Origin of the sequence: Nonomuraea sp. NPDC001831, from assembly GCF_042892035.1 — a bacterium.
Taxonomy (GTDB): Bacteria; Actinomycetota; Actinomycetes; order Streptosporangiales; family Streptosporangiaceae; genus Nonomuraea.
On the sequence record NZ_JBIATU010000002.1, the window covers coordinates 451,065 to 493,426 of the forward strand.

Consider the following 42,362-nt stretch of genomic DNA (forward strand, 5'->3'; position numbering starts at 1 on the left):
TGGCCATGGCCGGGACCGGCCCGGACGGGCGGGACTGGACTCTGGTGTTCGTGCAGGCCGGCGACGACCCCTGGTTCGTGCGGGTGGCGGAGTATCCCGGGGTCGGTCAGGCGCTCGCGTGGGACCGTCCGCTCATCGTGGCGGACACGCTGACCAGGCGGGTCGTCACGGTCGTGGCCGACGGGCGGCTCGACGGGCCGTCGGTCTCGGCGCTGGCCGTCGCCGCGGAGACGACGATCGCGGAGGCGACGATCGGAGAGGCGACGATCGGGGAGGCGACGATCGGAGAGGCGACGATCGGGGAGGCGACGATCGGGGAGCGCGCGTGACACCCGCTCTTCGGTGAGCCCTCATCCCCGGTTTCCCGGCGGTTCGGCGGGCCGCGGCTAGGGTGCGGAGTCTGTGAACGCACCCGTCATCGCCCGGCCCGCCACCGCCAGGGACCCGTTCTTCGACAACGCGAAGTACCTGGCCATCGTGCTGGTCGTGTGCGGTCACCTGATCGAGGACCAGCGCGACGCGCCGCTCGCCCACGCCCTGTACTTCTACGTGTACGTCTTCCACATGCCGCTGTTCATCGTGCTAAGTGGCTATTTGTCCCGAAATTTCACGTTTTCGGGGGGCAAGGCGCGCAAACTCCTTTCCACCCTCGCCGTCCCCTACCTGATCTTCGAGCTGGCCTACTCGCTCCCCCGCCCGATCCTGTACGGCACGTTCGAGCTGAGCCTGCTCGACCCGTACTACCTCACCTGGTTCCTGCTCTCGCTGTTCCTGTGGCGGCTGTCCACGCCGGTGTGGCAGCAGCTCAAGTGGCCGCTCGCGGTCGCGGTCGCGCTGTCGCTGCTGACCGGGCTCGACCGGTTGCCCGGCGAGCTGGCCATGAACCGCACGTTCGCGCTGCTGCCGTTCTACGTGCTCGGCCTGATGGTGCGGCCCGAGCACTTCGCCCTGCTGCGGCGGCCCTCCGTGCGGCTGGCCGGGTTCTGCGTGCTGGGGCTGGGGCTCGCGGTCGCGCTGCTGGTGCACGACCGGGTGCCGACCGAGTGGATCAGGTGGCGGCACTCCAACGCGGCCATCGGCGTGGACGACCTCACCGGCACCGCGATCAGGCTGGCACTGCTGGCGGCGGGGGCGGTGCTGGTGGCGGCGTTCCTGGCGGTCACCCCGGCCCGGCGCACCTGGTTCAGCGGGCTGGGCTCGGCCACCATGTACGCGTACCTGCTGCACGGGTTCGTGGTGAAGGGCGCCGAGCGGCTCGGCCTCGGGCTGCCGCTGTCACTCCTGCTGGGCGTCCTGACCGCCACCCTGCTGTGCACGCCCTGGGTGCGCCGGCTCTTCCGCTGGGCCGTCGAGCCCCGCATGACCTGGGCCTTCACCCCGCTCCGCCGCCCCGCCTGAGTCGTGCCTGAGCAGCCGCAGCGCGCCCCTGGACAGCGCGACCAGGATGTCGGCGCACTCGTCCAGGTCGGGGTAGCGGCCTTCGAGGTGGCCCATGGCCAGGGCGTTCGTGGCCGCGTTGACGCCCTCGGCGATCATCTCCAGGCGGCGCCGGTCCCGTTCGTCCCCGGCCGTGTAGCCGAGCGCGGCCAGGTCGGCCGCGTGGTGCTCGCGGTAGGCCGCGGCCGTACGGGCGGCGAAGTCGCGCAGCGAGGAGGACGGGTCGTGCCGCGCGCGCAGCTGGATGCGCAGCAGCTCGGGGTGGCGGCAGATCGCCTCCAGCGGGATGCGGAAGGTGTCGCGGTGGCGTTCGAGGTCGCCGGGCGCCTCGCGGGCCCTGCGCCGGGCCTCCCGCATCTCCCCGCGCAGCCGGTCGCCGCTCTCCTCGGCGAGCACCCGCAGCAGCTCCTGCATGTCCTTGAAGTGCACGTAGAAGCTCGACTGGGCGATGCCGGCGGCCTTGGCGACCTTGCCCGTGGTCAGGCCGGTCTCGCCCTCCTCGTCGAGGATGGTCAGGGCCGCCCCGAGCAGCCTGCGCCGGGTCAGGTCCTTCGCCTCGCTCCTGCTGAGCGGTGTGCTGGTCACGATCGCCTCACGGGACTTGTGCCTGATTTCACCGATAGTACTATCGGTGAAATCGCCGAAGGAGAGTCATGGCCATCGATTTCACTCTCGCCCCCGAGCACGAGGAGATCCGCAAGCGGGTCAGGTCCTTCGTCCAGGAGACCGTGATCCCCGCGATGTCCGGCGTGGAGGAGGGCGACCGGGACGCCTACCTCCGCACGATCTTCGAGCTGCGCCGCCGGGCCAGGGCCGAGGGCCTGTGGCTGCCGCACATGCCGAAGGAGTGGGGCGGCATGGGCCTCGGCCACGTCGAGCTGGCCATGGTGCAGTCGGAGGCGGCCAAGACCCGCATCGGCCCGTGGGTGCTCAACTGCCAGGCCCCCGACGAGGGCAACATGCACACACTCCTCCACTGGGCCGACGACGAGCAGAAGGAGAAGTACCTGCGGCCGCTGCTGGACGGCGTCCAGATGTCGTGCTTCGCGATGACCGAGCCCGAGGTCGCCGGGTCCGACCCGACCCTGATCCGCACCGAGGCGGTCAAGGACGGCGACGAGTGGGTGATCAACGGCCACAAGTGGTTCATCTCCAACGCCCGCCGGGCGAGCTTCGCCATCCTCATCGCGCGCACCGAGCAGGACGTGCCCGAGGGCTCGCGCGGCGCGAACACCGCCTTCCTGGTGGACCTGCCCAACCCGGGCTGGAAGGACGTGCGCGAGGTCGAGACGATGCACGGCTCGACCGGCCACAGCGAGATCGTGATCGAGGACCTGCGGGTGCCCGACAGCGCGATCCTCGGCGGCCGGGGCAACGGCCACCGGCTGGGCCAGTACCGGCTGGGCCCGGCGCGGCTCGCCCACTGCATGCGGTGGATCTCGCAGGCCGAGACGGCGCTGGACATGATGGTGGACCGGGCGCTCAACCGCTACAGCCACGGCTCGCTGCTGGCCGAGAAGCAGGGCGTGCAGTGGCTGATCGCCGACTCGGCCATGGAGCTCTACCAGTGCAAGCTCATGGTCCTGCACGCCGCCTCCAAGATCGACCGGGGTGAGGACTTCCGTACGGAGGTGTCGATGGCCAAGCATTTCGTGGCCAACAGCCTCAACCGCATCGTCGACCGGGCGATCCAGGTGCACGGCGCGCTCGGCTACTCCACCGACACACCGCTGGCGAGCATGTTCCAGCACGCCCGCTGGGCCCGCTTCGCCGACGGCGCCGACGAGATCCACCAGATGCGCATCGCCGAGCGCACGATCGCGGCCTACCAGGCGACCGGTTCGACGAGCGCGGCGACCGGCGGCCTGCCGCTATAGCGCAAGATATCCCCGCATGACGGGCTGCCAGCGGTTGGCCGGGACGCCCCGGAGCGCGGCCACCGCCAGGCAGTACTTGCTCACGCTGACCGGCCGCACCCCCAGCCCGCGCAGCACCCGGTCCACCAGCGCCCGCCCGTCGGCCGACTTCGACTCCAGCAGCACCCGGTCGCGGCGGGCGGGCACCCGGCGGCCGCCGTCGTGGCAGAGCAGGCCGGTGTCGCAGGTCAGCCGGGCCTGCCCGGTCCGGTCGACGAGTGTGACCCGCCGGTAGTCGGTGGACAGCACGGGCCCGAGCGCGTCGGGCACGACGACGCTCAGCTCGCTGCTCAGCGTGTCGCCGACGAACTGCATGGCCTCGCGGGTCAGCTCGCCGGCCGGTGCGGCGTCGTACGGGATGCGGTGTTTGTCGGTGTTGCCGCGGGTGCCGTTCAGTTTCAGCTCCAGCCACCGCCCGCCCCCGTCCAGGTACGTACGGGTGCGCAGCTTGAAGCGGCGCCGCCGGTCCTGCCGGTGCTGGCGGAAGGTCAGCAGGTCGGGCGTGTCGAAGTAGGTCGAGGTGTAGCGGAACTGGCGCAACGCCCCGATCCGCAGCACTGACAACCGGTCGCCCAGCACGGCCACCAGCTCGGCCATGGCCGGGACGCTGACCACGTACTTGCGGTCCACCCGGCTCATCAGCTCCGGCACGTCGTCCAGCCCGACCGGCGGCAGCCCGGCCGCGACGCCCGCCATCAGCGCGCCCGCGTCCCTCATCGGGCCACCTCGGCGATCTGGAAGCGCACGTCCACCACGGTCACGTCGCGCACGTAGTCCACCTGGGTGACGACGCAGTGCAGGACGCGGCCCCGCAACCGGCTCTCCAGGTCGGCCCTGAGCAGCTCGGGGTCGGCGTGCACGACGTCCAGCGTCACCACCTGCTGCCTGGTGCGGCCCAGCAGGCGGGGATGGTCGGCGACGTGCACGACGGCCAGCAGCACGCCGTCCAGGAGCAGCGCGGTCAGCGGAAGCTGGGAGGCGATGCCGTTCACCAGCCCGAGGACGATGGCCACGAAGTAGTAGGCGATCTCCTGCTGGGTGATCTCGCTGGACCGCAGCCGGATGATCGACAACACCCCGAACAGCCCGAACCCGACCGCCAGGTCCACCCGCTGGACCAGCAGCAGGGAGACCACCGCGAAGATGCCCACGTTCAGCGCCACGTAGGCGAACAGCAGGTCGCGCCGGTGGTGCCGCCGGTAGTACAGGCCGTAGGCGAGGACGGTGATCGCCGCCAGGTCCATCGCCAGTCCGGCCGTCACGGTGTCTTGCCCCTCGTTCTCATGTCCACCAGCCTGCGGCTCGCCGGTGAGGGAGCCGTGAGGCGCCCATTAGGCGGCTCTCATCCGGTAGCCGGTGCCGCGCACGGTCTCGATCCGGTCGGGGCCGATCTTCCTGCGCAGGTAGCGGACGTAGACGTCCACGACGTTCGAGCCGGGGTCGAAGTCGAAGCCCCAGACGTGGCTGAGCAGCTGCTCGCGGGTCAGCACCTGGTCGGGATGCCGGCAGAAGATCTCCGCCAGCGCGAACTCCCTGGTGGACAGGTCCACCACGCGGTCGCCGACGTGCGCCCGCCGGGTCCGCAGGTCGAGCGCCAGGTCCCCGACCCGCAACACGGTCGGCTCGGGCGTGCGGTCGGCCCGCAGCCGCAGTCTGACCCGGGCCAGCAGTTCCTCGAAGGCGAAGGGCTTGGCGATGTAGTCATCGGCGCCCCCTTCGAGCCCGGCGACCGTGTCGGTCACGCCGCCCCGGGCGGTCAGGATGATCACCGGGATGGCCACCTTCGCCTCCCGTAGCCGCCGCAGCACGGTGAACCCGTCGCTGAGCGGCAGCCCGATGTCCAGCAGTAACAGGTCGAACCCGCCCGAACCGGCCAGGTCGTAGGCCGCGACGCCGTCCGTGACCACGGCCGTGACGAAGCCGTTCCCGCGCAGGCCCTTCTCCAGGAAGGCCGCGATCCTGCTCTCGTCCTCGGCGATCAGGATCCGGTTCATGTCCTGGCCAGCGGCAACGTCATCACGAAACAAGCGCCCCCCGCCGGGACGTCCGCCACTCTCACTCCGCCTCCGTGCGCCTCGGCGATCGACCTGACGATCGCCAGCCCCAGTCCTGCCCCGTCGTGCCCGCCCGTACGTCCCGCGCCCCTGACGAACCGGCGGAAGATGCGCTCCCGGTCGGCGGGCGCGACGCCCGGCCCGCTGTCGCGCACCCACAACTCGGCCCGCCCGTCCCGCACGGCCGACCCGACCGCGATGAGATCGTCGTCCATGGTGTGCCGGACGGCGTTCACCACCAGCTGCATGAGCGCCTGCGTGAGCCGTTGCCGGTCGGCCGGGATCCGCGCCTCGGCCACCTGGTCGACCCGCCACCGCCGGTCGCCCAGCGGCCGGGCCTTGGCCACCACGCTCACCGTCAGGTCGGCCAGCTCGACCTCCTCGACCGCGAGGAAGCCGGGCTGCTCGGCCTTGGCCAGGGTGAGCAGGTCGTCCACGATCCGGTTCATCCGGTCCAGCTCGTCGGTGACCAGGGCGAGGGTCTCCGCCCGTTCGGCCGGGTCGTCCCCCATCAGCTCCAGATGCCCGCGGATGACCGTGATGGGGGTGCGCAGCTCGTGGCCCGCGTCGTCCACGAACGTGCGCTGGACGGCGAAGGAACGTTCCAAACGGTCGAGCATGTGGTTGAACGTGGCGGCCAGCGCGGCCACGTCGTCGTCGCCGGTCACCTTGAGCCTGCGGGTGAGGTCGGCCGAGTCGCTGATCTGCTCGGCCGTCTGGCTCACCAGCCGCACCGGGGCCAGCACCCGCCCCGCCACGAACCATCCCGCCGCCCCCGCCAGGGCCAGCGCGGCCAGCGCCGACAGCCCGAGCACGCCGACCGCGTCCACGATCTCGCCCCGGTGGCGGTCGTAGAAGACGGCGGCGACGAAATGGCCGGGACGGGGGTCGGCCGCCACCCTGACCGGGATGACGGCGTACCTGACCGTGCCCTCGACGCTCTCGGTGTCGCCGTAGGCGGGCCTGGTGGCCGCGGCCAGCGCCTTGACCAGCTTCTCATCGGTGTCGAGCCGGGCCGGGGGCGTGACGGCGGTGATGCGGTCGGCCCGGCCGCCCACCATGGTGAAGAACGTCTCCCAGCGGTCGGGCGCGTTGATCGCCAGGTAGCCGGTGAGCAGTTCCCGCACGTCGGAGACCGGCCGGCCGGTACGGGGATCGTGGGCGGTGGCGGCGTACCTGCGCAGTTTCTCGGCCTCGTTGGTGAACTCCAGGTTCATCCGGTCGTCGAGGCGGGCGAGCAGGACGGTCCAGGTCGCGAAGATCGAGACCGCGAGGGCCAGGCCGACGACGGCGAGCATCCAGCCCACGATCCGGGCACGGGCACTCACCCGCATCCGGCTCCCCGCTCAGTCGTCGTCATCGTCGTCATCGTCGTCGCGGTCGTCATCGTCATCGTCATCGTCGCGATCGTCATCGTCGTCTTCGCGATCGTCATCGTCGGCGTCTCCGCCCGCCCAGGCGCGATGGTGGTCGTCATCGCCATCATCATCGCCGCCTCCGGGCTTCGGCGCGGGCGGCTTGACGGGTTCCGCCTCGGTTCCCGGCGACGTGAACGGCCGTGCGTCGCCGGCCGACGTCCCCGGCGAGGTCGAGACCGTGACGGACTCCCCCAGATCGGGCCCGTCGCCGGCCGCCCGTACCCAGCCGGCCGAGAGGAACCCCGCCGCCGTCAGCGCTACGAGAATGAGCATCACGCGTTTCATGAGGTAGAGCGTCTGCCGCGCCGAGGAGACCATCCTGAGGCCAGGATGAGGAACTTCTCATCCCTTCCCATCCGGCCTGTCGTCATTAGAATCATGTTCTGATACCGGCTGGTCGGTCAGGAGGTTGTCATGAGGGTGCGGGACAAGGTGATCGTCGTGACGGGCGCCGCCGGCGGCATCGGACGGGCGATGGCCCTGCGCTTCGCCGCCGAGGGAGCCGCCGGGATCGTCCTGGCCGACCTGGACGAAGCCGGCGCGAGGGCCGTGGCCGACGAGATCGGCGAGCGGGCGGTGGCCGTCCGCGCGGACGTCTCCGTCGAGTCCGACGTGGCCGCGCTGGCCGAGCCCACGCCGTTCGGCCCGGTGGACGTCTTCTGCTCCAACGCCGGCATCATCGGCGGCTCCGGCCTCGACGCCCCCCTCCGGGAATGGACCTCCCTGTACGCGGTCAACGTCCTGGCCCACGTGCACGCCGCCCGCGCCGTCATCCCCGGCATGATCGCCCGCGGCGGCGGCTACCTGCTGAACACCTGCTCGGCGGCCGGCCTGGTGAGCTGCCCCGGCGACGCGCCGTACGCCGTCACCAAGGCCGCGGCCATCGCCTTCGCCGAGTGGGTGGCCATCCACTACGCCGCGCAGGGCATCAAGGTCAGCGTGCTGTGCCCGCAGGGCGTGCGCACCGGGATGCTGGAACGCGGCGTCGAGGAGGACCATCTGACCGCGCGCGCCGTGGGGGCGTCGGGCGCGATCCTCGACCCCGCCGACGTGGCGACCGCCGTGATCGACGGCCTGGCCGCCGAACGTTTCCACATCCTGCCCCACCCCGAGGTGGCCGACTTCTACCGCCGCAAGGCCGAAGCCCCGGACAGATGGCTAGCCGGAATGTCCGCCTTCATCACCACCCTCCAATCCCCCCCGACCACCTGACCACGGCCGAACTCCGCCGCCTCCCGCACCCCGCACCCCGCACCCGGCAAGCGCTCCCACCAGGGGCTCCCTCTCGCCGTCGCCCTTCGCGAAAGGCCCGACCGACCATGGACCAGCACCTCGCCCGGACCGCCCGCCAAGCCTGGCGCCGCCTGGAACCCGTCCACGGGATGATCTACTTCGTCCCCGAGGCCACCACCCGGTACGCCGCCCTCGGCCTCACCGGCATGTCCGGATATTTCACCTCACGCTCCGCCCCCTTGGGCCCCGCCCCCGCCGACCTCGTCATCGCCACGTTCTACAACTTCAACCCCGACCTCGTACGCCGCTCCCTCCCCTGGGACCAGGTCGCTCCCGCCCAGGTCCTGCAGGCCCGCCTCGAAGCCGCCGCCGAAGCCCTCCGCCGGGCCGCCGTGCACGAACTGCCCGACCTCGTCCCCGTACTGACCCTGGCCAGGCGCGCCGCCGAGGCCGCCTGCGACCACCCCCAGGGCCGCCCCCTGTTCGCCGCCCACGCCGCCCTCCCCTGGCCCGACGACCCCGTCCTCCAGCTCTGGCACGCCCAGACCCTCCTGCGCGAGTTCCGGGGCGACGGCCACGTGGCGACGCTGCTGGCCGAGGGCATCACCGGCCTCGAAGCCCTCGTCCTGCACGCGGCCAGCGGCGAGGTCGCCAAGCCGTTCCTCACCATGAGCCGCGCCTGGCCCCCGGACCAGTGGGCCCACGCCGAGACCGCCCTCCGCACCCGCGGCCTCCTGACCCCCGACAACGACCTGACCCCCGAAGGCAAGTCCCTGCGCCACCACCTCGAAACCCGCACCGACACCCTGGCCATGCCCGCGTACGGCGCCCTCGGCGAGCCCGGCTGCGAACGCCTCGCCGAACTCGCCCGCCCCTTCGGCCGCCGAGTGGTGGACGCCGGCCTCCTCAAGCTCACCTGATCACCTGCGCCCCCGCCGGCGCCCGATCTACGCTGATCCTCCCGATCCAGGATCCAAGGTCCAGGCGCCAGGAAACAGGAGGCAGCGACCCGTGCCCGACACCCCCGTCCCCGGCCTGTACGACTCGCTGCTCACCCGCGGACTCCAGGAGCGCGCGGCCGCCTGGCGGGACGCGGATCACCTCGTCGAGATCTCCCCCGTCGACAAGGAGGAGGTCAGCCACCTGCTGGGCCGGTTCCTGGGCGAGACGGCCACCCGGGCGTTCGCCGCGCTCAAGGACCCCGACGAGCAGGTGCGGCTGGCCAACCGGCTGCTCGGCCTGCTCGCGGACGCCGAGGTGGAGGTCGTCTCCGACGGGCCCGCCCGCCTGCTGTCCGTCGTCAGGAACGAGCCCGGCGCGACCGCCCCCGCCAGGCCGCTGACGTCGCTCTCCGAGGCGGCCCTGCTGACCAACGCGCGCGAGGACCCCAACCTGGCCCACGAGCTGGCCACCGAGCTGGCCAGCGCCGACCGGGTCGACCTGCTGTGCGCGTTCGTCAAGTGGTCGGGGCTGCGCATCCTCGAACGCGCGCTGGCCGAGCTGGGGCGGCGCGGCGTGCCGGTGCGGGTCATCACCACGACCTACATGGGCGCGACCGAACGCCGGGCGCTCGACCGGCTGGTCCGCGACTTCGGCGCCGAGGTCCGCGTCAGTTACGAGCAGAACTCGACCCGGCTGCACGCCAAGGCGTGGCTGCTGCGCCGCCGTACGGGCTTCGACACCGCGTACGTCGGCAGCTCGAACCTGTCCCGCGCGGCCCTGCTGGACGGACTGGAATGGAACGTGCGCCTGTCGTCGGTCACGACGCCCCGGCTGCTGGACAAGTTCGAGGCGACCTTCGACTCCTACTGGAACCGTCCCGAGTTCGAGCCGTACGACCCGGAGACGGACGGCGGCCGGCTGGATGAGGCGCTGTCCCGGTCGCGGAGCGGTGAACGGATCTTCGACATCCCCGCCCTGGTCCCGCATCCCTTCCCGCACCAGCGGGAGATGCTGGAGGACCTCGACGTCGAACGGACCGTCCACGACCGGCACCGGAACCTGCTCGTGGCCGCGACCGGCACGGGCAAGACCGTCGTCGCCGCGTTCGACTACCGCAACCTGCAACGGCGTCTCGGCCGCCGGCCGAGCCTGCTGTTCGTGGCGCACCGCAGGGAGATCCTGGCCCAGGCCATGCACACCTACCGGCAGGTGCTGGCCGTCCCGGACTTCGGCGAGCTGCACGTCGGCGACGAACGTTCCCGGCACTGGCAGCACGTCTTCGCCTCGGTCCAGTCCCTCAGCAGGATCATCGACACCTTCGCCCCCGACCATTTCGACGTGGTCGTCATCGACGAGTTCCACCATGCGGCCGCCCGCACGTACCGCCAGATCATCGGCCGTCTCCGGCCCAGGGAGCTCCTCGGCCTGACCGCCACCCCCGAACGCGCGGACGGCACCTGGGTGCAGGACGAGTTCTTCGACGGCCGCATCGCCTCCGAGCTGCGCCTGTGGGACGCCCTCGACGCCGACCTGCTCTGCCCGTTCCACTATTTCGGCATCAACGACGAGACCGACCTCAGCACGGTGAAGTGGTCGCGCGGCTCCTACGACCTGGCGTCGCTGGACAACGTCCTCACCGGCGACACCGCGCGGGCGCGGCTGGTGTTCAACGCGCTCCTGGACAAGGTCAGCGACCTGGCGGCGGTGCGTGGGCTCGGATTCTGCGTCTCGGTGGCACACGCGCGCTTCATGGCCGACTTCTTCACCAAGGCGGGGCTGCCCTCCCGGGCGGTGGACAGCGGCACCGACGACCTGTCGCGCAAGGACGCGCTGAAGGCCCTGCGCGAGGGGAAGGTCACCTTCCTGTTCGCCGTGGACCTGTTCAACGAGGGCCTCGACGTGCCCGACGTCAACACCCTGCTCCTGCTGCGCCCGACCGAGAGCGCCACCGTCTTCCTGCAGCAGCTCGGCCGCGGCCTGCGCCGCACGCCGGACAAGGACGTGCTGACCGTCCTCGACTTCGTCGGCCAGCACCGCAAGGAGTACCGCTTCGGCAACCGCTTCCAGGCGCTCACCGGCTTCGTCCGAGGGCGGCTGGAGACGCAGGTCAGGAACGACTTCCCGCTGCTGCCGTCGGGCTCGCAGATCGTCCTGGACCGGGTCACCAAAGACCGCCTGCTCGACGAGCTGCGGATCCATCTGAGCGCGACGGTCACCATGGTCACGCAGGAGATCCGGTCGCTCGCCGAGACGTCGCTCGTGAAGTACCTGGAGGCGAGCGGCCGCGACATCGACGACCTGTACCGCAACCGCCGCTACTGGACCGACCTGCTGCGCCGGTCCGGCCTGCTCACCGCCCCCGCCTCCCCGCTGGAGAACGCCCTGGGCCGCCGGGTCCGCGCGCTGCTCCACGTCGACGACCGCCCGCGGGCCGCGGCCTATGCCGGCCTGCTGCGTCCCGACGGGCCCCGCTACGACGACTGCCCGCCGATCACGCAGGCGTTCGCCCGCATGTTGTTCTTCTCCTTCTGGCGGGACGGCGGCGGCTTCGCCACCTACGACGAGGGCCTGGACCGGTTGCGGGCCGAGCCGGACCTGTGCGCGGAGATCCTGGACGTCCTCGCCTACGGAGTGGAGCGCCCGCGCCACGTGACCAAGCCGCTGCCCGGGACGCTCGCCGGCGTGCCGCTGGTCCTCAACGGCCACTACTCGGCCGACGAGGTCCTGGCCGCTCTGGGCTGGGCGAGCCTCGGCGGTTCGGTGCCCGCCACCATGCGGGAGGGCGTGGCGTGGTGCCCGGCCACCCGCTGCGACGCCCTCTTCGTCACCCTGCGCAAGAACGAGAAGGAGTTCTCCCCGCAGACCATGTACCGCGACTACGCCCTGACCCCGGAGCTGTTCCACTGGGAGTCCCAGAACCGGACCGGGGCGGGGTCGGCCACCGGCCTGCGCTACCAGAGGCACGAGCGCACCGGCAGCCACGTCCTGCTGTTCACCAGGGAACGCACGGAGAACGACCTTCGTCACCCCGAGCCGTACGTCTTCCACGGCACGGCCCGCTACGTCGAGCACAAGGGCGAACGCCCGATGGCCGTCACCTGGAGGCTGGACGAGGAGATGCCCGCGGACCTGTTCCGGCGCGCGGCCATCGCCGGCTGACCGCCCCAGCCCTTCGAAAAGGGGTGATCTGGGCGAAGCATGACGTTACCGATACCCCGTCGAGGGAAGATCGCCGGACATGTCGGAGACACCACCACCCCAGACCCAGCCGTACCCGGGCCGTACGGACGAGATGTCCCCCGAGCCGCGCGACGAGATGCGCGGCTACGAGGGCAGGAACCTGCTGGCGGGCAAGAAGGCGCTGATCACCGGCGGTGACTCGGGCATCGGCCGGGCGGTCGCGGTGGCGTTCGCCAAGGAGGGCGCGGACGTCGCCATCGCCTACCTCGACGAGCACGACGACGCCAACCACACCCGCGGCCTGGTCGAGCAGGAGGGACGGCGCTGCGTGCTGCTGCCCGGCGACCTGGGCGACCGCGACCACTGCGCGACGGTCGTGGAGCAGGCGGTCTCCGAGCTGGGCGGCCTGGACGTCCTGGTCAACAACGTGGCCTACCAGGCGCCGGTCGACTCCCTGGAGGAGCTGACGGACGAGCAGTGGGAGCACACGTTCGCGGTCAACATCCACAGCTACTACCGCGTCACCAAGGCCGCGCTGCCGCACCTGCGGGAGGGCAGCGCGATCGTGAACACCTCCTCGATCAACGGCCTGCGCGGCAACAAGACCCTCATCGACTACGCCGCGACGAAGGGCGCGATCAACGCCTTCACCTACTCCATGGCCCAGAACCTGGTCGAGCGCGGCATCAGGATCAACGCCGTCGCCCCCGGCCCGGTCTGGACGCCGCTGATCCCGGCCACGATGCCGGAGGAGAAAGTGGAGAAGTTCGGCGCGCAGGTGCCCATGAAGCGGGCCGCCGACCCCGACGAGATCGCCCCTTCGTACGTGTTCTTCGCCGCCGACCGGCTGTCCTCGTACTACACGGGCGAGGTGCTGGCCCCGATCGGCGGCGAGACGCTCCCGGGCTGACCGCACGGGCCGGCCCGGGGCCTCCACCGAGATCAGAGGTAGATCGAGCCGCCCTTCCCGAGGAACTCGGCCGCCTTGTCGGCCATGCCCGCCCGCACCTCGTGGCTGAGCTTCATCGAGCAGAACTTCGGGCCGCACATCGAGCAGAAGTGCGCGGTCTTGGCGGGTGCGGCCGGCAGGGTCTCGTCGTGGAAGGCGCGGGCGGTGTCCGGGTCGAGCGACAGGTCGAACTGGTCCTCCCAGCGGAACTCGAACCGGGCGTCCGACAGGGCGTCGTCCCACGCCTGGGCCTGCGGGTGCCCCTTGGCCAGGTCCGCCGCGTGCGCCGCGATCTTGTACGTGATCACGCCGGTCTTGACGTCGTCGCGGTTGGGCAGGCCGAGGTGCTCCTTGGGGGTGACGTAGCAGAGCATGGCGGTGCCGTACCAGGCGATCATGGCGGCGCCGATGCCCGAGGTGATGTGGTCGTAGCCGGGGGCGATGTCGGTGACGAGCGGCCCGAGGGTGTAGAAGGGCACGTCGTCGCAGAGCTCGCGCTGCAGGTCGACGTTCTCCTTGATCTTGTGCATGGGCACGTGGCCGGGGCCCTCGATCATCACCTGCACGTCGTGCGCGTGCGCGATCTTGGTCAGCTCGCCCAGGGTGCGCAGCTCGGCGAACTGGGCCTCGTCGTTGGCGTCCGCGATCGACCCGGGGCGCAGCCCGTCGCCCAGCGAGAACGTCACGTCGTAGCGGGCCAGCAGGGCGCACATCTCGTCGAAGTGCTCGTACAGGAAGCTCTCGCGGTGGTGCGCCAGGCACCAGGCGGCCATGATCGAGCCCCCGCGCGAGACGATCCCGGTCCTGCGGCGGGCGGTCAGCGGGACGTGCGCCAGCCGCACGCCCGCGTGCACCGTCACGTAGTCGACGCCCTGCTCGCACTGCTCGATCAGGGTGTCGCGGTAGACCTCCCACGACAGCGCCTCCGGACGCCCGCCCACCTTCTCCAGCGCCTGGTAGACGGGCACGGTCCCGACCGGGACGGGCGAGCTGCGGATGATCTGCTCGCGGGTCTCGTGGATGTTCGGCCCGGTGGACAGGTCCATGACGGTGTCGGCGCCCCACCGGGTGGCCCAGGTCATCTTCTCGACCTCCTCCTCGATCGAGGAGGTGACGGCGGAGTTGCCGATGTTGGCGTTGATCTTGACCAGGAAGTTCCGGCCGATCGCCATCGGCTCGGACTCGGGATGGTTGACGTTGGCGGGGATGACCGCCCGCCCGGCCGCGACCTCCTGCCGGACGAACTCGGGGGCCATCCCCTCCCGGACGGCCACGAACTCCATCTCCTTGGTCACCACGCCGCGCCGCGCGGCGCCGAGCTGGGTGACCGGCGACCCCCACGCCGAGCGGTCGGTGCGCGACGGCCCCGAGGTGTCGTAGAGCCGCACCGACGTGCCGTTCGACAGCCTGACCTCGCGCATCGGCACCTGAAGGTCACCGATGTGGATCTTGGAAAAGCGCGCGTCGCTCATCGCGCAAACTCCCTTCGCCGGCATTATCCGGAGCAGGTTCTGGCGGTCGGCGGCTGACAGCCGTCCTCTCAGCCCGGTCCGCACCGGGCTCCCGCGTTGGTCACCGCGATCATAACCCCGCGCGTGGCAGGATCAAGGGGATGTCTGATCCCATTGCGCACACGACCGCCACCTACGACCGCATCGCGCGCCAGTACGACGAGCAGGTCGCCGATCCGTCACCCTCGGTCGCGGGCTTCCGCGACCGGTTCGTCTCAGCCCTGCCCGCCGGCGCCACGGTCGCCGACCTGGGATGCGGCCCGGGGCGCGAGTCGGCCTGGTTCGCCGGACGCGGCCTGACCACCGTGGCCGTGGACCTGTCGCTCGAGATGGCCAGGCTCGCCACCGGGCGCGGCGTGCCCACCGTCCTGGGCGATCTGCGGCGGCCGCCGCTGTCGCCGGCGTCCCTGGACGGCGTCTGGTCGGCCGCGGCCCTCGTGCACGTGCCGTCCGAGCAGACCGAGGCGACGCTGCGCGCCTGGCACGCGGCGCTGCGCCCCGGCGGGGTGCTCGCGCTGATCACCGCCCTGGGCGACAACGAGGGCTGGGAGCCGGTGCCGTACCGGACGGAGTACGAGCGCTGGTTCGTCCACCGCGACGCGGGCGACCTGCTCGCGGTGCTGGACGCGGCCGGGTTCGCGGTCGCCTGGCACGAGACGAACGTCACCCACCGCACGTGGTTCAGCGTGCTGGCGACAGCGCGCAGCTCCCCCCTGCCCTAGTCCCCCCAGGTCGAGCTCTCCCCTGGTCTGGTCTCCAGGGCGAGCTCTCCTCTGGCCTGGCCCCCAGAGCGCGCTCCCCCCTGCCCTGGTCTCCAGGGCGAGCTCTCCTCTCGCCCGGTCTCCGGGGTGAGCTCTCCTCTGGCCTGGTCTCCAGGGCGAGTGCGAACCCGGGGCCGCGCAGCCGCGCGGTCCCGCCGCGCGCCGACGCTGACCTGACCTCGACCGGCACGCCGTCCGCCCAGGTCAGCCGTCCGGCCTCGGCCGTCACCTCGTCCTCACCGCCGTCATGCGCGGTGCCAACGCGCAACATGAACCCCACCGGTCCCAGAAGTCGCGCCCTCAGGCTGCCGACGATGGCGCGCGCCGGGGAGGAGGCGAAATTTCACCGTGCTGTAGGACGGGTTTCCCAGGATCGCGGCCACCTCGCGGCCACCTCCTCCGGCGCCGTCGAACCCCGCTCGTCGATGACCCGCCGTACGGCGTCCGGAGCGCCGGGACGGTCCGTCGGCCAGTTGCCGGATCCGCCCGACTCCGGCGCTGCCCGGACCGCCGGTCCGCAACGGCTTCTCGTCGAGCTGGACGCGCTCGGTCGCAAGCGCCCCGAACACGCACGCGCCGAGCGCTCCGTTGCCGATCGGCAGGACGTGTCCTTCCCAACCGGGGACGGGCTCGTCGCACCGGAGCGTCAGCATGGCGATCACCCCAAGGTTTGGCGATCGCCCCTGGCGGTACGGACTCCCTCAGGGGAACTATGATGAAGATCGCCGCTGTGGCCGCGATCGTGGCTCTCACCACGATCGGACCGGCTGCCGCCTCTGGGGACGGCATCGAGCAGCAGGAAGTGAGCAAGCAGCAATACCGGACGCTGACCGCCCAGTGCCGCTACGCCGACACACAGGCCCTGCGCCAGAAGTGCAGGCAGGCGGTCAAGGACAACTACCGTATCGGCCGGCGCAACCGTTCACTCGACTGCCGGACGTACTCCGGCGTGACGGTCTGCGGCGAACTGCTCCTCAGCAAGGCCGAGCGCGCGTGCATCGACGAGTCCACCAGACAGGGCTTGGCCTATCGCCGCGCCGAAGTGGAATGTTACGTGGCCTGACCATGATCGTCGCAGGTGTCGACGGCTCGCCGACCGGACTGCTGTCCGTCGACTGGGCCGCCAAGGAGGCAGTGCTGCGCGGGGTGTCGCTGACCGTGGCCCACGTGGTGCCCGACTGGGTCTGCCGTCCCATCTCCGGCCGGTACGCGGAGGTGGGCAAGTGGATGCGCGACGGCGCCAAGGAGGTGCTCGCGGCCGCCGAAGGGCGGGCCCGCGAACTGGGCGCCGAGGTGACCACGGAACTCGTGCCCGGCGATCCCCGCGCCGCGCTGATCAAGACCGCCGAAGAGGCCGACCTGCTCGTCGTCGGCAGTCGTGGCCTGGGCGGCGTACGCGGGCTGCTGCTCGGCTCGGTCGCCCACGGGGTGGCCGCGCACGCCCAGACGGACGTCGTCCTGGTCCGCGACCCGCCGGCCGTTCCGCGCGGTGAGCTGGTGGTCGGCGTCGACCGTTCCGAGGGCAGCCTGCGCGCGCTGAAGTTCGCCTTCGCCGAGGCCGAGCTGCGCGGCGCCAGGCTGCGCGCGGTGGAGGCCTTCGCCTGGCCGCGCCCCTCGGGTTTCGGGCCCGCCGATCCGGAGGCCGAACGCGAGACCCGCGAGGCCCTGCGGACCTTCCTCGCCATACCCCGGCAATGCCATCCCGGGGTGGAGGTGATCGAGGACGTCGTGCACGGCCATCCCGTCGAGGTGCTGCGCGAGGTGGCGGCCGGGGCCGACCTGCTGGTCGTCGGCAGCCGGGGCCACGGCACGCTGAAGGGCATGCTCATCGGCTCGGTCAGCCAGGCCATGCTGCACCACGCGCCCGGCCCGCTCGCGATCGTGAAGGCCACCTCCGCCTAGAGGACGTTTCCCCAGGTCACGGCCTTCGCCGTCTCCCCCGCCCGCGCCCGTCCTCCTGGACCGCCCCCTCACCTGCACCCGCATGTGCCCCCGGTCGCCCCGGGCGTCCGCCGGTGGCTAACCGGCGGACGGCACCGCCGCCGCCACGATGCCGGCCACGCGGGGCGCGGCCAGCCGTACGTAGTCGTCGGTGGCGAGCGCCAGGGAGCGGTCGAGGCGCGCGGCGTTGAAGTAGATCTCCGGCAGCTCCAGCAGCGAAGGATCGACCACCAGCTCGAGACGGGGGTCGTAGCTGAACGGCAACACCGTCCCGCTGACGCTGCCCGCCAGTTCCTCGGCCCGGTCCTTGTCGGCGAAGGCCACGTACGTGCCCTCCAGCAGCCCCTTGACCGCCTGCAGATCCAGCCGCGCGTCCCCCGGCACGACGGCCAGCACGTGCCGGGTGCGCTTCTTGCCGATCTTGACCATCACGATCAGGCACTTGGCCGCCTGCTCGACACCGTGCCCGCGCAGGGCGCTCACCTGCTCGGTACGCCCCTCTGCCGGATGGTCGATCACCCGGTACCGCGCCCCGCCGGCATCGAGCTCGGCGATCAGACGCTCATAGGCGTCCGGCCGCCGGTCGCCCTCAGGGCCTTCGGCGACCTCGAAACCTCTGGCGGCATCGGGACCTCCGTCGGCGTCGGGACGTTCGTAGGCGTCAGCCGCGTCACCAGTCACTGCTCAACATCTCCTTGGCCTCGGCGATCCGGCCTTCGTCGCGCTGGTAGAACACCCACTGCTTGATCTTCGTGCCCCGGATCAGCCCCGCCTGGGCCAGCACCTTGAGATGCTCGCCGCACGTGGGCCGGCTCACGCCCAGCTTCTCGGCGATGAACAACGAACAGACGCCGTCGCGTACGAGATCGCCGTCACGCTGCGGACCGAAGTGCCGCTCGGGGTCGCGCAGCCACTCAAGGATGAGCAGCCGTTTCTCACTGGCCAGCGCCTTGACCAGATCCACATCCACCGAGCCAGTATGGCAATAAGCTAATTACCTGTCCACGCCCGGCGAGCCCCCTGAGCCGTACGGCCTCAGGACGTCTGCACCACCGGCGCCCCTTCGCTGGCCTGCACCAGGACGAACCCCTGCCCCCGGAACGCCAGCTGCATGGCCTCGCCGCTCCCCCGCCCGATCAACGCCCCGACCTTCATCGTGCGGTTGACCCCGACCTGCAACCCCGTGCTCCAGCACACCGCCGCCTGCCCGTCCACGAACGTCGGCATCCGGGCCACGTCCAGCAGCACCGGCGTGCCGTGCGTGGTCACCGCCACCCAGCCCGTGCCCGTCACCGTGGTGTTGAACAGCCCGCCGGCCGCGACCCCGGCCCCCTGCACCCGCTGAATGTCCCATCTGAGCTCCGGCCCGAACGCCAGCAGGTTCCGCCCGTTGACCGTCAGCCCCTCGTTCTCCAGGTAGAAGAGGTGGATGTCGTCGGCGTTGTCGGCCAGATAGAGCTGCCCCTGGCCGCGTACCCGCATCAGGGAGGCCCCCTCCCCCGTCACGGCCTTCTTCAGCAGCCTGCCGAGCCCGCCGCCCTCGTAGTCGAAGTCCATCTGCCCCTGGAAGGCGACCATGGACCCCTGCTTGGCGAGCACCTCGTGCGGCAACTGGACCCGCAGCATCTTGTGGTTCTCCAGCGCGAACCCGCCGGGAAGCGGCTGGCCGGCCAGGTTGCCGAAGATCGAACTACGCACGTCGTGCCTCTCACGTCGATGGTCGTGGCCGCCGACGTGCATCCGGAGCCGGCCCGAGCGGCGTCACCTCCGCCGCTCCACCGCCGCCTCCGGCACACCACCCCGGCGCCGTTCTACAAACCCATCAACTCTGCGCCCCGGAAGCGAGTTCCCGCACCACCTGTATGAGCTCGGCCGGATCGAACGGCTTTGTCAGGTACGCGTCGACCCCGATCCCCAGCCCCCGCCTCCGGTCGTCGTCCTGCGCCCGCGCCGTGATCAGGACGACCTTGATGTGACGGGTCGCCTCCTCCGTACGCAACTTCTCCGCCGTCGCCCACCCGTCCAGGCAGGGCATCATCACGTCCAGCGTGATCACATCCGGCATGACGTCCATCACGCGATCCAGACAGTCCTGCCCATCGGTGGCGGTCGACACCTCGAACCCCTCAAGGTTCAGGTTGACCGCGATGAGCTGCCGGATGACCTCGTCGTCATCCACGACCAGTACTTTGCCAAGAACGTCGCTCACGGGCGCAAAGCTAGCCCGTAGCGGGCCGGTCACGTGGGGTTTTCGCGGGATGCGTTCAAGGAGCGTTATCTGGTGCCGAGTGGTCCCCGGATGCTGATAGCCTTATCACTCGTCGCCCCCTTAGCTCAGGGGATAGAGCACCGGCCTCCGGAGCCGGGTGCGTAGGTTCGAATCCTACAGGGGGCACACACGATCTCCATCGAGAGATGGCCAAGGACCTGCGGAAACGCAGGTCCTTTTGCCTTCCAGGCATGCCACCCGCTGCCACCGATGGCAAGCGTGTGCCCATGATCACGTACCAGACACGTACTGATCTTGCTCAGCGCCGTGACCCCTATGCATGCCAGGCTCCAACGAACACCGAGCGGCTCATGTAGCCGACCGCGGAGGCGAGCCCGACGCCGTTACCTCGCCGGCCGAAGAGGCCGAAGGGCCGAACGGCACGACAGCACAGTGGAGCCCGAACGACGAGCATCACTCCGGCCAAACACTCCTTCGTTATCCCATATAGATGCATCTACGAAGGAGAAGACATAGCTCGGGGTGCTTACGCCTGAAACTGTGTTACACCACACCTAAACACCGCGCTCAGCGGCGCCCGGAGCGCCAGCCCATAGGCGGCAACCGTCCGAACGTCTCTCCCCGCGTGCCACGCAAACGTTACGGAGACGTTTCGTTCGTCACATCGAGTCACTCGTCAGATGCTGAACAATAGGCGAGTGGACTACGACCTGGTGAGGCTGGGCCCGCGAGAGTTTGAGCACTTAACACAGGCACTGTGCGTAGCGACACTAGGCGCTCGGGTCAGCATGTTCGGCGATGGCCCGGACGGAGGTCGCGAAGCGACAGCCGAAGGCACCATGCGATGGGATGGCGATCGCGAGCCTGCCGAAGCGGTGTGGGAGGGGTACACCGTCGTGCAAGCCAAGTTCCGGCTCCGGCCAACGGATGCGGCTTCCAACCTTGACTGGCTGCTGACCGAGCTGCGCAAGGAGTTGTCACGGTGGACCGATAAGCGCTATAGGCGCAGCGAGAACCGAAAGCCAGACAATCTACTCATCGTCACAAATGTGCCACTATCAGCCGCTAGCGGTGGGGGAATAGATACAGCCAATCTAGAAATAAGCAATCTGATCGCTGATCATGAACTTCAACTCCAAAATTGGCGCCTATGGCACTATGACGATCTGTGCACGCTGCTGGACGCGCATAGGTCTGTTCGCATCACCTATGGCGGATATCTCACTTCCGGTGACGTTCTAGCACGAATGGATGATTGGCTTGAACGCCACCAGACCGACCTTGGTAGCGCACTGACAACACACGCAATCAAAGACCTACTTGCCCAGCAATACGTCCGGCTCGGGCAGGCGGGCGATCCGCATGAAGACAAACTATCATTAGATAGCATTGGCATTGACCTACCCGCTGCGACGGTCTCCTACAGCTACGACGCATGGCTGCTCCAGCAACTCGAGACTTTAGATCGAAAAACTCAGGAGGCGGTACAGTCAGCACTTAGCATCGCATTGACGTCGAATGAAATGATTACGCCAGAACAGATAAAGATTGAAACGCGTAAGCGACTAGAACGACCGCGCAATACAGTGCCGGCGGCAGCATACATAGTTCATCGCGGAGACCGCGTAGGAACCCACGATTTGCGCCCGGATACCGCACCGCATCTACTCGTAGTCGGAGGACCTGGGCAGGGAAAGTCGACCTTGGCACAGATGGTGTGCCAAGCATATCGTGTCAGACTTCTGCGCGATGCTTCTTTAAGTCCTGAGGCAAACCGACTAAGGAATCGACTCCAGAAGCATTTCGATGAAATCGGCTTGCCTCTTCCGCAGAATCTTCGGTGGCCGATTCGTGTCGTTCTTAGCGAGTACGGGGAGTATCTGACTGCCAATCCTGGTCGATCGCTTCTCCGGTACCTTGCTGAACGGATTAGCGATGCAGGACCATACGATATTCGCAGTACCGATCTGCACGCGTGGCTCGGCCGATGGCCGTGGATCCTGGTACTTGACGGCATGGATGAAGTAGTCTCACCACACGTGCGCGATGCGGTAACTGCTGGCATCAGCGACTTCCTTGTCGATGTTGCTCAAGCAAACGCCGACGTGCTGGTCATCGTCACAACGCGTCCGCAAGGCTACACAGGGGAATTCGGCGCGGAGGACTACCAGCAGGTCGATCTCGTTCCGCTCAAGACCAAAGCCGCCTTGGCATATGCCCAGAGGCTCACCAGCGTGCGCCTGAGCGAGGATTCCGATTTTCGCCAGAAAGTTCAAGATCGCCTACTGCAGGCATCAGCCGAACCTGAGACCTCTAGATTGATGCGTACGCCCCTGCAAGTAACGATTATGACATTGCTGCTGGAACGTAGGCAGCGTGCACCTCACGATCGCTATCAACTTTTCAATGCTTATTTCGACACCATCTATGCGAGAGAGACTAATAAGCCAACCGATCTCGGCCGCTTCCTAGAGGACCACCGTGCCGACATTGAAGCCATTCACGAGTCCGTCGCGCTTGAGCTACAGCAGCAAGCAGAGAGGGTATCCGAGCACGACAATTCCATCCCCACCGCAGACCTGAATCAGCACGCAATCGACCGGCTGAGAAGGGAAGGTAATGACAACGATCACGCAATGAGACTAGCGAGCAGGATAGGCAACGCTGCTACAAACAGGCTGGTACTCCTGGTCCCTCATGGCGACGGCGGCGTGGGTTTCGAGGTTCGCAGTCTACAAGAATACATGGCTGCTCGCGCTCTAACCCGAGGCGAGGCATCTGATATTTTAGACCGTTTGCGTCCCCTTGTGCCTTCAGCTCACTGGCGTAACACTTGGATGCTTGCCGCCGGAAGACTATTTCGCGAACGGGAATCTCTACGCGAGCCACTAATCAGTATATTACAGCAGGTCGACAACGAAAATATGCTCCCCTGGCTGGTTCGCCCAGGAGCTGAGCTCGCTACGTACCTTCTCGCTGACGATCTGGCCATCAAGTCGCCTCAATATCGGCGACTCATGGCCGACCAAGCCCTCGATCGTCTGAACGGGCTTCCTGACGCGACCTGGCGCGACCTTGGCGCCGTCCTTCTGCAGCTTGCTGAGGAGGATGCACTTATTAGGCAGAAAATCGACCAGCACGTTTCGACCTGCTTGGCAAGAGGAGGCGGAGCTCAAGCTCATGCACTTCTTATGCTGAAACTTTGGGAGAAAAGAACAGGAAGTCTTGCAGCACGAGCACGCCAGCTCATTGCCGCGAACGCCGCCAATGCCGATCTTACTGAGAACTTTGGATTCTATCTGATCCAATCATACGGGCGCACCGCCAGCCCGACGCGCATCCAGAACGGCCCCAGACTTGCGGCCTACCTTTCCCCTCTTCTTGCTGGGTTGGATCAGGAGAGTCGCGCCTCACTACTCCGCGTTCTTGGATCTCTGCCACGCAATTGCCTCAAGAAGGTGGTCAGAAAAGGTTCCCCCACAGACTATTTAGTGATGACGGAACTCAAGTCTCTGAATCATGCTTCTCTAGAAGAGGCATTTAGCAATGTTACGGTAGCCGATGCCTTTGCCGAACTCGTCGATCGCATTCCACCACATGATTGGCATGTGGCGGCCGGCCTGAGAGATGTGGCACGATACTGGCACGCGCGGCGCGTCGCCACTCAACCGGACTAACCTGTGTCGTGATGTACAACTCGACGTAGCGACCTGCAGTACCAGCCCCTACGAAGCTCGACATCGCAATCTCAACAGTCCCTCGCGCAGTGTTAGGGCCAGCGTCATGCTGGCCCTAGGCAACTCTACGCAAATCCGCTAGCCAGGCTTTTCGTCTTTTCGCGAGCCGCCTTGGTCTTCGCGAATATCAATGATATCACCGAACGCACCGTCCAAAACGGTGAGCCAGATTTCATCTTGACCGTGGGTACATTTGGCGTAGATCTTCAGCAGAACCTCCACGCTGTGACCCGCCCATTGGGCTATCTGCGTAGCAGGAACACCTGCGTTCAGGCGCAATGACACGCCAGCATGACGTAGATCGTAGGGCCGCTTGGCAAGCTGAGATGCGGCCAAGGCGGGTGGAAGGGCCAGCGCACGGGCTGTCTTCCAGGTCCGTACGTAGCCGGACTTATAGAGGATGCCTCCGCGCTCGGTGCGAAAAAGCCGGCCGTCCGGGGCCACGCCGTGACGTCGGATGTGGCCTCGGAGGATGGTCACCAACTGCGGCGGGATGGGGATGATTCTCTTGGCTTTCCGTGGGCGACCTTTGAGGCCGCGCTGCTCGTGGGCCTGGCCGTTGTCCGTCCACTTGCTTCCCACAGTCGGTGCTGAGCCGCTGAGCATGAGCTTTCCCCACCCCCTCTCGGGAAGCATGCAGTCTTCCAGGCGTAGAGCTGCTACCTCGCTGGGGCGCATCATCGCGTAGTAAATGCAAGCGAAGAACGCCACCAGCCGATCTCCGCGCCGCCATCCCGCATAGCTGACGGCGGTCAGCAGTTCATGGACCTGCTCGGGTGAGGCCACAACTGCAGGGTCGATCTCCTCGCATACCTCGGCCTCTGGGGCCTTCCAATCGAGTTCTTCGGTGAGCGGGTTCTTGACTAGACGCTTCTTGAAGACCGCGTATCGCAGCACGTTGAAGAGCACGCGTCGGCGGCGACTGTAGTAGCCGGCGGAGGCGGGTGTGCCGTCGAGCTTACGGGCGCACCCGTCCAACGCGCTGGTGATGCGGTCGTAGTCGGCGAGTTCGGTAACTGGGGCGGACGCCTTAGCTATCCATTGGAGCGCCTCGGCGATGTCCTGCGGCTTGTCGGAGTCGCGGTGTTGCTTGTTGAATGCCCACTGGTAGAGCGCTGAGCGCAGAACGCGCGCGTCGGGTGCGCCGCGACGATCGCGGACCAGGAGCGGTGTCACCGCCGCGAGCGTTTCCGCGATCGAGATGCGCTGTCTGCCGGACACCTTGGGCCACCGGGTGTCCACGTAGTCGCAGGCGTGGGCGTACCAGGTCATCGCGTTCTGGGCGCGTGCTTTGGAGTCCGGCATGCCGGACTCTGTGTCGAACGCCTCGCCGTTCTGGGCAGCCCTCTTGAGGTCGGCGCGGAAGCTGTCGGCGAGTTCCCACGTGGCGAAGAGCTCGGTGAACACCTTGCCTTCGACGACCCACCGCACCATGTGAGGGCGGCCACCGGTCTTCTTGGTGGAGATCTTCCAGATGCGAACGCTGTAGCTCTTCATGGTCAGCTTGCCCTCCGGGTTTCGGCCAGTGAGTCGAGCCAGGATTCGAAGTCACGGCGCTTGATGCGCAGTTCGCCGTTGGGTAGCCGGTGGCAGCGCGGTGCCACGCCGAGGGCGCGCCATCGCTGCCAGGTACGACGCTTGACGTCGAGTTCGGCGAGCAGTTCGGGGACGGTCATCCAGATGCCGGTGCGGTTGCTGGCGTGGGCGATGCTGATGGCGGTGGGCTTCAAGGGCGCATCCCTGTGTGGCTCGGGTCGTACAGGCAGGGGTAGACGACGTAGGCGGGCGAAGGGCGACGGCCGGGGCCGGTGCGGGGTGGATCGGGTTCGCGGCGGATATAGCCGAGTTGCTCCAGCAAGTCGAGGGCGGGTTCTAGCTCGGTGACCTTGCGGAAGCGGTTGCGCGGTAGAGCGGTGAAGGCTTCGCGGACGGTGAAGCGCTGCGGGTTGGTGCGCTGCAGCCAGGCGTGCACGACGCGGGCGGCTTCGAGGTCGGGGTCGGCGCCCATGGCGTCGAAGGTGGCCAGGGCGTGGGCGATGAAGTACTGGCCGATGGTGATGGCGGCGTTGACCGTGTCGGCAGTGATCGGGTGGCGCCAGCCGTCTTCGACGCGGCCGGCCAGGTGGATGAGGCCAGCGATGCGCATGACAGCGCCGTCGAACTTGCCTGCCCAATCGGTGATGTGGCCGAGGTCGCCGGAGTCCGGACGCAGGCGGCGCTCTGTGCTTCGTCGATGCTCGGTAAAGATCTCGGCGGCTTCGGGTGACAGGACGAGCTGGGCGGGATCGTGCCAGTCGTGCATGTCGATGGTCAGGCGTTGCAGGTTGGCGTCGTAGCGGGTGGCGATGTGCTCCGGGACGGCGGGTGCGTCGACGTTGCGGTAGCCGACGTTGGATTTCGGGAGGCTGTAGAGGATGCGGCCGAGCAGGCCCTTCCCGCGGAAGCCGGGCATGGTGGCGATGTCGGAGACGATCTCGGGCTGGACGGCGAGACCCATGGTCAGGACGGCTTGGTCGACGCGCTCGCTGCGGCCTCGGCGGTCGATGATGAGTGGGTCCCCGGCGTGGCCCTTGAGGAACAGGTCCAGGTTTGGGGTGCCGGAGTAGCGGCCGGCGAGGGTGGCGAAGATGCCGCCCTCGGCGGACAGGACGGCGAGACGGCCTCCCTGCTCCACGAGGATGGTGGAGGCGGACTCGGGCGTGACGTCGTCGGCCATCAGGCGTGGTTTGACCGGGACCTTGATCTCTTCCACGGCCAGGGCTGCGCTCTGGGCCTCGGCGATCGCCTCGGCAGCGGATTCGCCGCGCGCCGAGCTGGCCGCACGGGCGGCTTTCTCGGCGAGGTCTTCGGCCAGGCGGCGGGCGACTTCGGCCTCGGTGATCTGCGGGCCGATGCGGCTGATCAGGGCACGTTCGGCGTGGATGAGCGGGCTGGTCATGGCGCGGAACACGGCGGACTTGCGTGACCCGGGTGGCATGGCGACCAGGACGAACAGGTTCACCGGCTCGACCCACGAGCCGCGGACGTTGACCACTGCCCGTCCGCCGGCCGCGGTGGACAGTGCGGCCAGGGCGACGCAGCCTGCCAGGTCCAGCGGTGTCTGTGTCTCCTCTGCTACGGCGCTGACGTGGTCGGCGACCCAGCCGGGAAGGGCGTGTACTGGGAAGGGCGGGAGGTCACCGCGCTGGCCGAGTGGCGCGGGCGGCTCCCAAGCCGCGGGTGCATTGTGCAGTTCGGTGAGCTGCTTCGCGGCACCGAGGTTGCTCAGGATGATCTCGGCGGTGGGGCGTCCGTTGGTGGTCAAGCGGCTGCCCTCCTTGGTCGGCGTAGGCCGCTGTCGAGCCCGGAGCGGATGGTGTTGAACGCCTCGCGGAAGTCGAGCCCGATGGCTTCGGCTGCGTTGTGCAGGCATGCTTCGGCGAGGTTGCGCGGGAGCAGGCTGGACGCGATGAGCTGGCCCAGGGCGAACGCGGCGAGGTTGAGGGTGTCGTTGCGGGTGCCGGGGACGGCGTCCAAGACTCGCTCGATCTCGCCGCGCAGTGCCGCCAGGGCATACCCGGCTGCCCGGTCTCCGCCGCAGGCGGCCAGCACTGCCCCCGCAGACATGCTGGACGTGGGCGGCGGGGGAGAACCGAGACGCTCGGTCAGCCAGGCTGGAAGCGTGGCCGGAGTCGGGTCGTGCAGGACGTCGTAGGAGCCGCTACCGTCCCGCTGGGTGACGTGGCTGCCGGGGGCGACGACGTAGCCGCCGTGAGCGCGGGTGTCGATCTTCCAGCCGAGCCTGCCGGCGGTATTCCGGAGGCCGGTGTCGGTCGGGGCGGTGAAGTAGAGGTGGGTGCCGCCGCGTCGGGTGCGCACCATGAAGGTCTCCAGTGGCAGCGGTTGGCCGGCCTGCTCGCAGAGCGAGGCCAGTACGTCCGCGCCATCGTTGATGCCGGGCCGCGCCCAGTCGGGCGGCGGGTGCTCGTCGGGCTTGGGTACGTCCAGGTCGAGCACCACCAGGCCCGATGGGCCGCAGGCGATGCCGATGTTGAACGGGGCGCGGGCCCACATGTGGCGGATGAGGGCGGTGTCGGTGGTGGCGTGCTGCTCCCAGGCGGTGAAGCCGGGTAGCGGGCGCTTGTCGTACGGGGTGAGTGGGAAGACGTGCCAGCCGCGGGCGGCGGCGGCCAGGGCGTAGCGGGTGAGGTCGTGCATGTGGATCTCCTCAGAGGGCGGCATCAGTGGGTGCCGTCGCGGTGGAGGCGGCGGGCGTAGAAGTAGAGCTGCCAGCCGAGGCGGGGACGCTTGCCGGTGCCCTCGCAGGCGCGGCAGGTGCGGTTCTTGCCGCCGGGACGGCATCGGGTGCAGCGGCCCCAGGGCGACGCCAGGCACACGGTGATGTAGCTGAGAGTGACGAACGGTAGGCACGCTGCTAGAAGCGCGATGACGCTGGCCATGAGGGCCTCCGGGGCCGATTTCAGGGTTTCCACAGGTCAGGCTCTAGGCGCTAGGGCCCAGATAGAACGGGATTTCGAGCTCTAGGGGAGCCTCTAGACCTAGAGGGGCATGCCTCTAGGTCTAGAGGCGATCCGGTGAGCTACGACGCCTTGCCCTTGTCACGCAGGGTGATGGCCGTGGTGAGGTCGTCGCGGGCGATGCCGATGCGATTGGCGCCCTTGCCGCCACCTTCCGGGGTGCCCCATACCTGCATGGTGCGGACGCCGTACGGCTTGAGCGCGGTGGTGAGCTGGGCGGTCTTCGCCCCGCCTTCCAGGGCCGCCCATGCGCCGTAGATGTCCGGCCGGAGTCCGGCCAGGCGATCCACGACGACCTCGTTCCAGACCTTGGCCTCGGACGGCGGGACGACGGCCAGGATGTCGGCCAGCAGGTCGAAGGTCGGTGCGGTCTGCTCGGGCGACTCGCCGAGGGCGTGGCCGGTGAGCGTGCCTGCCGTCTTGCGCAGCGCGTAGGCGCGGTCGGCGATGAGCTGGGTTTCCGGGGTGTTGAGGTAGGCGGCCTTGACGACCTTGGGCATCGGCGTCGCGCCGACCAGGTAGCCGGTGCCGGCATCCTTCTCCGGGACGAAGACGGTGGCGCGGATGCCGTTCTTGTACGCCGAGGTGCCGAGGATCATGTCGTTCTCAAGCTGGCCGGCGACCCGCAGGCAGAAGCGGATAGAGACGTTCGCGGAGATGCCGGTGGGCAGGCTGTCGCGGTCCGGGCGCTGGGTGGCCAGGATCAGGACGACGCCCAGGGCGCGGCCGAGCTTGATGATGAACTCCGCGTCATCGCCTGCCCTGTCGCCGTACTCGGGGTGGGCGAACAGGTTCTGGCACTCGTCGATAATGCAGACCAGTGGATGCAGGCCCAGTGAGCGCTTGTCGGCGATCTGCCGGGTGACGCGCTTGTCCGGGCACAGGTCCGCGGGCAGGGCCTTGAGCGCGGCCGAGCGGCGCATGACCTCCTTGCGCAGCAGGGTCAGGGAGTCGGCGGCGTAGGCGATGGCCTCGTCCTCGATGCCGGAGACGTAGCGGTGGCAGACCTTGTCGTACGGGTCCAGGTCGCCGGTGCCCTTGAGCTCGTGGAACCACGCCTCGACCGTGGGATCGAGCACGATTCCGGCGGCTAGCTCGCGGATGGACGAGGTCTTGCCCTGGCCGGGCTGGGAGCCGATCAGCACGTTGTGCTGGATGAGCGGCACGGTGACCAGGCGTCCGCGCGGATCGTTGCCGAACGGGACGCCCTTGAACACGTCGTGCGAGCCGGCCCGCTTGAGCGGGGACCGCACGACGGTCTTGGACAGGTCCTTGTCGCCCACCCACAGGATCAGCCGTCCCTCGTGGACGGACGGGTCGCCCTCTGGCCAGATGCAGCCGAGCGGGCGGCGCAGCGCGCCGGATAGCTGCTTCCGCCTGTCCAGCACATCGGCCACGGTCACGCCGTACGGCAGGTCGATGTCGGCGCGCCAGCCGGGGCCGTCGCGGGTGATCGGGGCGACGAAACGGATGGCGTCCTTGGGGTTCTTGGACAGGGCCTGCGTGATGCCGGCGATGCCGAGCACGCTCAGCGCGCGGACCACGATGTCACTGGTCAGCTTCTCCACCTCGGACGCCATGACGGCTCGGTTGATGAGCGGCCGGTCGGCGGGCTTGCCGAGGAGGCCCAGCAGGGCCATGGCCACGGCGAGCGCTCCCCAGTGGACGGCGGTCGGCTTGTTGGCCGCGACGATGGCCAGGACCAGCAGCGCGATCAGGATCGTCCCGGTGATCCAGACCCGTAGCCGCACACGTGAGTCTCGTTGCCTGCTCAGCTTCAGGTACCCCTCGTAGTCGGATTTGCGGACGGCCGCCACGCGTGCGGGCTCGCCCTCCAGGTCGAACGTCCACCGCGCCATGCCGTTCACCAGGCGGACGAAGCCGCGCGGGGCGCGGGCGGTCAGCCGTCCGGCGTAGAGCGGGGTGCGGAGGGTCTGATAGCAGGCGACGTGCAGGTAGTGGAGGCTCGTCCAGCGGATGGTCTCGACGGCCTCGGAGCGGGAGCGCAGCCACAGCGGGATGATCGGCTGTCGGGTGGTCGCCTTCCGTTCCAGGCTCGCCCGCCAGTCCGTCCGGGTCGGACCGGGCTGGTCCACTCGGACGATTTCGCCGTCAAGGACCGGTCCGTCCGCGTCGTTCTGCGCCGGCTTCTGCGGGTCCGATTGGGGGCGGTCGGAGTGGCGTCCGGACCGGGCGGCGTCGAGGTCGACGATGTCCGCGCCCTTGCCGTCCTGGCGGTCCGGGGTCGGTTCGTCGGACCGGTCTGGAGTGTCGTCCTCGTTCGGGTGGTGGTTGGGGTCGTCCGGTCGGTGAGTCATGATGAAGGCACCTCTGCTGCCTGATGGGTGGTGGGGTCCTGGGGCGCGGTCGTTGTCTTGGCGGATGAGGCCGCGTCCCACGTGACGGTCAGGGACGATGTGCGGTCGGACCGCGGTTCGTCCGGGCGGTCGGTGGGTCTGTGGTCAGCGGTCGGCGACTGCGGTCCGACCGCTTGAGCGATGTCGACTGCGGTTGGCAGGGTCAGGGCGAGCAGTTCGGCCAGGAGCATGGCGGTGGTGGCTTCGTCGCGCTCGAAGAGGCGTCCGGGGTAGCCGGTGACGGTCCATCCGCCCGCGCCGAGTTGGGCAACGTTCGGGCACCGGTCGGAGCTGATCCGGGTGTTGGTGACGGTCAGGCTCATCAGGCGGCCTCACCCTTGGGCACGGGACCTTCCGCCTTGAGCTGGGCCAGGAGCGCGCCGGCGCGGTCAGTCGAGATGCTTTGGCCGCGGTTGCGGATGGCGTCGCGGAGGCGGTCACGGGTGAGGGGCTCGCCCTGTGAGATCAGGTCGGCGGCGATGTGCCGTCCCAGTGGCAAGAGGTCTCCTACGTTCGGTGGTGTCGTGTTCTGGGGCCGCTTGGGTCCACGGCCATGTCGCCTTGGAGCAGCCGGCGGTAGAGCGGTGCTGGGAGCCTCCAGTTCCGGGAGTGTCGCGACCGGCAGTTGCATGTGCCTGGGCGTGAGTTCGCCAAGGCGGTACAGGGCTCGCTCGCGCCGGGTTGCCTTCCATCGCCACAGCAGGCCGTACCGGTCCTGAAGCTCCGTGCGGGCCAGGATGCGTTCGCGCTCCCTGCCCAGGGCCTCCGGGTAGCTGCGGATCTCCCAGAGCACCATGCGGCGCCAGAGGGAGACCGTTGCCAGCGGGGCGAGCAGCCAGCGTGAGCGGCGGATGCCGTCCATGTGGTCCGGCCTGGCCAGCTCGGCGTGCTTCCGGACGACGTGGGCGCCGACCTCGATGGCGATGACCCACAGGAGTGGCAGCAGGGCGTGCGCGACGACGGCGAACCAGTCCGTCGGTCCTGGCGTGGTGAGGTAGGCGGCGACGTTGAGGTAGACCGTCGCGGCGGTCAGGGCCCATGGGATGAAGCGGAGCCAGCCCAGGCGCATGCCGAGGCGGGCAAGGACGATGTCGAGCGCCGAGAACGCTGCGATCCCCAGGTCGATGCCGAATGGAACGGTCCAGGCGAACCACCCGAACGAGGGCTCGGCCGCCGTGGCGACGCGCTCGAAGCTGTTGACGAAGCCCAGGAGCCCGAGGGCGCTGGTGACGGCTGCGGTGGTGGAGATGGCGGTACGTTCGCCCTCGGTCAACGGGCGAGGCATGGCCTCGTAGGCGGTCATCGCGTGTCCTTCCTTCCGGTGGTTCGTGGGCGGCGTTCGCGGCTCACGCGGCTGCCTCCTCGGCGCAGTTGAGGCACACGCCGAGGTGGCGCGGTAGCACGTAACCGACGTCGATCAGGCACTCGGGGCACGTCCGGCCGGCCTTGAAGATGTCGGTACGTCGGCGCGGGCTCGGGGTGCGCTTCGGCACGGCGAACCGCACGTCGTACAGAGGAACGGCCCGAACGCGAGGCGGGCCGGGACGCCGGCCGGGCCACAGGGCCTGGGCCTGCGCGCCTTGAGGGCCGGGGCGTAGTCCCTGGGCGGCGAGCTGGTGGAGTGTGAGCAGGTGCGGCGGGACGAGGTGCCGTGGGTAGGTGGGGATGCCGTACCGGGCGCCGGACGGGTCCCAGAAGCGGGTGCGGATGCGGCTGGCCATTCAGGCCACCTCCATGTCTGCCAGGTCGGTGGTGTAGGTGGTCAGGGCGGCGGCCGGCAGGCCGGCCCAGATGCCCGAGGTCGGGCGGGTGCGCCTCGCGTACTGCTCGCACAGGGACAGGGCGGGGCAGGTGGCGCAGACCTCGCGGGCGACGGCCTCGCGGGCGGTGCGCTCCTCGGTGCTCTCGATCGTGAGCCGCGGTCCGGTGTGCAGCTCGGGGTCGTACGTGCACTCGGGGAGCGGCGTCCCGTCGTCGGTCTGCCAGGTGGCTTCGATCTCGGCGAGCGACATGCGGGCCGGGTGGATGGGGCGGTTCGAGTTGTGAGTCACGGCGTCTCTTTCTGCGATCACTTGTTGACGGTGTGGACGAACCTGGCGAAGGACTCCGAAGCGCTCATGACCAGGTGGGCGGCGGCCTTGACGATGGTCGCCGCGCCCTCCGGGTCCTTCAGGGCGTAGAGCGCGGCGCAGATCGTCAGGACGGTCGGGAGCACTTTGCGCGGACGGATGAGCATGACGAGACCTCTCGGTTCGAGGACCTGTAGAGCGGGTCCTAAGAGACATAGAACATGTACAGCTACGGAGAGTCAAGTGTGAGGGACTGGTTGTGTTGGAGTCCCGCGGTGCTTGGCTCGCCCGCTCTTGCTGACTCAAGCCTTCCTCGCCGGGCGCCGCCCCAACACTGTGCTCATGATCGGGACTGAATGCACAGGGGGTGCTTTTTGGGGGTGATTCAAGCCCTGAGCAGGAGAAACGCGGGCCGGTATTTCTCGGGAAAGCGGGCGTTTAAGGCCGTGTTCACGCCATGATTGCCGAGGCGTGCACATGTGGAGGTGAAGATGTCTCGAATGCCCAATGTGGGGCTTGCTGATGCGATGCGGCGTGCCGACTGTTCTAATTCGGGACTTGCTTCACGAGTGCGACAGATTGCGCAAGAAGAAGGCGTAACCCTGAGCTGTACGCACGTGGACGTCAAACGCTGGCTCGACGGGGTGAAGCCGCGGCCTGCCACCGCGCGCTTCATCGCGGAAGCACTCAGCAGGAAGGCCGGGGTCGCCTTCACGTTGGACGACATCGGGTTCGCCAGCGTCGTGACTCCGGAGACGCTGGAACGCACGCTGGCTCATGGCGGCGGCATCTCCGACGTGGGGAGTCGGCTGCTGAGCCTGACGCGGCGCGACCTCGCCGACGATCCGGTGGCGCTTCAGGCGGTGGTCGTCCCAGACGCCTGGAACGAGTCCCTCATCGCGTGGCTGCTGTCGCGGCCGGAGCCGGTGCTGGTACGGGAGCACGCGCGGCCGTCTGTCGGCCCGTGGGACGTGCAGACCATTCGCGCCACCACAGAGCTGTTCGCGAGCATGGGTTTTCAATTCGGGGGCGGACATGCACGTTCCGCGCTCGTCCAGTATTACCACCGAGAAGTCGTTCCCATGCTCGACGGTAAATTCGAGGAGTCGGTAGGGCGGGCGTTGTACGCGGCGGCGGCCGAAATCACAGAGTTGGTCGCGTGGACGGCGTACGACCTCGGCCGGCACGGGCTCGCGCAGCGCTATTTCCTGCAAGGACTGCGTCTCGCCCAGGTGTCCGGAGATCGCATGCTGGGTGGCCTGATCCTGGCCGACATGAGCCATCAGGCCAATTATCTGGGCCGATACGACCAGGCCATTCAACTCGCGCGTGCGGCGCAGGAGGGTTGCCGTAACGCATCCACTGCGACGCCCATGGCCTTGTTCTTCGCCATGGAGGCTCGCGCGCACGCAGGGAATGGCGATGAGGCCGCCTGTGCGCGAGCCCTGCTTGAGGCGGAAAAATGGTTCGCCAAGCGCAATGTGGACGATGACCCCTCGTGGGTCGGGTACTTCGACGCCGCCGAACTGGCCAGCGAGGGCGCGCATTGTTACCGCGACCTTCGCAAGCCGTCCCGGGCGATGGAGTTCGTCGGCCAGGCGGTCGGGCTCTGCGATCCGATGTACGTGCGGACCCTGGCCTTCGACCGGCTGGTCCAGGCGGCGAGCTACGTGCACATGGGCGACCCGTCGCAGGCCGCGGCCGTCGCGTTGGAGGCCATCGACCTCGCCGGGCCGCTCAAGTCGGAGCGCTATCTCCGGTACATCCGAGACCTGCAAGCAGACCTGAAGGCGTACGCGGACGATGGTTTGGTGGCGGAGTTCAACGCCGTCGTCGCCCGGAAGTATTCGTCGGAGAGCGATTAGTGCGGTGACCGCTAACGTTCAACGGGTTCAGTGACCTGCGGCCGGTCAGTCGTCGTTGACCAGCCACTGCCGTCCGTCGATCAGCTCCCGGACCGCGTCGAGCTGTCCGGCGTGCGTCGCAGTGTCGACGATCACGTGCATCAGCACTTCGCGCAAAGACCCCAGCCGCCATGAACCCGAACCGAACATCTTCGTCGGCCACCAGGCCGGCACGGCATCGATCGCCGTCGCCCCGATGACCATGTTCGACTGCTCGATCGTCCGTCGATACCGCGCGAGCACGTCCGCACCGGAGAACTCCTCGGGGACCTTCCAACCGAACTCGCCGACCACGAGCGTGTCGATGACCTGGCGATCGGCGGTCATCGCGCCGCGAAACCAAAGCGCCTCGGACCAGGTCAAATGGTGCACCAGGTCGCGGGGTGACCAACCGGACGGCAGCACCACCTGGCGTAGTTGCTCCTCGCCAAGGCCGTCCAGGATGCCCAGGACGTGCTTGCGCTGCGAGTCCAGGTAACCGACCAGTGTTTCGCGCTCCACGGCCTTGCCCTCCCCGCGATATTTGCCGACGTCAGACCATACAACAACGAGATCGGCAATCGCGTGGATCAACGTGAGCGCGGTCAAGCCGGTGCGTTGTCCACCCGGTGAACGTTCATGGTCACCGCATTAGCTGTCGTACCCGTGGCGAGGTGGCCGGCCGTATCTCCACAGGAGGTAGCCGAGCGGCAGCACGAGCATCAGCAGCCGAGCAGGGGCATCGCGGAGGCCGTCCAACTGGAGTTGGTACAGCAGGCCGGCGCGCAGGGATTCGTCCCCGGTGAGGAGAGGGGCGAGGCCCACCAGCCCGTACACCACCAGGGCGTCCATGACGGTCGTCAGCGTGCGCCGTCCAGAGATCGGCGGCGCCGGGGAGTGCGATGCGAGCAGCACCAGCAGGGCAGCCGCCAGCAGGCACAACTCCCAGAGTCCCCAGCCGCCGGACAGAGCCTCGAACCAGTCCTGGGTGAACATGGGCAGTGAGCCCGAGCAGATGCTATTCCCCTGGTAGTCGGCTGAGAGCGGCCGGGCGAGCGCGATCAGCGCCAGCATCCAGGCGGCACGCGGCCCTGCCGTCGCCGAACGCCGCCGCATCAGGGCGACCAGCACGGCCAGCAGGGGCAAGGCCCAGGTCGTCGCGAGTTCGGTGAGGGTGGCGAGGTCGTCGCGCAGCGGTAGGAACGGCGAGTGGTCGATCGAGTCGTACGGACGTACGCAGCTCACTACGCCCTCGGTGAAGCCTTCGTAGTGCAACTGCGCGAGGTACTGCTCGGGCACGTCGGCGGCCGTGAACAGGGAGGACCAGTCGAACCTGGTCTTCCAGGTGTCCCAGGTGGGGTAGGCCGCAGCGGCGAGGGCCGCCAGCCAGGCTAACGGCGCTGAGGGTGACACGTCAGGGGCTCCTTTTGCTTCTGGCGCACCCTATCGGTGATCTTGAGCGACGAGAGCTGTGGCTGTTGGAGAGGGGTATTCCGTCCCTGCGACTGACAGCCGTCACAACATGTCGGATACGGCACGTGAGCCGCAGACACCGACCTTAATTTTCGAGCAGGTGGCACCCGTACTGCGCTCCTGGAGGGCGGTCATCTCCCGGCCCCAGGACATCGACCTTAGAAAGCACGCCAGCGGCGAGGTGCGTCGGGATTCCGTAGCGAGATCATGCGATTGCGGAACTCTCGGGCTATGGCCGCGTCTTCGTCGACGTTCTGCATGAGCCAGGTCGTCATTTTCAGCTCATTGATGTCTCTGAGCACGGGGTAGCCTTCCCAGGCCAGAACATCGAATCCGTACCGCTCCGCGAACCGGTCATATTCGGTGCGCGTTCCCCAGCCGACGGTGTGCTCGATGGCCGTGACAGCGAGGTCCGTCTCCGGTGGGCCGAACGCGAATCGCTCGAAGTCGATGAGCAGGACTCTTCCGTCGACGGTTCGGATGAGATTCTCGTTGTGCGCGTCACCATGAACCGCGCACGGCGTGAGAGGGAAAGCCAGTTCGTCGTACGCGCTTTGCAGCTCGCGTCGGCGCGTCAGCAGGAAGTCTCGATCTTCGTCGGTGAGGACGGACGCCGCGTTGATGCGTTCGGAGACGCGGCTGAGGATGTCCATCGCCGGCAGCTCCAGGTCGGCGGGGACGGCCAGGCCGTGGAGTTCGCGCAGGACACTGGCCAGGTCGTCGAGAGTCGCGGACGAGCCGCTGTCGGGGATGAGGTGCCAGAGCGTGACCGGGTGACCTCTGACAATGAGCGGTTGGTCGTGCGCCGTCGTTCTCGCCGCCGGTATCCCGGAGTCGTTCAGCCAGGCCGAGACGGCTACTTCCTTGTGTACGTCGTCCAGCACCTCGACGCTGCGCGCGATCCTCACGACCACCTGCTCGGCGGGGAGTGCGAACAGAGCGTTCTCGCCGAGGCGGATCAGGCGGGCGTCCTGGCTGGCCAGTCCTGTGGTCTCACAGGTCTCGTGCAAGGTCGCCAGGGCTTCGGTGGTGGTGAAGGGGATCGAGGGCGTCTGAGATACGGTCACGTGTCACCTTCGGCTCGTGATTTGACGACGCGGCCCATGCCGGGCCTTTTCTCGATGACTCCTTCCGCTTCCAGCAGCGCGAAGGCGCGCCTGATGGTGATGCGGCCGACGCCGCGCTCTTGGGCGAGTGCGTTCTCTCCGGGCAGGACGGACCCCACAGCGAGCTTGCCTGTGGAGATGTCCTGCCGGAACTCGGCGGCGACCGCGTCGGCTCGGGTTCGCGCGTGCTCGGGGCCGCCGACGAACCAGCCCTTGCCGTGGACGGCTGTGATGAGCCGTTCGCCGGCCAGGAGTTGCAGCGCCTGGCGGGCCGTGCCCTTCGACACCCCGAACTCCTCCGCTGTTGCGGCCTCTCCGGGCAACTGCTGGCCAGGCACCAGCTCGCCGTTCTCAATGCGCCCTCGCAGCGTCTCGGCGATCGACTCGTACTGTGTCGTTGCCGCCCGCGGGGCTGTGGGGTCCTCGCTCTTCACGCGCCGGCCACGGCCGGCCTCGCTGGCCACCAGCCCCGAGCGTTCCAGCTCGGCGACCGCCTGACGTACGGTCCCTCTCGCCACGCCGTACGTGCTGGCGAGGGTGGATTCGGAGGGCAGCATGGCACCGGCCGGCAGATCACCTTGGAGGATGCGATTGCGGATGTCGTCTGCAATCCGGACGTAGATACGGGCGTCCTTCGCCTTGCTCATCGCGCTCCCTCGCCGAGGCACAGTGTCTCTAGGGTAGGGCGGGGGACATGACCACTGGCGAAGCTTCGCGGACCATGTCCCTCTTGGTCTTTCCCTATGCGCGGGGAGGGGACGCCGTACAGAACCAGCTCTTTCACGCTGCTGGGCAGGCGTCGATCTTGTCGGGCTTGCCGCGCAATCCGCAGAACCCTCTATCCGAGAGTCCAAGCCCATGACCCCTCGCTGGCCATCGCGGCCACAGCGGCTCGCACTTTGCCGCGGAACACCGCAGTTTGGATCAGCTCCTGTGTTCCAAGAGAGTTGCTCTGGTGACGGTTCACGTGGCCTTTCCCGGAAGTGCCCGGCCACGCTGCTTGGGATGGGCAGCCATCCGAGCCCGAGCCTTCCGCTTGTGCTCGTCCTGGTGAAGGACAAGCAGTGCCTCCCAGACGGACCGTGCATGCCGGTACAGCCCTCTGGCCGTCTCCTCGTACTGGCCTGTAGAGGTGCGCCGGAGGATCAGAAACTGTCCGCCCTGGCAGGCCCACTCAAGAGCGCCGCAACATGAGGTCTCTGTGATCCGGATGCGGTCCCTCGGAGGACGCAGGTACGGCTCCCACTTAGGTACGGGCTCGTCAGGAGGCTGGGTCATGCTCCGGTTCCCCTGCGCCGTACTGCCTCACGTACCGGTAGACCTTGCGACGGCTCCGCTGCCAGGTGCACTTGTAGGCGAGCTGCAGGGGCGAGTCGGCGACCAGCTCCCGCAGGACGCCGTAGGCGACTTCGCCGGCCGTCAGCTTGGGCAGCGGCCTGGCATGCCATTGACCTGTGGCGTCGCACCAGACGTAGAAGCGCCTGAACGCACCGCGCAGATCAAGCTCACATGCCTGTTCAAGCGTCGACGTCATGCCGGCCGCCCCTGCAGTTGGTGAGCCGGATGGATGTGCGGAGGTCCTGCAGCGTTCTCGACGTTGCCGATCAGAGTCGACTGCCAGGCCAAGGCCGCCGCGAGTGCGATCGCGTCCTCGCACCGGACGATGCGCATGACCCCCTCCGCCACCAGCTCGACGGTCAGAGACCGGGTCGGCACGGCGATCCACCACAGCCTCTCCGTGGAGTCGAGCTCCAGGGAGATGTCCCACGCCGGATAGGTGCCGCGCAGAACGGAGAGCTGGCGATCCCGCAAGTCCTGTATGAGCGCCGCCAGTGCGGAGGCTTGGCGAACGCTCTGAGCCGTGGCCCTCAGCAGCTCGTCCAGCCCGGCTTTGGTGTCGGCGTCTAGGTGATTCGTGTCCCAGTACACGAATCCATCACAACGCTGAGTAACGACGCGTAGACAGATGTGATTGGGGGACACTGGGGGCGGCGACCGTGTCCCCCAACTCGGTGGTGAGGTGCGACGGCATGCTGGAACAGCCCAGAACTCCCCGGTGGGCCGAACGCATTCGTGATGAGCGACGTCAGCGCGGCTGGTCACAGAAGCAACTGGCCAGGCACCTGTTCCAGGCGGCGGGCGAGGAGATCGCCTTGCCCGAGTTCGACTCGGTCGTCCGCAGAATCAAAGATCACGAGGCGGGCAACAGCCGTCCGAAGGACCCCTACCCCTTGCTGTACTGCCGCGTGTTCGGCATGGACGAAGCCGTTCTCTTCGACCAGGACGGCGAACTGGTAGGGACGCTGCCGACGAGCGGCGACCTGATCGAGCACACAGCCTGGATCGAGCAGACCAACGTCGGCAACAGCACCATCGCCATGATTGACGAGACCCGTTACCACCTGACGCAGCGCCACACCCAGACCGCCCCCGCGCCACTGCTCGCCGATGTGCTCCGCCTGCACCGGCGAGTGCTGGCGCTCCTGCGGGGTGGCAAGCAGCGGCTTAATCAGACGCGTGAGCTGTACCGGATCGACGCCGAACTCCTCGCCCACGCCTGCATCCTGCTGGGCGACCTGTACGACGACGAATCAGCCATCGTCCACGGTAGAGCCGCCCTCCTGTCCGCCCAAGAGGCCGGCGCGAGCGAGGCGGCGGCATTGAGCGCCCAGGCCAAGACCGAGCGGTGGCGATGCCGGTACGCGGTCTCTGCCGACGCGGCCAGACGCGGCTACGAATGCAGCCCACCCACTCCGCTGCGGGTGCTCCTGGCCAGCCAGGAAGCGAACGCCGCAAGCCTGCTCGGCGACTTCGACCGAGCCCGAGAAGCCCTTCACCGAGCGGACGAGGCGGCTGGTTCCGTGGCCGGCGACTCCGGCGTGACGCCCTGGTCGTGCCCAGCACCAAGGCGGGCACTGTACGCCCTGTCGGTGGCACTCCAAGCCAGTGACCATGCCGCGGCACTGCAGGCGGCAGCAGCGGCCGACGACGCATGGGCCAACGACGCTCCCTGGGTGGCCGGCACCTGGGCACAAGTCCGCTTCGGCGCCGGCATCGCGTACGTGATGATGGAGGACCTGGACGCCGCCGCCGAACAGGTGACGCCGGCCCTGTCCCTGCCGCCCGAACATCGGCTGTCCACGATCACCAACTACCTGGTGAGGATGGATGCTCGATTGGCCGCTCCTCGGTTCCGCGGCTCGGATATGGTGACCACGCTGCGCGAACAGATCAAGACGTTCAACTCCGCTCGGGCTCTGCCCGCCCCTGTCGAGGAGGATGCGTGAGCCCGTTGCCAACGCGGATGGTGAACCGCTGGGAGAAACGACGAGCGCTCATGCTGCCGCCAGGTCAGGGCCAGCTCTACTGGCATGTCCTCCTGGGAGAGGACCCTGAAGCGCAGGCCATCGTCCAAGAGGCTCACGACCGCCTGGCCGGCCTGCCCGGCCTCGACCTGGTGCCGCAGAAGTTCATCCACCTCACCACGTTGGTCGCCGGCTACTCACACGAGATCACCGATCATCAGGTGAACGTGATGGCTGAGGAGGCCACGACTCAACTCTCCCGGATCGCGCCCATCACTGTCTCGCTGGGGCGTGTGCTCTACCACCCGGAGGCGGTAGTCCTGGAGGCGCGTCCGGCGGACCGCCTTAGGCCCCTGTTGGAAGCAGCCAAATTCGCCACCCGGACGGCCACCGGCCGCGATGGCGCTCTCGCTCATACAGCGTGGATACCGCACGTTACCGTTGCCTACAGCAGCGCTGATGGCCCGGCAGCCCCCATCATTGAGGCTCTCGGCAAGCAACTCTCTGAGCGTGACGTCACCATCCGCAGCATGCACATCGTCAACCAGGACGGCCCGGAAACGGTCTGGGACTGGCGTCCCTTGGCGCAAGTACGGCTCGGCACCTCGTGACGCCGTCACCTGTGCGTGACCGTAACCACTCGTCAGTCCTCACTAACGGGATCTAGATCAGTTCTATGCTTCTGGCTGGTTCTTGGAAGTTTCTCGTGTGAAGAGCAGTCGCCAACTCTTTCTGCGGAATTCTGCGGAGATCTGCAGGTTTAGCAGACAACACATGAGCCCTCGGAGCGCTGAGTCAGACCCGCTGCGAATCCCTTCATACCGGCTTTCGCGAATTCTGCGGTTAGTGCGCCCTGCGTCGTGGTGCGATTCATGCCGTGTCGCTGATTGGCAGGAACCACACCTGCCGTGATAGGAGACGAGGACAACGAGCTTCTGCACTCCGATCACTTTGCCCAGGAGACAACCGTTCTCCGCGAGCGTGTGACGGCGTGTCTGCGCTCTGTGCCTGGCGCCCTCAGCGCTCTACGGGATGTCCTTGTCCGGGGCTCCAGATGGTCGGGACAGCAGCACGGGCTCTAACTCGGCAGCGCAAGTAGGGCGCTTGGACCCTGCGCGGAGGGATGGTATTGGAGCAAACCACAACCACGGTGCCTGCACGGCAAGCAGCATGTAGGCGATCAAGGCGAGACAGATGGAGTGGCTTACCCTGACTGTGCACATCTCATCGATGGATCTTTGGGCTACTACCCGCTCACCACGGACCAGCTATGCTTCCATCGGCTTCCAATCCGAAGCGCAACAAACGCCACCATTTGTTACCGGTACGCTCCCGCGTCTTGGCATACTCTCGTAGAGCCATAGCGTCCCCAGCGTCAGCGGCTATAAAGGCTATCCGCTCAGCGCTTTCGTAATCCCCGGCCCCTGCACGCGATCGACACAGACGATGGAGCATGTAGAGATGCCCAGCCTGCGCGGCAGCCTGGGCCAGCTGTTCAGCACCTGCGCGATCACCAGCTAATTCTCGAATTTCAGCCAACTTGCACAACATCAATGTGTCCCCGGCAGCGCTAGCGAAGCGATATAGCCGCTCAGCTCCCTCAATGTTCCCAGCTTTCTCTCGAAGCCGACCGAGCCTTTGGAGAGCTGCTGTGTCGCCTGCGGCTCTAGCGGCGCGGGCCAAGCGCTCAGCAGCTTCAAAGTCGCCAGCTTGATCCCGCTCCTCAGCTAGCCTTCGCAAGGCGGATGTATCCCCTGCATCGGCGGCGGCGCGAGCAAGGCCCTCGGCCGTCGCATGGTCTCCGGCATGCTCACGTAGCCACGCGACACTCGCCATTGCAGCAGCACTACCAGCAGCAGCAGCTAGACGATACAGCTGCTCAGCCTTCTCATGATTCCTCCGTCGCTCGTAGAGCGAGGCAAGATCGCGCAGCACCGATGTGTCGCCTGCATCAGCGGCGATCCGGGCTACATGCTCAGCTCTCTCGTCATCTCCGGCCTTCTCTCGCGATTGAGCCAGCCTTCTCAGAGCCGACGTGTCTCCTGCGTCTGCTGCAGCCCGCGCCAGACGCTCAGCACCGACTGCATCCCCAGCCCGCTCACGCGATTGAGCCAAAGCCCGCAAAGCCGAAGTGTCACCTGCACCCGCTGCAGCCCGCGCCAGACGCTCAGCCTCGCCAGAATCGCCGACCTGGCTCCGGTTCTCAACGAGCTTCCGTAAGGCCGACGTGTCGCCCGCATCCGCCGCAGCCCGCGCCAGACGCTCAGCACCGACTGCATCCCCAGCCCGCTCACGCGATTGAGCCAAAGCCCGCAAAGCCGAAGTGTCACCTGCACCCGCTGC

Annotated in this window: 43 protein-coding genes, 1 tRNA gene, 1 pseudogene and 1 riboswitch (1 of these 46 only partly in view); of the genes and pseudogenes, 15 read left to right on the top strand and 30 right to left on the bottom strand. The window is 68.0% G+C overall.

What is annotated here, in order from left to right; genetic code table 11:
* Positions 1-329, top strand: the end of a protein-coding gene (locus ACFYYW_RS07675; protein ID WP_387646226.1) for a DUF6807 family protein. Its footprint begins 1,720 nt before the window's first position; 329 of the gene's 2,049 nt are visible here — the last part of the coding sequence; its start codon lies off the left edge, out of view; its stop codon occupies positions 327-329.
* Between the two features lie 73 nt (positions 330-402).
* On the top strand, positions 403-1,398 hold the full coding sequence (locus ACFYYW_RS07680) for an acyltransferase family protein (RefSeq protein WP_387646228.1): 996 nt from the start codon (positions 403-405) through the stop codon (positions 1,396-1,398).
* A 447-nt stretch (positions 1,399-1,845) separates the two neighbouring features.
* Here the strand turns inward: ACFYYW_RS07680 and ACFYYW_RS07685 are convergent.
* Positions 1,846-2,022 (bottom strand): annotated as a pseudogene (locus ACFYYW_RS07685) (TetR family transcriptional regulator); the annotation flags it as partial.
* Between the two features lie 68 nt (positions 2,023-2,090).
* Here ACFYYW_RS07685 and ACFYYW_RS07690 point away from each other — a divergent pair.
* The gene (locus ACFYYW_RS07690; RefSeq protein ID WP_352319665.1) at positions 2,091-3,314 is read left to right on the top strand and encodes an acyl-CoA dehydrogenase family protein; all 1,224 of its coding nucleotides are present in this window, start codon (positions 2,091-2,093) and stop codon (positions 3,312-3,314) included.
* Here the strand turns inward: ACFYYW_RS07690 and ACFYYW_RS07695 are convergent.
* The 5 genes from ACFYYW_RS07695 to ACFYYW_RS07715 all read right to left on the bottom strand — a co-directional run bounded on the left by ACFYYW_RS07695 (position 3,309) and on the right by ACFYYW_RS07715 (position 7,110).
* Entirely contained in the window at positions 3,309-4,070 is a 762-nt protein-coding gene (locus ACFYYW_RS07695) for a polyphosphate polymerase domain-containing protein (protein ID WP_387646231.1), read from the bottom strand. The two genes, ACFYYW_RS07690 and ACFYYW_RS07695, sit on opposite strands and share 6 nt — an antisense overlap.
* Positions 4,067-4,597, bottom strand: coding sequence for a DUF4956 domain-containing protein (locus ACFYYW_RS07700; RefSeq protein WP_357991601.1), 531 nt, complete (start codon positions 4,595-4,597; stop codon positions 4,067-4,069). Before ACFYYW_RS07700 ends, ACFYYW_RS07695 begins: the two co-directional genes overlap by 4 nt.
* An 87-nt stretch (positions 4,598-4,684) precedes the next feature.
* Positions 4,685-5,347, bottom strand: coding sequence for a response regulator transcription factor (locus ACFYYW_RS07705; RefSeq protein ID WP_352319662.1), 663 nt, complete (start codon positions 5,345-5,347; stop codon positions 4,685-4,687).
* Positions 5,344-6,735: an ATP-binding protein gene (locus ACFYYW_RS07710; RefSeq protein ID WP_387646234.1), complete on the bottom strand. Its 1,392-nt coding sequence runs from the start codon at positions 6,733-6,735 to the stop codon at positions 5,344-5,346. Before ACFYYW_RS07710 ends, ACFYYW_RS07705 begins: the two co-directional genes overlap by 4 nt.
* A gap of 18 nt (positions 6,736-6,753) precedes the next feature.
* Positions 6,754-7,110, bottom strand: a complete 357-nt coding sequence (locus ACFYYW_RS07715) for a hypothetical protein (RefSeq protein ID WP_387646236.1) — start codon at positions 7,108-7,110, stop codon at positions 6,754-6,756.
* Positions 7,111-7,239: 129 nt separating this feature from the next.
* Here ACFYYW_RS07715 and ACFYYW_RS07720 point away from each other — a divergent pair, with 129 nt between their 5' ends.
* From ACFYYW_RS07720 to ACFYYW_RS07735, 4 genes are all read left to right on the top strand, one after another.
* On the top strand, positions 7,240-8,037 hold the full coding sequence (locus ACFYYW_RS07720; protein ID WP_352319656.1) for an SDR family oxidoreductase: 798 nt from the start codon (positions 7,240-7,242) through the stop codon (positions 8,035-8,037).
* Between the two features lie 107 nt (positions 8,038-8,144).
* Positions 8,145-8,978 carry a hypothetical protein gene (locus ACFYYW_RS07725; RefSeq protein WP_387646239.1) on the top strand — a complete coding sequence of 278 codons (834 nt, stop codon included), beginning with the start codon at positions 8,145-8,147 and terminating at the stop codon, positions 8,976-8,978.
* 91 nt (positions 8,979-9,069) lie between these two features.
* Positions 9,070-12,159 (top strand): DUF3427 domain-containing protein, encoded by a 3,090-nt coding sequence (locus tag ACFYYW_RS07730; RefSeq protein WP_387646242.1) that lies wholly within the window; start codon positions 9,070-9,072, stop codon positions 12,157-12,159.
* Positions 12,160-12,238: 79 nt separating this feature from the next.
* The gene (locus ACFYYW_RS07735) at positions 12,239-13,090 is read left to right on the top strand and encodes an SDR family oxidoreductase (RefSeq protein ID WP_387646245.1); all 852 of its coding nucleotides are present in this window, start codon (positions 12,239-12,241) and stop codon (positions 13,088-13,090) included.
* 32 nt (positions 13,091-13,122) lie between these two features.
* Here the strand turns inward: ACFYYW_RS07735 and thiC are convergent, their stop codons facing one another.
* Positions 13,123-14,601: a phosphomethylpyrimidine synthase ThiC gene (thiC, locus tag ACFYYW_RS07740; RefSeq protein ID WP_387646247.1), complete on the bottom strand. Its 1,479-nt coding sequence runs from the start codon at positions 14,599-14,601 to the stop codon at positions 13,123-13,125.
* Positions 14,594-14,706, bottom strand: a riboswitch (TPP riboswitch). It overlaps the preceding gene by 8 nt.
* A gap of 35 nt (positions 14,707-14,741) precedes the next feature.
* On the opposite strand from thiC, the gene ACFYYW_RS07745 reads away from it, so the two are divergent.
* Positions 14,742-15,362: a class I SAM-dependent methyltransferase gene (locus ACFYYW_RS07745; protein WP_352319648.1), complete on the top strand. Its 621-nt coding sequence runs from the start codon at positions 14,742-14,744 to the stop codon at positions 15,360-15,362.
* Positions 15,363-15,646: 284 nt separating this feature from the next.
* Here ACFYYW_RS07745 and ACFYYW_RS07750 read toward each other — a convergent pair whose 3' ends face one another.
* Complete coding sequence (locus ACFYYW_RS07750) at positions 15,647-16,054, bottom strand: glycoside hydrolase N-terminal domain-containing protein (RefSeq protein ID WP_387646250.1); 408 nt, start codon at positions 16,052-16,054, stop codon at positions 15,647-15,649.
* A 59-nt stretch (positions 16,055-16,113) separates the two neighbouring features.
* On the opposite strand from ACFYYW_RS07750, the gene ACFYYW_RS07755 reads away from it, so the two are divergent.
* Both ACFYYW_RS07755 and ACFYYW_RS07760 read left to right on the top strand, forming a co-directional pair.
* Complete coding sequence (locus ACFYYW_RS07755) at positions 16,114-16,464, top strand: hypothetical protein (protein ID WP_352319645.1); 351 nt, start codon at positions 16,114-16,116, stop codon at positions 16,462-16,464.
* Positions 16,465-16,466: 2 nt separating this feature from the next.
* A complete protein-coding gene (locus tag ACFYYW_RS07760) occupies positions 16,467-17,303 on the top strand; it encodes a universal stress protein (protein WP_387646254.1) in 837 nt (278 codons plus the stop codon).
* Between the two features lie 117 nt (positions 17,304-17,420).
* Here the strand turns inward: ACFYYW_RS07760 and ACFYYW_RS07765 are convergent, their stop codons facing one another.
* The 4 genes from ACFYYW_RS07765 to ACFYYW_RS07780 all read right to left on the bottom strand — a co-directional run bounded on the left by ACFYYW_RS07765 (position 17,421) and on the right by ACFYYW_RS07780 (position 19,551).
* Positions 17,421-18,023 (bottom strand): YbaK/prolyl-tRNA synthetase associated domain-containing protein, encoded by a 603-nt coding sequence (locus tag ACFYYW_RS07765; RefSeq protein ID WP_352319642.1) that lies wholly within the window; start codon positions 18,021-18,023, stop codon positions 17,421-17,423.
* The gene (locus ACFYYW_RS07770) at positions 18,013-18,312 is read right to left on the bottom strand and encodes a winged helix-turn-helix domain-containing protein (protein ID WP_352319640.1); all 300 of its coding nucleotides are present in this window, start codon (positions 18,310-18,312) and stop codon (positions 18,013-18,015) included. The genes ACFYYW_RS07765 and ACFYYW_RS07770 overlap by 11 nt, the downstream gene beginning before the upstream one ends.
* A 65-nt stretch (positions 18,313-18,377) precedes the next feature.
* Complete coding sequence (locus ACFYYW_RS07775; protein ID WP_352319638.1) at positions 18,378-19,040, bottom strand: AIM24 family protein; 663 nt, start codon at positions 19,038-19,040, stop codon at positions 18,378-18,380.
* 124 nt (positions 19,041-19,164) lie between these two features.
* On the bottom strand, positions 19,165-19,551 hold the full coding sequence (locus ACFYYW_RS07780) for a response regulator (RefSeq protein ID WP_352319636.1): 387 nt from the start codon (positions 19,549-19,551) through the stop codon (positions 19,165-19,167).
* A 114-nt stretch (positions 19,552-19,665) separates the two neighbouring features.
* Between ACFYYW_RS07780 and ACFYYW_RS07785 the strand changes: the two genes are divergently transcribed.
* Both ACFYYW_RS07785 and ACFYYW_RS07790 read left to right on the top strand, forming a co-directional pair.
* Positions 19,666-19,737: transfer RNA gene (locus tag ACFYYW_RS07785), tRNA-Arg, on the top strand.
* A gap of 623 nt (positions 19,738-20,360) precedes the next feature.
* Positions 20,361-23,249 (top strand): NACHT domain-containing protein, encoded by a 2,889-nt coding sequence (locus tag ACFYYW_RS07790; RefSeq protein ID WP_387646259.1) that lies wholly within the window; start codon positions 20,361-20,363, stop codon positions 23,247-23,249.
* A 138-nt stretch (positions 23,250-23,387) separates the two neighbouring features.
* Here the strand turns inward: ACFYYW_RS07790 and ACFYYW_RS07795 are convergent, their stop codons facing one another.
* The 11 genes from ACFYYW_RS07795 to ACFYYW_RS07845 all read right to left on the bottom strand — a co-directional run bounded on the left by ACFYYW_RS07795 (position 23,388) and on the right by ACFYYW_RS07845 (position 32,419).
* Positions 23,388-24,806, bottom strand: coding sequence for a tyrosine-type recombinase/integrase (locus tag ACFYYW_RS07795; RefSeq protein WP_387646261.1), 1,419 nt, complete (start codon positions 24,804-24,806; stop codon positions 23,388-23,390).
* Positions 24,807-24,808: 2 nt separating this feature from the next.
* Positions 24,809-25,039 (bottom strand): helix-turn-helix transcriptional regulator, encoded by a 231-nt coding sequence (locus ACFYYW_RS07800; RefSeq protein WP_387646264.1) that lies wholly within the window; start codon positions 25,037-25,039, stop codon positions 24,809-24,811.
* Positions 25,036-26,613: a YfjI family protein gene (locus ACFYYW_RS07805; protein WP_387646266.1), complete on the bottom strand. Its 1,578-nt coding sequence runs from the start codon at positions 26,611-26,613 to the stop codon at positions 25,036-25,038. Before ACFYYW_RS07805 ends, ACFYYW_RS07800 begins: the two co-directional genes overlap by 4 nt.
* Positions 26,610-27,506: a bifunctional DNA primase/polymerase gene (locus ACFYYW_RS07810; RefSeq protein ID WP_387646269.1), complete on the bottom strand. Its 897-nt coding sequence runs from the start codon at positions 27,504-27,506 to the stop codon at positions 26,610-26,612. The genes ACFYYW_RS07805 and ACFYYW_RS07810 overlap by 4 nt, the downstream gene beginning before the upstream one ends.
* A gap of 23 nt (positions 27,507-27,529) precedes the next feature.
* Positions 27,530-27,748, bottom strand: coding sequence for a hypothetical protein (locus tag ACFYYW_RS07815; protein ID WP_387646271.1), 219 nt, complete (start codon positions 27,746-27,748; stop codon positions 27,530-27,532).
* 140 nt (positions 27,749-27,888) lie between these two features.
* Positions 27,889-30,144 (bottom strand): cell division protein FtsK, encoded by a 2,256-nt coding sequence (locus tag ACFYYW_RS07820; protein ID WP_387646274.1) that lies wholly within the window; start codon positions 30,142-30,144, stop codon positions 27,889-27,891.
* Entirely contained in the window at positions 30,141-30,506 is a 366-nt protein-coding gene (locus tag ACFYYW_RS07825) for a hypothetical protein (protein WP_387646276.1), read from the bottom strand. Before ACFYYW_RS07825 ends, ACFYYW_RS07820 begins: the two co-directional genes overlap by 4 nt.
* Positions 30,506-31,486 carry a DUF2637 domain-containing protein gene (locus tag ACFYYW_RS07830; protein WP_387646279.1) on the bottom strand — a complete coding sequence of 327 codons (981 nt, stop codon included), beginning with the start codon at positions 31,484-31,486 and terminating at the stop codon, positions 30,506-30,508. The genes ACFYYW_RS07825 and ACFYYW_RS07830 overlap by 1 nt, the downstream gene beginning before the upstream one ends.
* 43 nt (positions 31,487-31,529) lie before the next feature.
* Positions 31,530-31,904, bottom strand: coding sequence for an RRQRL motif-containing zinc-binding protein (locus tag ACFYYW_RS07835; RefSeq protein ID WP_387646281.1), 375 nt, complete (start codon positions 31,902-31,904; stop codon positions 31,530-31,532).
* Positions 31,905-32,234: a WhiB family transcriptional regulator gene (locus ACFYYW_RS07840; RefSeq protein ID WP_387646284.1), complete on the bottom strand. Its 330-nt coding sequence runs from the start codon at positions 32,232-32,234 to the stop codon at positions 31,905-31,907.
* Positions 32,235-32,251: 17 nt separating this feature from the next.
* Complete coding sequence (locus ACFYYW_RS07845; protein WP_357966596.1) at positions 32,252-32,419, bottom strand: hypothetical protein; 168 nt, start codon at positions 32,417-32,419, stop codon at positions 32,252-32,254.
* A 450-nt stretch (positions 32,420-32,869) separates the two neighbouring features.
* On the opposite strand from ACFYYW_RS07845, the gene ACFYYW_RS07850 reads away from it, so the two are divergent.
* Positions 32,870-34,117, top strand: a complete 1,248-nt coding sequence (locus tag ACFYYW_RS07850) for a hypothetical protein (protein WP_387646286.1) — start codon at positions 32,870-32,872, stop codon at positions 34,115-34,117.
* A 45-nt stretch (positions 34,118-34,162) separates the two neighbouring features.
* Here ACFYYW_RS07850 and ACFYYW_RS07855 read toward each other — a convergent pair whose 3' ends face one another.
* From ACFYYW_RS07855 to ACFYYW_RS07880, 6 genes are all read right to left on the bottom strand, one after another.
* The gene (locus ACFYYW_RS07855) at positions 34,163-34,744 is read right to left on the bottom strand and encodes a DinB family protein (RefSeq protein ID WP_387646289.1); all 582 of its coding nucleotides are present in this window, start codon (positions 34,742-34,744) and stop codon (positions 34,163-34,165) included.
* A 42-nt stretch (positions 34,745-34,786) separates the two neighbouring features.
* On the bottom strand, positions 34,787-35,548 hold the full coding sequence (locus tag ACFYYW_RS07860) for a hypothetical protein (protein WP_387646292.1): 762 nt from the start codon (positions 35,546-35,548) through the stop codon (positions 34,787-34,789).
* Between the two features lie 218 nt (positions 35,549-35,766).
* Complete coding sequence (locus ACFYYW_RS07865) at positions 35,767-36,675, bottom strand: phosphotransferase family protein (RefSeq protein ID WP_387646295.1); 909 nt, start codon at positions 36,673-36,675, stop codon at positions 35,767-35,769.
* Positions 36,672-37,361: a GntR family transcriptional regulator gene (locus ACFYYW_RS07870; RefSeq protein ID WP_387646298.1), complete on the bottom strand. Its 690-nt coding sequence runs from the start codon at positions 37,359-37,361 to the stop codon at positions 36,672-36,674. Before ACFYYW_RS07870 ends, ACFYYW_RS07865 begins: the two co-directional genes overlap by 4 nt.
* Positions 37,362-37,975: 614 nt before the next feature.
* A complete protein-coding gene (locus ACFYYW_RS07875; protein WP_387646300.1) occupies positions 37,976-38,248 on the bottom strand; it encodes a hypothetical protein in 273 nt (90 codons plus the stop codon).
* Positions 38,245-38,643: a hypothetical protein gene (locus tag ACFYYW_RS07880; RefSeq protein WP_387646303.1), complete on the bottom strand. Its 399-nt coding sequence runs from the start codon at positions 38,641-38,643 to the stop codon at positions 38,245-38,247. The genes ACFYYW_RS07875 and ACFYYW_RS07880 overlap by 4 nt, the downstream gene beginning before the upstream one ends.
* Before the next feature lie 101 nt (positions 38,644-38,744).
* On the opposite strand from ACFYYW_RS07880, the gene ACFYYW_RS07885 reads away from it, so the two are divergent.
* Positions 38,745-40,001, top strand: a complete 1,257-nt coding sequence (locus ACFYYW_RS07885; protein ID WP_387646306.1) for a multiprotein-bridging factor 1 family protein — start codon at positions 38,745-38,747, stop codon at positions 39,999-40,001.
* Positions 39,998-40,630: a 2'-5' RNA ligase family protein gene (locus ACFYYW_RS07890; protein WP_387646308.1), complete on the top strand. Its 633-nt coding sequence runs from the start codon at positions 39,998-40,000 to the stop codon at positions 40,628-40,630. Before ACFYYW_RS07885 ends, ACFYYW_RS07890 begins: the two co-directional genes overlap by 4 nt.
* A 1,413-nt stretch (positions 40,631-42,043) precedes the next feature.
* On the opposite strand, the gene ACFYYW_RS07895 is transcribed toward ACFYYW_RS07890, so the two are convergent.
* Positions 42,044-42,362 (bottom strand): hypothetical protein (locus tag ACFYYW_RS07895; protein ID WP_387646311.1); only part of this gene is annotated, 319 nt, incomplete at its 5' end.

What these genes read in the sequence shown, in the direction of transcription:
- ACFYYW_RS07690 (WP_352319665.1), top strand. Translation starts at nt 2,091, where the DNA reads ATGGCCATCGATTTCACTCTCGCCCCCGAGCACGAGGAGATCCGCAAG.
- ACFYYW_RS07695 (WP_387646231.1), bottom strand. Translation starts at nt 4,070, where the DNA reads ATGAGGGACGCGGGCGCGCTGATGGCGGGCGTCGCGGCCGGGCTGCCG.
- ACFYYW_RS07700 (WP_357991601.1), bottom strand. Translation starts at nt 4,597, where the DNA reads ATGGACCTGGCGGCGATCACCGTCCTCGCCTACGGCCTGTACTACCGG.
- ACFYYW_RS07705 (WP_352319662.1), bottom strand. Translation starts at nt 5,347, where the DNA reads ATGAACCGGATCCTGATCGCCGAGGACGAGAGCAGGATCGCGGCCTTC.
- ACFYYW_RS07715 (WP_387646236.1), bottom strand. Translation starts at nt 7,110, where the DNA reads ATGAAACGCGTGATGCTCATTCTCGTAGCGCTGACGGCGGCGGGGTTC.
- ACFYYW_RS07720 (WP_352319656.1), top strand. Translation starts at nt 7,240, where the DNA reads ATGAGGGTGCGGGACAAGGTGATCGTCGTGACGGGCGCCGCCGGCGGC.
- ACFYYW_RS07725 (WP_387646239.1), top strand. Translation starts at nt 8,145, where the DNA reads ATGGACCAGCACCTCGCCCGGACCGCCCGCCAAGCCTGGCGCCGCCTG.
- ACFYYW_RS07735 (WP_387646245.1), top strand. Translation starts at nt 12,239, where the DNA reads ATGTCGGAGACACCACCACCCCAGACCCAGCCGTACCCGGGCCGTACG.
- thiC (WP_387646247.1), bottom strand. Translation starts at nt 14,601, where the DNA reads ATGAGCGACGCGCGCTTTTCCAAGATCCACATCGGTGACCTTCAGGTG.
- ACFYYW_RS07745 (WP_352319648.1), top strand. Translation starts at nt 14,742, where the DNA reads ATGTCTGATCCCATTGCGCACACGACCGCCACCTACGACCGCATCGCG.
- ACFYYW_RS07750 (WP_387646250.1), bottom strand. Translation starts at nt 16,054, where the DNA reads ATGCTGACGCTCCGGTGCGACGAGCCCGTCCCCGGTTGGGAAGGACAC.
- ACFYYW_RS07755 (WP_352319645.1), top strand. Translation starts at nt 16,114, where the DNA reads ATGATGAAGATCGCCGCTGTGGCCGCGATCGTGGCTCTCACCACGATC.
- ACFYYW_RS07760 (WP_387646254.1), top strand. Translation starts at nt 16,467, where the DNA reads ATGATCGTCGCAGGTGTCGACGGCTCGCCGACCGGACTGCTGTCCGTC.
- ACFYYW_RS07790 (WP_387646259.1), top strand. Translation starts at nt 20,361, where the DNA reads ATGTTCGGCGATGGCCCGGACGGAGGTCGCGAAGCGACAGCCGAAGGC.
- ACFYYW_RS07795 (WP_387646261.1), bottom strand. Translation starts at nt 24,806, where the DNA reads ATGAAGAGCTACAGCGTTCGCATCTGGAAGATCTCCACCAAGAAGACC.
- ACFYYW_RS07810 (WP_387646269.1), bottom strand. Translation starts at nt 27,506, where the DNA reads ATGCACGACCTCACCCGCTACGCCCTGGCCGCCGCCGCCCGCGGCTGG.
- ACFYYW_RS07815 (WP_387646271.1), bottom strand. Translation starts at nt 27,748, where the DNA reads ATGGCCAGCGTCATCGCGCTTCTAGCAGCGTGCCTACCGTTCGTCACT.
- ACFYYW_RS07820 (WP_387646274.1), bottom strand. Translation starts at nt 30,144, where the DNA reads ATGACTCACCGACCGGACGACCCCAACCACCACCCGAACGAGGACGAC.
- ACFYYW_RS07825 (WP_387646276.1), bottom strand. Translation starts at nt 30,506, where the DNA reads ATGAGCCTGACCGTCACCAACACCCGGATCAGCTCCGACCGGTGCCCG.
- ACFYYW_RS07830 (WP_387646279.1), bottom strand. Translation starts at nt 31,486, where the DNA reads ATGACCGCCTACGAGGCCATGCCTCGCCCGTTGACCGAGGGCGAACGT.
- ACFYYW_RS07835 (WP_387646281.1), bottom strand. Translation starts at nt 31,904, where the DNA reads ATGGCCAGCCGCATCCGCACCCGCTTCTGGGACCCGTCCGGCGCCCGG.
- ACFYYW_RS07845 (WP_357966596.1), bottom strand. Translation starts at nt 32,419, where the DNA reads ATGCTCATCCGTCCGCGCAAAGTGCTCCCGACCGTCCTGACGATCTGC.
- ACFYYW_RS07870 (WP_387646298.1), bottom strand. Translation starts at nt 37,361, where the DNA reads ATGAGCAAGGCGAAGGACGCCCGTATCTACGTCCGGATTGCAGACGAC.
- ACFYYW_RS07875 (WP_387646300.1), bottom strand. Translation starts at nt 38,248, where the DNA reads ATGACGTCGACGCTTGAACAGGCATGTGAGCTTGATCTGCGCGGTGCG.
- ACFYYW_RS07885 (WP_387646306.1), top strand. Translation starts at nt 38,745, where the DNA reads ATGCTGGAACAGCCCAGAACTCCCCGGTGGGCCGAACGCATTCGTGAT.